Origin of the sequence: Anabaena sp. CCY 9910 (assembly GCF_963920875.1) — a bacterium.
In the GTDB taxonomy this organism is placed as follows: Bacteria; Cyanobacteriota; Cyanobacteriia; order Cyanobacteriales; family Nostocaceae; genus Trichormus; species Trichormus variabilis.
Map to the genome: position 1 here is coordinate 1 of NZ_CAWUDJ010000017.1, position 57,671 is coordinate 57,671.

Annotated in this window: 44 protein-coding genes and 1 pseudogene (1 of these 45 running past the window's edge); 25 read left to right on the plus strand and 20 right to left on the minus strand. The window is 41.2% G+C overall.

Annotated elements, in window-relative coordinates; all coding sequences use genetic code 11:
• Positions 1-415 precede the first annotated feature (415 nt).
• From ACM5QX_RS14365 to ACM5QX_RS14380, 4 genes are all read right to left on the minus strand, one after another.
• Positions 416-1,387, minus strand: coding sequence for a DUF362 domain-containing protein (locus ACM5QX_RS14365; RefSeq protein ID WP_414754138.1), 972 nt, complete (start codon positions 1,385-1,387; stop codon positions 416-418).
• Positions 1,388-1,505: 118 nt separating this feature from the next.
• A complete protein-coding gene (locus ACM5QX_RS14370) occupies positions 1,506-2,921 on the minus strand; it encodes an aspartate ammonia-lyase (protein ID WP_414754139.1) in 1,416 nt (471 codons plus the stop codon).
• Between the two features lie 71 nt (positions 2,922-2,992).
• Complete coding sequence (locus tag ACM5QX_RS14375; protein ID WP_414754140.1) at positions 2,993-5,731, minus strand: cation-translocating P-type ATPase; 2,739 nt, start codon at positions 5,729-5,731, stop codon at positions 2,993-2,995.
• A 126-nt stretch (positions 5,732-5,857) separates the two neighbouring features.
• On the minus strand, positions 5,858-6,259 hold the full coding sequence (locus ACM5QX_RS14380; protein WP_414754141.1) for a hypothetical protein: 402 nt from the start codon (positions 6,257-6,259) through the stop codon (positions 5,858-5,860).
• An 86-nt stretch (positions 6,260-6,345) separates the two neighbouring features.
• Here ACM5QX_RS14380 and rppA point away from each other — a divergent pair, with 86 nt between their 5' ends.
• The 12 genes from rppA to ACM5QX_RS14440 all read left to right on the plus strand — a co-directional run bounded on the left by rppA (position 6,346) and on the right by ACM5QX_RS14440 (position 20,549).
• Entirely contained in the window at positions 6,346-7,026 is a 681-nt protein-coding gene (gene rppA / locus ACM5QX_RS14385) for a two-component system response regulator RppA (RefSeq protein ID WP_414754142.1), read from the plus strand.
• Positions 7,027-7,101: 75 nt separating this feature from the next.
• Complete coding sequence (locus ACM5QX_RS14390; protein ID WP_414754143.1) at positions 7,102-8,403, plus strand: sensor histidine kinase; 1,302 nt, start codon at positions 7,102-7,104, stop codon at positions 8,401-8,403.
• Between the two features lie 30 nt (positions 8,404-8,433).
• The gene (locus ACM5QX_RS14395) at positions 8,434-9,270 is read left to right on the plus strand and encodes an Rpn family recombination-promoting nuclease/putative transposase (RefSeq protein WP_414754144.1); all 837 of its coding nucleotides are present in this window, start codon (positions 8,434-8,436) and stop codon (positions 9,268-9,270) included.
• Between the two features lie 89 nt (positions 9,271-9,359).
• The gene (locus tag ACM5QX_RS14400) at positions 9,360-9,716 is read left to right on the plus strand and encodes a hypothetical protein (protein ID WP_414754145.1); all 357 of its coding nucleotides are present in this window, start codon (positions 9,360-9,362) and stop codon (positions 9,714-9,716) included.
• Between the two features lie 4 nt (positions 9,717-9,720).
• Positions 9,721-10,653, plus strand: coding sequence for an FTR1 family iron permease (locus ACM5QX_RS14405; protein WP_414754146.1), 933 nt, complete (start codon positions 9,721-9,723; stop codon positions 10,651-10,653).
• Between the two features lie 354 nt (positions 10,654-11,007).
• Entirely contained in the window at positions 11,008-13,416 is a 2,409-nt protein-coding gene (locus tag ACM5QX_RS14410; RefSeq protein ID WP_414754147.1) for a TonB-dependent receptor plug domain-containing protein, read from the plus strand.
• 112 nt (positions 13,417-13,528) lie between these two features.
• Entirely contained in the window at positions 13,529-14,422 is an 894-nt protein-coding gene (locus tag ACM5QX_RS14415; RefSeq protein ID WP_414754148.1) for a hypothetical protein, read from the plus strand.
• A 72-nt stretch (positions 14,423-14,494) separates the two neighbouring features.
• Entirely contained in the window at positions 14,495-15,445 is a 951-nt protein-coding gene (locus ACM5QX_RS14420; protein WP_414754149.1) for an ABC transporter ATP-binding protein, read from the plus strand.
• A gap of 3 nt (positions 15,446-15,448) precedes the next feature.
• Positions 15,449-16,540 carry a PepSY-associated TM helix domain-containing protein gene (locus ACM5QX_RS14425; protein WP_414754150.1) on the plus strand — a complete coding sequence of 364 codons (1,092 nt, stop codon included), beginning with the start codon at positions 15,449-15,451 and terminating at the stop codon, positions 16,538-16,540.
• Positions 16,541-16,595: 55 nt separating this feature from the next.
• The gene (locus ACM5QX_RS14430) at positions 16,596-18,410 is read left to right on the plus strand and encodes an ABC transporter ATP-binding protein (protein ID WP_414754151.1); all 1,815 of its coding nucleotides are present in this window, start codon (positions 16,596-16,598) and stop codon (positions 18,408-18,410) included.
• 161 nt (positions 18,411-18,571) lie between these two features.
• Positions 18,572-19,783, plus strand: a complete 1,212-nt coding sequence (gene cbiE, locus ACM5QX_RS14435; RefSeq protein ID WP_414754152.1) for a precorrin-6y C5,15-methyltransferase (decarboxylating) subunit CbiE — start codon at positions 18,572-18,574, stop codon at positions 19,781-19,783.
• Between the two features lie 571 nt (positions 19,784-20,354).
• Entirely contained in the window at positions 20,355-20,549 is a 195-nt protein-coding gene (locus ACM5QX_RS14440; protein ID WP_010997864.1) for a heavy-metal-associated domain-containing protein, read from the plus strand.
• A 244-nt stretch (positions 20,550-20,793) separates the two neighbouring features.
• Here the strand turns inward: ACM5QX_RS14440 and ACM5QX_RS14445 are convergent, their stop codons facing one another.
• Positions 20,794-21,183 (minus strand): hypothetical protein, encoded by a 390-nt coding sequence (locus tag ACM5QX_RS14445; protein ID WP_011320272.1) that lies wholly within the window; start codon positions 21,181-21,183, stop codon positions 20,794-20,796.
• A gap of 371 nt (positions 21,184-21,554) precedes the next feature.
• On the opposite strand from ACM5QX_RS14445, the gene argS reads away from it, so the two are divergent.
• Positions 21,555-23,321, plus strand: a complete 1,767-nt coding sequence (gene argS, locus ACM5QX_RS14450) for an arginine--tRNA ligase (RefSeq protein WP_414754153.1) — start codon at positions 21,555-21,557, stop codon at positions 23,319-23,321.
• 95 nt (positions 23,322-23,416) lie between these two features.
• Entirely contained in the window at positions 23,417-24,325 is a 909-nt protein-coding gene (locus ACM5QX_RS14455) for an Rpn family recombination-promoting nuclease/putative transposase (protein WP_414754154.1), read from the plus strand.
• Between the two features lie 75 nt (positions 24,326-24,400).
• Here ACM5QX_RS14455 and ACM5QX_RS14460 read toward each other — a convergent pair whose 3' ends face one another.
• Entirely contained in the window at positions 24,401-27,148 is a 2,748-nt protein-coding gene (locus tag ACM5QX_RS14460; protein WP_414754155.1) for an HAD-IC family P-type ATPase, read from the minus strand.
• 128 nt (positions 27,149-27,276) lie between these two features.
• On the opposite strand from ACM5QX_RS14460, the gene ACM5QX_RS14465 reads away from it, so the two are divergent.
• Positions 27,277-28,404 (plus strand): ATP-binding protein, encoded by a 1,128-nt coding sequence (locus ACM5QX_RS14465; protein ID WP_414754156.1) that lies wholly within the window; start codon positions 27,277-27,279, stop codon positions 28,402-28,404.
• Here the strand turns inward: ACM5QX_RS14465 and ACM5QX_RS14470 are convergent.
• The 6 genes and pseudogenes from ACM5QX_RS14470 to ACM5QX_RS14495 form a co-directional block, all read right to left on the minus strand.
• Positions 28,401-29,594: an AGE family epimerase/isomerase gene (locus tag ACM5QX_RS14470; RefSeq protein ID WP_414754157.1), complete on the minus strand. Its 1,194-nt coding sequence runs from the start codon at positions 29,592-29,594 to the stop codon at positions 28,401-28,403. The genes ACM5QX_RS14465 and ACM5QX_RS14470 overlap by 4 nt on opposite strands.
• A gap of 444 nt (positions 29,595-30,038) precedes the next feature.
• On the minus strand, positions 30,039-30,674 hold the full coding sequence (locus tag ACM5QX_RS14475; protein WP_414754158.1) for a hypothetical protein: 636 nt from the start codon (positions 30,672-30,674) through the stop codon (positions 30,039-30,041).
• A gap of 35 nt (positions 30,675-30,709) precedes the next feature.
• Positions 30,710-30,847: pseudogene (locus tag ACM5QX_RS14480) on the minus strand (IS5/IS1182 family transposase); the annotation flags it as partial.
• Between the two features lie 97 nt (positions 30,848-30,944).
• Entirely contained in the window at positions 30,945-32,054 is a 1,110-nt protein-coding gene (locus tag ACM5QX_RS14485; RefSeq protein ID WP_414754159.1) for a glycosyltransferase family 4 protein, read from the minus strand.
• Positions 32,055-32,170: 116 nt separating this feature from the next.
• On the minus strand, positions 32,171-32,968 hold the full coding sequence (locus ACM5QX_RS14490) for a PIG-L deacetylase family protein (protein ID WP_414754160.1): 798 nt from the start codon (positions 32,966-32,968) through the stop codon (positions 32,171-32,173).
• Positions 32,969-33,655: 687 nt separating this feature from the next.
• Complete coding sequence (locus tag ACM5QX_RS14495) at positions 33,656-35,647, minus strand: hypothetical protein (RefSeq protein ID WP_414754161.1); 1,992 nt, start codon at positions 35,645-35,647, stop codon at positions 33,656-33,658.
• A 1,122-nt stretch (positions 35,648-36,769) separates the two neighbouring features.
• On the opposite strand from ACM5QX_RS14495, the gene ACM5QX_RS14500 reads away from it, so the two are divergent.
• Positions 36,770-37,939 carry a glycosyltransferase family 4 protein gene (locus ACM5QX_RS14500; protein ID WP_414754162.1) on the plus strand — a complete coding sequence of 390 codons (1,170 nt, stop codon included), beginning with the start codon at positions 36,770-36,772 and terminating at the stop codon, positions 37,937-37,939.
• A 24-nt stretch (positions 37,940-37,963) separates the two neighbouring features.
• Positions 37,964-39,100: a glycosyltransferase gene (locus tag ACM5QX_RS14505; protein WP_414754163.1), complete on the plus strand. Its 1,137-nt coding sequence runs from the start codon at positions 37,964-37,966 to the stop codon at positions 39,098-39,100.
• A gap of 28 nt (positions 39,101-39,128) precedes the next feature.
• Here ACM5QX_RS14505 and ACM5QX_RS14510 read toward each other — a convergent pair whose 3' ends face one another.
• The 6 genes from ACM5QX_RS14510 to ACM5QX_RS14535 all read right to left on the minus strand — a co-directional run bounded on the left by ACM5QX_RS14510 (position 39,129) and on the right by ACM5QX_RS14535 (position 45,193).
• Positions 39,129-40,496, minus strand: coding sequence for an NAD(P)/FAD-dependent oxidoreductase (locus tag ACM5QX_RS14510; RefSeq protein ID WP_414754164.1), 1,368 nt, complete (start codon positions 40,494-40,496; stop codon positions 39,129-39,131).
• 123 nt (positions 40,497-40,619) lie between these two features.
• Entirely contained in the window at positions 40,620-41,288 is a 669-nt protein-coding gene (locus ACM5QX_RS14515) for a cytochrome c oxidase subunit 3 (protein WP_414754165.1), read from the minus strand.
• Positions 41,289-41,489: 201 nt separating this feature from the next.
• Positions 41,490-43,151: a cytochrome c oxidase subunit I gene (locus ACM5QX_RS14520; RefSeq protein ID WP_414754166.1), complete on the minus strand. Its 1,662-nt coding sequence runs from the start codon at positions 43,149-43,151 to the stop codon at positions 41,490-41,492.
• Entirely contained in the window at positions 43,141-44,076 is a 936-nt protein-coding gene (locus ACM5QX_RS14525; RefSeq protein ID WP_414754167.1) for a cytochrome c oxidase subunit II, read from the minus strand. The genes ACM5QX_RS14520 and ACM5QX_RS14525 overlap by 11 nt, the downstream gene beginning before the upstream one ends.
• Before the next feature lie 20 nt (positions 44,077-44,096).
• Positions 44,097-44,702, minus strand: a complete 606-nt coding sequence (locus ACM5QX_RS14530; protein ID WP_414754168.1) for a DUF2231 domain-containing protein — start codon at positions 44,700-44,702, stop codon at positions 44,097-44,099.
• The gene (locus ACM5QX_RS14535; RefSeq protein ID WP_414754223.1) at positions 44,699-45,193 is read right to left on the minus strand and encodes a DUF2231 domain-containing protein; all 495 of its coding nucleotides are present in this window, start codon (positions 45,191-45,193) and stop codon (positions 44,699-44,701) included. Before ACM5QX_RS14535 ends, ACM5QX_RS14530 begins: the two co-directional genes overlap by 4 nt.
• Positions 45,194-45,647: 454 nt before the next feature.
• Here ACM5QX_RS14535 and ACM5QX_RS14540 point away from each other — a divergent pair, with 454 nt between their 5' ends.
• A complete protein-coding gene (locus ACM5QX_RS14540; RefSeq protein ID WP_414754170.1) occupies positions 45,648-45,770 on the plus strand; it encodes a hypothetical protein in 123 nt (40 codons plus the stop codon).
• Here ACM5QX_RS14540 and ACM5QX_RS14545 read toward each other — a convergent pair.
• Complete coding sequence (locus ACM5QX_RS14545; protein WP_414754171.1) at positions 45,754-46,563, minus strand: D-alanyl-D-alanine carboxypeptidase family protein; 810 nt, start codon at positions 46,561-46,563, stop codon at positions 45,754-45,756. The two genes, ACM5QX_RS14540 and ACM5QX_RS14545, sit on opposite strands and share 17 nt — an antisense overlap.
• A 101-nt stretch (positions 46,564-46,664) precedes the next feature.
• Between ACM5QX_RS14545 and ACM5QX_RS14550 the strand changes: the two genes are divergently transcribed.
• Entirely contained in the window at positions 46,665-47,591 is a 927-nt protein-coding gene (locus ACM5QX_RS14550; protein ID WP_414754172.1) for an AEC family transporter, read from the plus strand.
• 55 nt (positions 47,592-47,646) lie between these two features.
• Here the strand turns inward: ACM5QX_RS14550 and ACM5QX_RS14555 are convergent, their stop codons facing one another.
• Positions 47,647-48,165, minus strand: coding sequence for a phosphoribosyltransferase (locus ACM5QX_RS14555; RefSeq protein ID WP_011320294.1), 519 nt, complete (start codon positions 48,163-48,165; stop codon positions 47,647-47,649).
• A 65-nt stretch (positions 48,166-48,230) separates the two neighbouring features.
• Between ACM5QX_RS14555 and ACM5QX_RS14560 the strand changes: the two genes are divergently transcribed.
• From ACM5QX_RS14560 to ACM5QX_RS14585, 6 genes are all read left to right on the plus strand, one after another.
• Positions 48,231-49,658 carry an MFS transporter gene (locus ACM5QX_RS14560; protein WP_414754173.1) on the plus strand — a complete coding sequence of 476 codons (1,428 nt, stop codon included), beginning with the start codon at positions 48,231-48,233 and terminating at the stop codon, positions 49,656-49,658.
• Between the two features lie 461 nt (positions 49,659-50,119).
• On the plus strand, positions 50,120-51,856 hold the full coding sequence (locus tag ACM5QX_RS14565) for a protein kinase domain-containing protein (protein ID WP_414754174.1): 1,737 nt from the start codon (positions 50,120-50,122) through the stop codon (positions 51,854-51,856).
• 585 nt (positions 51,857-52,441) lie between these two features.
• Positions 52,442-53,179 (plus strand): phycocyanobilin:ferredoxin oxidoreductase, encoded by a 738-nt coding sequence (locus ACM5QX_RS14570; RefSeq protein ID WP_414754175.1) that lies wholly within the window; start codon positions 52,442-52,444, stop codon positions 53,177-53,179.
• A 1,237-nt stretch (positions 53,180-54,416) separates the two neighbouring features.
• Positions 54,417-55,841, plus strand: a complete 1,425-nt coding sequence (locus ACM5QX_RS14575) for an HlyD family efflux transporter periplasmic adaptor subunit (protein ID WP_414754176.1) — start codon at positions 54,417-54,419, stop codon at positions 55,839-55,841.
• A 40-nt stretch (positions 55,842-55,881) separates the two neighbouring features.
• On the plus strand, positions 55,882-57,039 hold the full coding sequence (gene devC / locus ACM5QX_RS14580; protein WP_414754177.1) for an ABC transporter permease DevC: 1,158 nt from the start codon (positions 55,882-55,884) through the stop codon (positions 57,037-57,039).
• Positions 57,040-57,166: 127 nt separating this feature from the next.
• Positions 57,167-57,671 carry the 5' portion of a DevA family ABC transporter ATP-binding protein gene (locus tag ACM5QX_RS14585; protein ID WP_190567347.1) on the plus strand. Its footprint extends 230 nt past the window's final position, so the window shows 505 of its 735 coding nt (coding positions 1-505); the start codon lies at positions 57,167-57,169; its stop codon lies off the right edge, out of view.

The following is a 57,671-nucleotide window of genomic DNA, read 5'->3' on the forward strand; positions in this document are numbered from 1 at the left end:
TGGCGCTTTTGCGCTGTTGTAAGGTTGCGGTCATGTCTTTATGATTACGTTGGTTGTATGAATCAGGCAGGTGTTTTTTGCCTGTAACAATACTTTACACTGCTTTACAAAAATTGGGTGATTAATTAATATCAGTAAAATATATATACTTTATTAGTTTTAATTATTTAAGGGGATAAGTTACTAGCGATCGCTCGGTTCCAAGTTTAGAGAAGTGCGTCAGTGTGAATAATTGCGGGTTCTATCGCACTGACGCACCTTATTGGACTGAACAGCCTAAAAATGATTAACTTGAGCCTTTGAGCAAATACAACTGCAAATCCTGCTACAGCAACATCTTGATTAGCACAATAGGCTAGAGATTACCCTCCGATTGCTTAACCAGACCGCCCTAATCTAGTGGCGGTTTTTTTGGTTACTGTCTACCGTAGGCGCTCATGGGTTCTTTGATAAAGCGGATATAGAAGTGTTTAAAAGTGGACTTAATAACACGGGGCATAGCAAAATCAATGGGCATCAACTTATCGGGAAGTTGCCAATCATAAACTTTTAATAAATCAGGATGTAAGTTGGGAAACTCAACATCAGCAAGTTCTGGGCAAACCCCTAGCCTTTGGGATGCGGCAACGGTAGGCACTTGATGGGGTGGAACGTTGAGAATTTCTACCATTGCTCTATCTAGGGCAAATATATCTGATGCGGCTGCCAAGATACCCAAGGCACGAGGTTCGCCGCCACTGGGACCATTACCTTCATGACCGATAATGCCGTCTAAAATAGTTAAATCTGGGTTAATTGCCCTGGCGGTTTCTACCAGCATTTCCCCGAATCGGTCAGCATCCTTCCCAGCTTCCATATGCCACCACGCTTTCATCTTGCCAGGAACGCAACCAAAGAGGTTTTTTACGCCCAAAGTTACAGTTAATTGGGCATGGGATTTGACTTTTGGTAAGTTAATCACCACATCTGCTTCCATAACTTCTTTACTCAGCAGCAAGTGATTAAAGTTTTCACTAACAGTTTCGTAACGTTTGCCATGAAAATCGATGATTGGCAGATTGAGTTCTTGGATAAGTGGCTGATAACCGTTGGCGATCGCTACACCTTTAGCACTACCAAATGCTGGACTATCCCCCAAAAATGGTTTTCCACCTGCGGCGATTACCATTTGGGCAACTGCATAAACCAGCTCGGCACGGGTGGTACATTCTTTAGTGGGACGCGCACCCGTGAGTAAATTAGGTTTGAGTAAAACCCGTTGTCCTGGTTTAACAAAAGTAGCCATCCCCCCAAAAGGTTCTAGCAAGGTAATGAGAGATTCTTTTAAAGCGTCTCGTTCGTAAGAAGTAGCCCGGATCAGGCTGACAGATGGGTTTTGGTTGTGCATGGATGATTTTGTAGGTAGTTAGGAGAAGAGGCTGGGGAGGTAGAGGGGCAGGGGAAGAAGGGGAAGGGGGAGACTTACTGCAAGATTTTCGCCCAATCCCCAATCCCCAGTCCCTAAATTACTCTGCCTGGAGTGGCAATATACTACTCATTTCTTCTAGATTTAACACGGTGGCTAACTCTGCCTCGCTCATCAGTCCTTTTTCTAACACAATCTGCCGTAGAGATTTTCCTGTGTTTAAAGATTCTTTGGCGACATCTGCGGCATTTAAATAACCAATATGAGTGTTGAGGGCGGTAACTAAAGCTAAACTGCCTTCGGCGTAAGCTAAACACCGTTCTTTGTTAGCGGTAATTCCTTGAATACAGCGTTCTGTGAGGGCGGCGATGGTTGACCCAAGAATTTCAATGCTGTGAATTAAATCATAGGCAATCAACGGCATCATCACGTTTAATTCTAATTGTCCAGCTTGGGCTGCAAGAGCGATCGCCTGATCGTAACCCATCACCTGGAAACACACCATCGATGTCATCTCTGCCATGACGGGGTTATATTTGCCTGGCATGATTGAGGAACCGGGTTGTACGGGTGGTAGTTGAATTTCTTTTAAACCAGTTTTTGGCCCGGAGTCCATCAGCCGCAAGTCGTGAGAGATTTTCGCTAAGTCTTGGGCTAGGTTGCGGATTGCCCCGGAAACGTTCACAAATGGGGACATACTCTGCATGGCAGCCATGAGATGGGGGGCGGGTTGTAGTGGTAAGTTTAGTAATTCTGCCAGTACTTCCACCACACGGGCGCGGTATTGGGGATGGGTGTTTAAGCCTGTTCCCGCCGCACTACCACCTAAACCAAGTACCATCAAGTCTCCAGAGGCGGTGTAAATGCGGTTTTGGTGTTCTGAGAGGATGTGCGCCCAAGCGGCGAAATTATCACCCAACCGCACGGGAACGGCATCTTGTAAATGGGTTCTGCCGGATTTGACGATATCTTGAAATTCTACAGCTTTGTTTTCTAAGGCGGCGATCGCTTTTTCTAATGCTGGCTGTAATGTTTTGGTCAGTGCCAATAAGCCGCCGATGCGAATTGCAGTAGGAATGACATCGTTGGTAGACTGCCCATAGTTCACATGATCATTAGGGCTAACTCGTTTGTAATTACCTTTTTCTGCACCCAAAATTTCCAAAGCCCGATTTGCTAGGACTTCGTTAATGTTCATGTGGTGGGATGTCCCTGCACCAGCTTGGTAGACATCCACGACAAACTGATCCCTTAACTTCCCTGCCAGAATTTCATCGGTTGCTTGCACAATCGCTTGGCTAATATCTTGGGGAATACAGCCTAGTTCTCCATTGACAATTGCTGTAGCTTTTTTAATTAGAAGACCAGCATCTACGTAAGTAGGTAAGGGCTTAAGACCGCTAATGGGGAAATTTTCAATGGCTCGGAGAGTTTGAATACCGTAATAAACATCACTAGCAATTTGGCGATCGCCCATCGAATCGCGTTCAATACGAAAATCTGTATTTGTAGTCATCTGATTGTGGAGATAATCTCAAAATACAGATCATGCCATGCAAACAGACTAAAAAGCTATTTGCCAACGATTCAGTCCAGGGGGTCGAACTTATTGACGATGAGTGCTACGGGAATCATGGGTAAACCAACAAGTAGGCAAGTTAACCATTGAGTTAAGTTCAATGGAGCAGTAGCAAACAACTGATTCATCAAGTTCCATTGACTGAAAATTATCTGCAAAATTATTGTAGTTACAATGCCGATAGCTATGGCTGATATATCGCTAAGTTTCTGCCTAACTCCCCGCAGGAAGTTAATAGCAGCAATTCCTAATTGACTAATACTTAAAAGATAAAAAATTCTTCCAGATACTAAAGCCTGAATTGCCATTGTTCTGGCTAAATCTATATTGCCTGTAGATTGTTTAATCCATTCAAATACACCAAAAATTAATATCCAGTTAAAGATAGAAATTGTAAAGATGCGCTTGACTAAACTTTTGGAGAGTAATGGCTCACGAGGGCTACGGGGTGGTAATTGCATTACTCGTGGGGACTTTGGTTCAAAGGCTAAGGGTACAGTCATAGCGATGGAATTAACCATATTTAACCAGAGGACTTGTAAGGATAAAATTGGTAATTCTCTGGCGAGTAATACACTGATGAGAATCGTCATGGATTCGCCGCCATTCACAGGTAAGATGAAGGCGATCGCTTTTAATAAATTGCGGTAAACAGTCCGTCCTTCCTGCACTGCCGCTTCTATGGAAGCAAAGTTATCATCAGTCAAAATCATGTCGGCGGCTTCTTTGGCTACCTCTGTACCTGCACCCCCCATTGCAATGCCAATATCGGCTTGTCTCAAGGCTGGTGCATCGTTCACACCATCTCCCGTCATCGCTACAACCTCGCCCTTTGACTGCAAGGCTTCTACAAGGCGGAGTTTCTGTTCTGGGGCAACACGGGCAAATACAGCCCCATCTTCTATAGCAGTAGCCAGTTGTGTTTGTGACATTTGGGCTAGTTGCGCGCCAGTAAAGGCGAGGACTTCCCCATTTTGATTAAAGCCCATCCGTTGAGCGATCGCTTGTGCAGTGGCAGCATGGTCGCCTGTAATCATTTTTACTTGAATCCCCGCATTCTGACAAGCAGCTACGGCGGCGATCGCTTCTGCTCTTGGGGGATCGATCATTCCTTGCAATCCCAAGAAAACCAAATCCTTGTCGATATCTGCATGATCTAGGGAATCTTGACTAACAGATACCGATTTCCGTGCAAACGCCAACACCCGCAAACCCTGATGAGCCATTGCTTCAACTTCTTGATGTAGAGTCTGGGCATCCACGGAAACAAGATTACCCCCAGCGTCTAACATCTGCTGACAACGTTGCACAATTGCCTCAACGGAACCCTTTACATATATAGTCCTGACTTTCGTAGAATTTCCTCCACTCCCCCCTTCATGCAAAGTTGCCATGTACTGAAACTCAGACTCAAAGGGGATAACATCTAGCCTGGGCATTTCTGATTCTAAGTTATTACTAGTCAGCCCCACTTTATTTGCCACAACTATCAACGCTCCTTCAGTAGGATCGCCGATGACTTGCCATTCTCCTTCCTTCTGCTCTAAGTGGGAATCATTACATAACAATCCGGCTTGCAGACATTCTGCCAATACGGGAGAACTACGCCAATCTACTGGCTGTTCATCTAATAAGATTTCACCTCCGGGAATATAACCTGTCCCTGTAACTGTGTAGTATTCACCACCTGCATAAATCGCCTGTACAGTCATCTGGTTTTCGGTGAGTGTACCTGTTTTATCCGAGCAGATAACTGTAGCACCGCCGAGGGTTTCCACGGCTGGTAATTTCCGGACGATCGCGTGTCGCTTCGCCATCCGGGAAACACCTATTGCCAATGTTACCGTCACTACAGCAGGTAATCCTTCAGGAATGGCACTAACAGCAAAAGCCACCGCCGCTTCAAACATACCTGCCCAGGAATTACCGTATCCCAGTCCAACGGCAAAGGTTAGGGCAGCGATGCCCAGAATTATGTATAGTAATGTGCGGCTAAATTTATCAAATTTTCGCGTTAGGGGAGTCTTGAGGCTTGTACCCTGTTCCATCAGTTGGGATATCCGCCCGGTTTCCGTAGCTTCCCCAATGGCTACAACAATCCCCTTACCAGTGCCAAAGGTCACAAAACTGCCAGCATAAGCCATGTTGCTGCGTTCTGCTAAAACTGCATCCGCGTCCACAGGTTCGGTATTTTTCTCAATAGCAACTGACTCACCCGTAAGGGCAGATTCATTCACTTGGAGATTGCGGGACTGAATCAGACGCAAATCGGCGGGTACTTTATCACCAGAAGTCAGTAGTACTAAATCCCCTGGGACTAACTCTTGTGAAGGAACTTGTACCTTTTGACCGTTGCGAAAGATAGTTGCATTAGTTTGGACTGAAGAAGCTAAAGCTGCGATCGCGCTTTCAGCTTTCGATTCTTGCACAAAACCAATAATGGCATTAATTAAGGTGACACCCCAAATCACCCAAGCATTCACCCACTGCCCAATTAAAGCTTTGATTACACCCGCAATCAGCAAAATGTACAGCAACGGCTGATTAAATTGCAGCAGAAATCTGACTATGGGACTGGTTCCCTTTTTACCCTTGAGTTCATTCGCACCAAAGCTTTCCTGCCGTTTTGACACCTGATTTGATGTCAAACCTGTGTCTAGATTTGCATCTAAATATTGAGCCACTTTTGATGCAGATAAATTGTGCCATTGATGTGACTGGATAATTTCTTTAACTTTTGCTGTCATTTTGTTGCCTCAATATTTCCCATAGGCAGGCTAAACGTAGAGCATTAGCTGTCTGGTCTTGGGCTAATCATGACAATTATGAAGAATAAATGTGATGGAAAAGTGACTAAAGCAGTCCACTTTGAATTACTCAGCAAACTGGTAACGAGTGATACGCTTAATTGTAGTTAAATCTAAACCCAATTCTTCACTGATTCCCGCCTCTATGGTAGCAATATCTGTTGTAGGTAGTTCAAGTTCTAAATTTTTGATGGCTGAGTCTGCTGTTTTAATACTAACCTTCGTAAATCCTCCTTGCTGCTTAATTTCTGCTTTAATGGCTAACACAGCAACAGAGAACTGAACTTTAATTTGGTTATTTGCTTCCAAATAAGATTTAGTATCATACTCGTAACTTAACATCTGGTTGGCAATAGTCTTGCCTCCCAACCAGATACTTGCGCCGATGATCGGTAATGGTAGCCAAAATTCTAATCCCAAGGACAAAAGCAAGCGCCACATACCAAGAAGCGGATTACGGTTACGCATAGAAAATTAACTATATTTATTGAGAATAATTAGTATTATTATAAGAAAATGTTCTCATTCTTGTATGTAAGCTGTTAAGCGTTGTTATGAAAATATTGGTGGTCGAGGATGATCCAGAAATCTTAGAACCTTTAAATACAGTGCTTTCAAGAGCAGGGCATATTGTTGATGGGGTTAATAGCTGTGAACTAGCCACGGATTTGCTAGCTGAAAAAGATTACGATTTACTCATACTCGATTGGATATTACCTACAGGAAGTGGCATTAATTTGTGCCAAAATTATCGGCAAATAGGTAAAACTGCTCCCGTTCTCATGCTTACGGCTAAAGACAGTATTGCAGATAAAATCAAGGGACTAGATGCGGGAGCGGATGACTATCTTGTTAAACCTGTCGATATGCTAGAGTTACTAGCAAGAGTGCGTGCTTTAGGAAGGCGATCGCCTGTTTGGCAAGACCAAATATTAAAGTTTGCTGACTTACAACTCAACTTAGACACCCACACAGCACAGCGACACCAGCAACAAGTACAACTTTCTGTGCGTGAGCGTCAATTGCTAGAATACTTTTTGCGTCATCCTCACCAAGTTATCAGCCGTGACAAATTAGAGCAAGCCTTGTGGACATGGGACGCAGAACTAGGAACTAATGCCATCACCGTGCAGATTCGACGACTAAGACAACGCCTCCAACCGCTAGGGTCTGATCAGTGGATTGAAACCGTCTATGGTTTGGGCTACCGTCTCATCAAACCTGATGTAAATTAATCTATTTATTGCCATTTTTTACTAATAAATACTGGGGAATGGGGACTGAGTCGAGGAACGAAAAACTAATGACCAATGACTAATATATTTCGCCGCAGTCGTCGCAACTTAGCACGTTGGTTTACTCTCTCAATGGGGAGTATTCTGGTGATTTTTGCCTGTGGGATCTATGTTGGTGTTGTTCAAGACCGCCAAAAAGCCTTCGATGAGGAACTCTACAGCAAAAGCCGTGTGATGGCTGCGGGAATCCGCTATCGTCTACAACAAGGTCAATGGCGAGTCAAGCTAGATGATGTTCCTTTGTTGGGCAGTAATACTTTATATATAGAAAGATTAGAAAGTGAAATTGCTTACGCTCGCTGGTACTCTCCAGCAGGTAAGTTATTACTTTTTGTGAAAGAACAACCGCCACCATCTGTCAAGATTTCCCCAGGATTTGCCACATTACGGTTATCGCGTACAGAATCAGCCTCAGAATCCCAGGTATGGTTACGCCAAGTCACTCTACCAGTACTACAAGATGGAATCTTGCTGGGATATCTGCAAATAGCTTCTCCCCTGACCCCTGTGCAAGAAACGCTGACGCAACTTTGTTTGTTATTAGCTGTTGGCGTACCCTTAGGAATAGCTGCTATTGGGATGACAGGCTGGTTTTTAGGTGGTTTGGCGATGCAGCCTATTTATGAATCCTATGAACGACTCAATCGTTTTACCTCCTATGCTTCCCATGAACTGAGAAACCCCCTGGCTAAGGTATTAAGTCACGCCCAATTAGGTTTAATGTCGTTATTAGAGCCTGAAACTGAAGCTCGTTCTCGTTTACAAACGATTATTAAAACTACTAAAACCATCAGCAATCTTGTTAGTGATTTATTGTTTTTGGCGCGTCATGAAGGGGAAATAAATCCGCAAATATTGAAACAAATCGACCTCGTAGAATTACTAGGAGATATCGCTCAAGAGCAAGCTATTTATTGTGAAGATAAGGAATTAACATTGAAAATAAATCTGCCGCAAACAGGTATCAAGATATTAGCAGAACCAGATTTATTATGTCAGGCAATATTGAATTTATTAAGCAATGCTATTAAATATACTCCTGCTGGTGGCACTGTGGAGTTAAGACTAATTCAAGATTCGCGCCATGTAAATATTCAAATCGCCGATAACGGTACAGGTATTCCTGCCGCAGATATACCTTATATTTTTGAGCAATTCTATCGTAGTGATGTTCACAGAACGCACAATGGTTGTGGTTTAGGTTTAGCGATCGCACAACAAATTATCCAAGCCCACAAAGGTAAAATTACAGTTAGCAGTACCTTCGGTCAAGGCTCTCGCTTTCAAATCGAACTGTTTTATGTCAAAATCGGCTGAGGTTAGCACCAAAATTTCCTATAATTTTTCATGCGTAGAGATTCTATCTTTTACAAACTGTTTCAACAATTTCCTACTCTATTGTTTCAATTACTAGCAACACCTCCAAGCAATGCAGATGCTTATCGATTTGACTCGGTAGCTGTAAAAGAACCTAAATTTGAAATTGATGGAGTGTTTCTCCCACCAGAAAATGAGGGTGCTGGAATTGTATATTTTTGTGAGGTGCAGTTTCAGAAAGATGAACAACTTTACGAAAGAGTATTTGCAGAGTCTTCATTATATTTCTATCGTAATCGAGGCAGGTTTAGTGATTGGCAAGCAGTAATAATTTACCCATCTCGTAGTATTGAACAAAATGATATTCATCCCCATCGTTCATTACTGAATGGCGAACAAGTCCATCGAGTGTATTTGGATGAATTGGGAGATATTCATCAATTACCCGTATGGATAGCATTGATGGTACTCACTACTTTAGAGGAAAATCAAGCAGCAGAAGCAGCCAGAGACTTGTTGACAAGAACTCGTGAAGAAGTAAACGAGCAAGGGAGTCGCGCCATAATAGAAATGATTACAACAATTATGGTGTACAAGTTTGAACAATTAAGCAGAATGGAGGTTGAGTCTATGTTGGGAATAACACTCAAAGAAACGAGAGTTTATCGAGAAATTAAGGAAGAAGGGCGTGAGGAAGCAACAGTTAATCTCGTTATTCGACTGCTAACTAAGCGCTTTGGAGAAATTTCTGGGGAAATACGCTCCTCAATAGCTGATTTACCTTTACCTGTTCTGGAAGATTTGAGCGAAGCATTGTTAGATTTTACCAGTTTGGCTGATTTACAGGCTTGGTTAGACAGAAGTTGAGGAAAAGTAAGGGAAAATTCTCTTGTTATTTTTCTGTTATGTTTATCTGTCAAACTCTTCGTATTCACAACACTGAGCCACAAGACCCTATGTTACGAAGAGTTTTTCTAGTTAATACTGTAACGGCGATCGCTGCTACACTCCTATTACCAGCCGCAGCTTTGGCGAAACCTCCAGAGACTGAAGCCAAAAAGGGAAAAGGCCACAAGCATAAGCCTGAAAAGTCAAAACATCACGACAGCAAAGACGAATCGACTCCAAGCAAGGCTGAAACAGTAGCAGATTCCCAACCCATCGCCAAAGAAAAGATAGCTGCTAAACCTGAAGAAGCACACGGACATAAATCTAAAAAATCAAAGCATCCCTCACACCAAGAAAAATCTGTTAAAGATGAAGAATCTGCGGCTGTTAAAACCGTAGAAGTATCACCTACTGAAAGTATTTAGGAATATGGATTGGAGTGCTGCGTTACCAACTTTCTTCATTACCTTAAGAGAAGGTGTAGAAGCTGCTTTAGTTGTGGGTATTGTCTTCGCCTGTTTGCAACAAGCTGAACAACAAAAACTGCATCGTTGGGTATATTTAGGAATTTTTACTGCTACCATAGCTAGTTTTGTGGTTGGTTTATTACTAAATTTAGGTATCCAAGGATTGCAAACATCAGAGTATATCTATGCACCTGTTTTTAAGCAATTGTTTGAGGTGGGATTGGGTGTAATTGCGATCGCTATGCTCAGTTGGATGCTGATCTGGATGACTAAACAAGCGCGGTTTCTCAAAGCAGAAATCGAAGGCTCTGTAAAAAGTGCTTTAGGTGAAGACAACAAAGCTTCCTGGGCAATTTTTAGCCTGATTTTTATTGCTGTGTTTCGGGAAGGGTTGGAAACGGCTGTGTTTATCGTCGCTAAATTCCAAGACGGTTGGACACCTGTACTCGGTGCGATCGCAGGACTAGGTATGGCGGTGTTAATTGGGATGCTCCTATTTAAATGGAGCATCAAAATTAATTTACGGCAATTTTTTCAAGCAATGGGTGTATTGCTGCTGCTGATTGTTTCTGGGTTAGTAATTTCTGCTTTGCGCCATCTGGATGCGGCGGCGATCGCTTTTAACCAAATCAATCCCTCAATATCTAATACTTGCGGACTAGAAAACACCTCTTGTCTTCTTGGCCCCATCGTTTGGAATTTATCAGGAATCTTACCTGATAGACAGTTTCCGGGAATTTTGCTCAAAACCCTATTTGGCTACACCCAAAAACTGTATCTCGTACAGGCGATCGCTTATCTGCTGTTTTGCGTCATAGTAGGTAACTTATACTTCCGTAGCCTGAATCAACCTACACAAATCCAAGCAACAACAAAACCTGCCACAAATTCTTGATTTTTTATTAATTAAAACTAGATATTCTCTTCTCTGTGCTTCTGTGCCTCTGTGGTAAAAACTCTTTTTAAATATAAAGACACGAAGACACAAAGAGTTGCATTCTAGAGACGAATCATGATAAATTTATCGCCAATAACTCTCAATTAACTGCGTCTGTATACGCCAATTAACATCACGAATTACTAGATTTGTTGCTAGTCAATTTGTGCTGCATAGTCTTTTTTTTATAGCTATAAATTTGGTGATACATCTAAGAATTAATTGGGAAGTTAATGATTTTCTTGACATAATTTGTCAGAAAAAAAGGCAAGCTGCAACTTGCCCGAAAATTTATTGATTTCATCTTCTAGTATGCAAAGCAATTTGATTTTTTTCAACAGACAATTGTTGATCACCTTTTGTATGTCTATGGCGATCGCCGGAGGTGGGCGTTTCGCATCGGCGAATGAACCAGAACAAGTAAACCCTGATCCCAAAATAACGAGTCAGATTCCCAACCTCAGTGACATACAAATTCCTCAAAATAGCGCCCAGTTGTTAACTCAAGACGCATCAACAGATACACCAGAAGCCAGCGAAGACGCAGATATTGAACTGGATGTGATAGGTACACCACTAGTGAACTTTATCGAAGAACGGCAAAATTCACCCACCGGGGTAATTATTCTAGATCAGCAGGAAATTCAACGGTTTAACTATAGAACCATCGGTGAAGTACTACGTCGTCAACCGGGTGTAGTGTTGGGAGGCCCTCCTGGGGAAGATAAAGACGTGCGACTGTTGGGATTACCTAAAGAATATACACAAATTTTAATTAATGGTCAGCGTTTCCCCGATGGTGGTGAAAACCGCGAGTTTAAAGTAGACCGGATTCCCGTCAGTTTAGTAGAAAGAATTGAGATTATTAGTAACCCCACCGCCACCCAAAATTCTCAGGGTGTAGCGGGGACTGTAAATATTATTCTCAAAAAAGCCCCAGATAGGCGAATATCTGACCTCACTATCACCGGAACAACCTCGGAAAGTGCGGGGCCTTTTGGTGGTATCAGCTTACTTTACGGCGATAAACAAGGAGATTTCAGTTACTTAATCAGTGCGGGAGTTCAACAACGGGAAGCGCCAAAGGATAAATTCAAGCAAACCTTAGATTTGCAAAATCGCCCCACCCAAACAGAACAGGAAAATGAAGATAAAAGTCTTTTGGATATTAGCATAGCACCGCGTTTTGTTTGGCAGGTTTCCCCCAAAGATACCATCAGTTTTGATCCTCTATTTTTGCGAACCGAGGAAGAGAAAGACGCAACCCGTAACGTTAATAATCAGAGGTTCTTTTCCCCTAGTGGTAGAGTCCAAGAACTACAACAGCAAACCGTCAAGCTTGATGAAGATAAGACGATTACAGGGTGGCGTTTAGGTGGTAGTTGGGAACGTCAGTTAAGCGCGACTGCTGACATGAAATTGGGTTTGTTATTTCAAAGTACCGATGAAACCAAAGAGAAGGTAGAAATTATTGACACTACTACAAATACCTTTCGTAATACTAACGGTAGTCCTTTAGATAGGGTGAGAAATGTCTCCAGCATCAAGCGGGAAGCAGAGACAAAGACAGACGAAGAGTTACTCGGAACCTTAAGCTTTAACTTCCAACCTTGGGAGAACCACAAATTTATTGTAGGGCTAGAGGGGAGTCTGCGCGATCGCGAGAAAAAGAAAATCACGAGCGAACAACAAACAGCCCCCACCTTGACTGCTGCGGTGGAAAGAACCGCACCCAAAGATGTTTATAGCATTGAGGAAAATCAGCTAAACGTCTATATCCAAGATGAAATTCGTCTAGGTGAAAAGCATACTCTCACAGCAGGATTGCGAATGGAGATGGTAGATAACAAAGCTACCGCCGGGGACAGTAGTACCATTGGACAATCAGGGACGATATTTAACCCCTCACTCCATTACAAATATCGAGTTTTTCCCACCACAGTTTTTCGTCTCAGCGCCGCGCGGACAATTCGTCGTCCTAAATTTGATGATCTCATCCCCTTCCGTGAATCAAAAAATGGTACTTTACTTCAACCAGATACAGTTGGTAATCCTAATTTAATCCCAGAAACTTCCCTTGGTTTAGAAACAGGAATTGAACAATCTTGGGGAAATAATACTGGTGCATTTGGTTTAAATGCTTTTTATCGGTGGGTGGATGACAAAATCGAAAATGAGATAAATTTCAATTCTGAAAATAATCGTTATGAACAATTACCCAGAAATGTAGGCGATGGGAAAATCTATGGCTTGAGGCTAGATTTACAAACACGTACACCTTTTCTTGGCTTACCAAACTTAACCCTATTTGGTAATGTTTCTTTCCTTGGTTCGGAAATTGAAGACAGAATTAGTGGAGAAATTCGCCGCTTTAAAGAACAACCTGCATATGTAGCAAATTTAGGTTTTGACTACGTAATTCCAGAGTGGGGGATGAACTTTGGTTTAACATATAACATTCTTCCTGGGTTTGAAAACCGCGAACTCAAAGACGGCAAAATTGAAGTTACTAAGCAAGCAGGCGAAAACAGTTTAGATGCTTACATGGCGTTTCGTTTAACTAATAATGTGCAACTGAGTTTATTCGGTAAAAACCTTTTGGCGGCTGAGAGAAGTAAAGACCGTACCGTTTTCAGTTCTACTGGTATATTTGAAAATTCACGTATTGAGAGGGAAACCGCAGAAAGACTGTATGGGATTAGTTTGTCATGGCAATTTTAGATTGCTGTATTGATGTTTAGACTAGGGGAAATGTTTGGTAGTAAGCACTTTATTGCTTAGAAAACAAGGATTAAAGTACTTGCTACAAACTAAAAATTATGAATGATGAGTTATGAATAATCCAGAACACAGAATTAATCGTGAACTAGCCCCAGAGGTTTTTCAATTAGCGGCTGAATTATATGCCCAAAAACAGCAAGAATATTCTCTCCAAGAACTAATAATGATTGGGGAAGAAGCTAAAATTCCGGCGGAATTTATTCAGCAAGCTGTTGAATTAATTCAAATTAGACAACAAAAAACTCGAAAAATTAAGATTAGTAAAAAATATCCTAAATTAAAACTGTCTTTACTAGGATGTGCAGTCACCTCTGTGACTTTGATATTAGGTGCATGGGGATATAACCAAATATTTACTAACAAAAGCGAATCAGATCATCCTGTAGGTATTTTGCCTGGAGAACAAGAAAAAAGACATCTAGGTAATGTGGAACGTTATCTGTTGAATAAAGAAGGATTAGTAGATGGACTCTTACTCAATGATGATAAACAAGTCAAGTTTCCCTCTCATATAAGTGATCAGATAGTAGCTGCTATCAAACCAGGGGATGCTATAGAAGTTGTGGGGAAGTTCGGAATTAAAAGTGTTTATGGACAAGCAATAGAGGGACGTATCGTTACTAATACAGATACTCAGGCCGTTGTTATCAAGCAAGGTAAACCAAAAGGTAAGAAAAGACTAGAACCAACCGATTTAAGCCTGATCAAAATTGATGATGTAGTCCAGCATTGGTTAGTTGATGATAAAGGAAAAATCAGAGGTGCAATTTTAACATCTGGTACACAAATGCACCTGGCTAAACCTTTAGCTAAACAATTAGATCAACTAGCTAAAATTGGGAGTCAAATCAAAGCAGATGGTGTTGGTAGACAAACTGCAAATGGAGAAGTGGTAGAGGTGATTTCTCTGAATATTGATGGACAAGTATTACCAAGTTATCAATAGTCAGAAATAAATACCCCACGTCTTAAAGAAGCCGGGGATATTCACCAAAAAATCCTCTCAATAGGGATAGATATGAAACAATCATTACAATCAAATCCAGGTTGGTCTTTATTTTTCGATATGTTAAAAGTGCTGCTTACCTATCCTCAATGGTTAATAGCAGCAATTATTTCTACTATTGTAGTTGCAGCCTTAGAACCTAGTTTGGCTTGGATGGGTAAGAAGGTAGTAGACGACTTTAAAAAAGGTGACATTGATATTAATTCGTCTCTAATGAATTATATTGTGGTATTTGGTGGTTTATTACTAGGTTTGGGTTTGATTAAATTAGGTGACAAAATCATTGATAAAATTTTTGAAACTAGGTTAATTATTTGTTTACAGCGCACCTATTTACAACGCCGTACAAAAGAACGTGATGCAGAAGATATTTCTCATATTCTTTATCATTGTAACCGTGCCAAACCCGGACTTGATATTATTCATAAGGACTCTTGGAAAATTATTTCTCAAACTATATCAGTAATTATTTGGCAATTAACTTTAGCCCCAGCATGGCTACCAGCTTTGTTAATTGCGGTAATTCCACCTGTTTTAATTGGGTTTATTTTTGGTCAATTTATTCAAAAATCCAGTCTAAAAATGCTCACGGCTCAAGAAAACATCGCTGCTTCCACAACAGAAGCTAAAAGACTAGAGTTAATTGAGCATCAAGAGTCATTTTTTCGCCACACTATTCGATTAGAAATGTTCAAATCGGGAACGGAAATTTTGATGGATTTGTTGACTTGGTTTGGACTTTTGGTATTAGTTTTACTCTCTTCTGTTTTTCATGTGGGAGTAGTACCAAAAGAAATTCAAGCTGGGGATTTGGTGTTGTTCTGGGGGAATTTGAATCTACTTTCTAAACCATTGGGAGACATTGTCAAGGTTTACAACAAAGCCAGAGAATCTTATCCAGCACTATTGCGGGTTTTACGTCCTACATTTCCATCTAGTCATCAAATAGAACAGGAGGTATAGTCTATGCAACGTCCGACTGTCATCGTTCACCGATTTCTTGGTATCATTGTCGGGGTTTTCATCATTGTTATCAGTTTAACTGGTAGCATCTTAGTGTTTGATAAAGAAGTCAACCCCATCCTGCATCTTCACACCCATCAAGTTGTACCCCAAGGGGAACAGATTTCACTTCAGCAGGTAGCAGCGATAATTCATCAACAATATCCAGAACAAAAACTAGAACATATCACAATTCCGCAGACAGCCAATGATCCTTACCATGTGCTGATCAAATCTCTCTATACAGGGAAAAGCGATATATATATCAATACTTATACAGGAAAATTGCTGGGAATATATAAGCGCGATCGCCCAATTATCCGCATTGTCAATCAACTACATACCCATCTACTAGCCGGTAAAATTGGTGGTTTTATCGTTGGGTTGTGTGGTGTGCTGCTATTGATATTAAGTATTACTGGGTTAATGCTGTGGAATGGCTGGAAAAAATTCTCTATCGGTTTTAAGATACGTTGGCAAGCAAAATGGCGAATGCTTCAGTATGACATCCACAAAGTAGTCGGGGTATTATCGGCTATATTTCTCGTGTTCATTGCGACTAGTGGAAGCATAATGGTGTTTGACAAACCCATCAAAAACTTAGCCTATGGGATGACAGGACAGACAAAAATTGCTCCACCCATTTCTACACTATCAACTAATAATTCACAATTAACTCTAGATCAGTTTTTACAAACAGCCAAACATTACCTACCAGCCGGACAACCGACTATTTTACATATACCGAAAGATGAAACCGCACCTATAAGGATACGTTTTCGATTACCCCACGAGATTATACCAGAAGGTAAAAGCTTTGTATTTCTTAATCAATACACTGGTGAAATATTACGAGTAGAAAACTTCTATAAAACCCCCAGGGTAGAACAACTAAAATCCTGGATGGATGTCCTACATAAAGGTAGCTATGGAGGATTAGGAACAATGGGATTATACATACTAATTGGTATAACTTCCTCCGCCTTATCCATCACCGGATTCGTTATTTGGTGGGGACGTAACCATAAAACCAAGCCTCAGCGTCACTCCGCGTAAACCACCCTGCGGGAAGCCGAAGCGTCTACAGCGCACCTCTGTGTTTAAAAAAACCATGCAAGCCAACTTCATCCGCCAGATTGCTCAAAAAGATCCATCAGAGTTTCAAGTAAATTTATCAGCGATCGCCCTCTATAAACGCTTCTTTAATTATGTTTGGCAGCATAAATTACAACTCATTTTAGGTTCTAGTACAATATTTTTTCTTTCTTTTTTACAAGTGATTATTCCGCAAATCACTCGCTATGTAATTGATGTGATTATACCAGAAAGAAGAATAGATTTATTGCCTTGGTTGGGATTAGGAATTGCTGTCATCACCTTACTCATTGGTAGTCTAAATTTTGCCCGTAGTTACATGATGTCTTTAGTTGGGCAGCAAACTATTTTTGATATCAGAAATGATTTATATAAACATCTGCAAACACTTTCCCTCAACTTTTTTGAAAATCAACGCACAGGCACATTGATGACTAGAGTAACCAAAGATGTTGATGCTTTGGAAAAATTAATCACTACAGATGTAGCAGAAATAATTGCCGAAATATTTACTTTTATTGTCATTGTCACTTATCTTATTTATGCTGATTGGCAACTTACATTGTTAATATTAATCACCTTGCCTATCATGATTTATCTCACGCAATTATTTGGTACACAAATGCGTGGGGCTTATCGAGAAGTACAACAACAAGGAGCAGAAATTAACAATCATCTCCAAGAAACTTTATCTAATATTAAATTAATCAAAGCTTGCGCTAACGAAGGTTATGAAATAGATAGATTTTCTGAACATAATCGGCAAAACATGACTGCAAATATTCGTGCTGTGCGCTTGTCGTCTGGTTTTGCGCCAGTGATTGATTTTATGAACAATCTGGGTTTTATTACTGTTCTCAGCTACGGTGCTTGGGAAGTCATTGGCGGACGTATGACTTTAGGCGATTTAACAGCGTTTTTGGCGTATTTAAACCACCTAAATCAACCAGCGAAACGGTTTAGTAAAGTTATGCACGTCATCCAAAAAGGTGCAACCGCACTAGAGCGAATCTTTGAAATCTTGGATACTCAACCGCAAGTTAAAGAAAAACCTGAGGCGATCGCCCTCCCCCAAATTCAAGGTAACATTCGTTGGGAAGGCGTTGACTTTGCCTATAATTCTAGTCAACCGGTAATTCATGACTTTAGCTTAGATATGCAGCCGGGAATGACTGTGGCGCTGGTGGGTTCTTCCGGTGCAGGTAAAAGCACAATAGCCAACTTAGCCGCGCGTTTTTATGACCCCCAACAAGGCAGAATTATCATAGATGGTATAGATATCCGTGATGTCACCTTACAATCCCTACGCAGTCAGATGGGGATTGTGTCTCAGGAAACTTTACTTTTACACGGTACTGTGAGAGATAATATTGCTTACGGTAAACCAGGGGTAAGAGATGCGGAAATTGAAGCAGCAGCCAAAGTAGCTAATGCTCACGAATTTATCATCAGTTTACCCAAAGGTTATGACACCCTAATTGGTGAACGTGGCGTAAAGCTATCAGGAGGACAAAGACAACGATTAGCGATCGCCAGAGCCTTGATTAAAAATCCCCGATTCCTTATACTCGATGAAGCGACTTCTGCTCTGGATACAGAATCAGAACAACTCATTCAACAAGCACTGCAAGAACTCCTCAAAAATCGCACCTGTTTGGTGATTGCTCATCGACTTTCAACTATCCAAAATGCAGACTTAATTGTAGTTTTAGAACAAGGTCGCATCCAAGAAAAAGGCACACACAGAGAATTGTTAGCTCAGGCTGGTAGATATGCTTGTTTACACGCTATTCAATTTCCCCAAAAACTGCAACTTTTAGAACAAAGTTAAAACTATCATGAGCAAACAATCGCTTACGATAAAAGTAGTCAGTGCAAAAATGAGTAATGCCGAAAGGAATTAGTATTGCTACATATTTGAGTATTAAACAGTTATGGCAGGCGTTACAAGAAAATACGACAAGTGCCAACAGATTTAATTGTGGGTAGCTTATGACGCAGAAATGGCTATCTATTATCGGTATTGGTGAAGATGGATTATTGGGGTTAAGTCCGATCGCTCTTTCTCTACTCAATCAAGCAGAAATCGTTGTAGGAGGCGATCGCCATTTAGCAATGTTACCTCCAAACGACCCACGAGAAAAAATCCTCTGGACTTCTCCTATTGCTACCGCAGTAGCAGAAATTATCCAGCGTCGGGGTAAATCTGTATGTGTGTTAGCTAGTGGTGACCCCATGTATTACGGTATTGGTGTCACCTTGGCGCGACAAGTTCCCATATCGGAAATGACGATTATCCCTGCACCTTCATCTTTCAGCCTCGCCTGCGCCCGATTAGGATGGTCTTTAACAGAGGTAGAAACCTTAAGTTTATGCGGTCGTCCCTCGACTTTGCTGCAATCTTATATATATCCTGGTGCGCGGTTATTAATTTTAAGTGAGGGGAAAAATACACCGAGCATTGTTGCCGAAATTCTTACACAGCGAGGTTTTGGGAATAGCCAACTCACAGTCTTGGAACGGATGGGTGGCATTCATGAAAGGATATTAACAGGGACAGCCGCAACTTGGCAGGAAACAGAATTAGCAGATTTAAATGCGATCACCCTACATTGTATCGCCGATGCTGGTGTTGTTACCTTACCCAGATTACCAGGATTGCCAGATAACGCCTATCACCACGATGGACAACTTACCAAACGGGAAGTTAGAGCTGTTACCCTATCAACTTTAGCACCTACACCAGGACAGTTACTTTGGGATGTGGGGGCGGGTTGTGGTTCCATATCGATAGAATGGATGCGGACTCATCCCAGATGTCAGGCGATCGCTATTGAACAAAACTCATCTAGACTACAATACATTGTAGATAATGCGGCTGCTTTAGGTACTCCCAACCTGAAAATCATCGCGGGAAAAGCACCTCATGTCCTCCGAGATTTACCTACACCCGATGCCATTTTTATCGGTGGTGGAGTTACAGCCACAGGATTATTTGATATTTGTTGGCAAGCACTACGCCCAGGCGGCAAGTTAATTGCTAATGTAGTCACCATAGAAGGTGAGCAGACCTTATTTCAATGGTATGAAAAAGTGGGTGGCAGTTTTACTCGTATTGCCATTCAACGAGCCGAACCAATTGGTAAATTTTTGGGTTGGCGAGCAATGGCTCCTGTCACACAATGGGTAGGGGTGAAAGATTAAAGAAGACAAGGACTTAGGCAACTTTAGACTGAGTGTAAGGGTGTAGGGGTGTAGGGGTGTGAGGGAAGAATTTAGTTTTACGCTTTCCCTTAAACCCCAATTACGGTTCAGTTAAGGAATTTCTTGGTTAAGCCAACATGAGTTCGATAAATTCGGAAGAACCCCTCTCCATAGCTTGCTACTCTACGAGAACGCCTTACGGCGAACCCGCAGGGTACCTCTCCCCGACGCGGGGAGAGGCTTAAAACCCTGATTATTTGGTACTCAGTTATAGATTTTCAGCCCCTTCCCTTGTAGGGAAGGGGTTGGGGTTAGGTTCCGTCGAATTCATTTTAAGCCACGGTAAGACAAGAATTTTCAAAATAATCCTCTTTCTTCCCGTGCTTCCCCTGCTTATCTGAATTTTATTCCCCTACACCCCCATACCCCTAAAACCCTATCGTCATTTAGCAGAAAACTTGTAACATCCGCTAGACTCTCCACCTAACTAGAGAGATTAGGATAGTTCCAGGCAATTGCCTCAGTTGTCAAGCTGAGTCCTGATAGTTTCTTTTATTCACACCGTAAATCTATGACAATCCAACTCACAGTTCCCAACATGGCTTGTTCTGCTTGTGCAAACAACATTACCAATGCAGTAAAGACAGTTGATGTTGATGCGATCGTTCAGGCTGATCCACAGACTAAGCTGGTGAACGTAGAAACGCAAGCTTCAGAAACTTCCATTAAAGATGCTTTAGCTGCTGCTGGCTATCCGGCTGCATAAATTTCTGGAACCACGGGATACCTGAATGTATAGAAAAGTCGGGTATCCCGTATTCTTTCCACTCAACAGCATTAAGACTTACGCATCTAGATTTTCTTTTGAGACCGGGTGTAAGGGTGTAAGGGTATAGGGGTGTAAGGGTTTCAAACATTTATACCGCTACACCTCCAAACCCTTGATCTTTCCTTTTCATGCGTAAGTCCTAAGCATTACAGTACCAAACATTCTTAATTACGAATTACTCTTAAAATCTAATACCCAATTGCCCGTTAATCCCACGGACAGAATTATATCCAGCACCCACGAAAACATTATCAGTCGCACCTACTTGCACACCACCAGAAAAAGCTACGCCTTTATCCTCTGAATAATATCCCAACCCTACATAAGGTGAAATTACTGGTAAGCTGATAAACTTCAGCACATCTACGCCAGTAGCGCCATCAGTTCCCACGCCTAACTCCACCCCCAAATTTAACGCTCTAGCCCCTACAGCATAAGTTACATCACCATCTTTGCCGCCCACAGAAACCCAAGGTTGTGGTATCAATTGTGCAGAGGCTTGAGTTGGGGTTAATAAAGCTAAAAATCCTAATGATGTTATGAGTGTTTTTGCGATCGTTCTTTTCTTCACGCTTTTCTCCTACACTACCTAAAAATGCTGAGTTCACTGTAACTGAGTTATAACCTTGAGTAATTCTGGCGAAAGAAATCTATTTCGTTCTAAAAAATCTACGTCTAGGGTTAGATTCACTTACTACAGAGGAATCACTCTAGAAATATCCATGACGGTTAACTGAACGAAAATGTTGCAACTGTTGTAGCTATTGCACTTAAGTCAAATTAGATATTCAGAGAATATTTCTCCCGCTTGCAGAGGGTAACAAGATTTATAGTTTCTACAGTGAGATTAGCTGACTATATTTTAAGGTTAAAATAATCAAGCCTTTGAGAATATCCAACACTCAACAGCCGCATTCCGCCTGTGACAGATAACATTTATATATGAACGCTACACAAGAACAACTAAAGGTAAAACTTGAGCAGGCTTTGATTGCTGCTTTTGGTGATGAGTACGCCGGAGTAGACCCGATTTTGGTTACTGCTAGCAATCCTAAGTTTGGTGATTATCAAGCCAACGTTGCTTTGTCGCTGAGTAAAAAGTTAGGACAGCAACCGCGAGCGATCGCCTCTGCTATTGTAGAAAAACTAGATGTATCAGAAATCTGCGAAACTCCAGAAATCGCTGGCCCTGGTTTTATTAACCTGAAGTTGAAAACCGCTTACCTAGAAGCGCAACTAAACGCTATTCAAGCAGATTCTAGACTAGGCGTTCCTACAGCCAAACACCCACAACGGGAAATCGTCGATTTTTCTAGTCCGAATATTGCCAAAGAGATGCACGTCGGACACCTACGTTCTACCATCATCGGTGATTCCATCGCCCGGATTTTGGAATTTCTGGGACATGATGTATTGCGGTTAAATCATGTAGGTGATTGGGGAACGCAATTTGGGATGTTAATTACTTACCTGCGGGAAGTTTCCCCAGAAGCCTTAACCACTGCGAATGCTTTAGATATTGGTGATTTAGTCAGTTTTTATCGCCAAGCCAAGCAACGGTTTGATGCGGATGAAGCCTTCCAAGAGACAGCGCGCCAAGAAGTTGTCAGACTACAAGCAGGCGGAACAGATACCCTCCATGCTTGGAAGTTATTGTGTGAACAATCACGCCAAGAATTTCAGGTAATTTATGATTTACTTGATGTCAAATTAACTGAAAGAGGCGAATCTTTTTATAATCCCTTACTACCAACTGTTGTAGAAGGTTTAGAAGCAACTGGTTTATTGGTAGAAAACCAAGGTGCAAAATGTGTTTTCTTGGATGGCTTTACTAATAGAGAAGGTGAACCTCTACCCTTGATTGTGCAGAAATCTGATGGTGGTTATAACTACGCCACAACAGATTTAGCTGCGTTACGTTACCGGATTCAAAAAGATGAAGCAAAACGCATAGTTTATGTAACAGATGCAGGACAAGCCAACCACTTTGCCCAATTCTTCCAAGTAGCACGTAAAGCCGGATGGATTCCTGATGATGTGGAATTGGTTCATGTTCCTTTTGGTTTGGTATTAGGAGAAGATGGTAAGAAATTCAAAACTCGTTCTGGCGATACTGTGCGGTTACGAGATTTATTAGATGAAGCGATTTCTCGCGCCCATGCAGATTTAGAAGAGAGATTAAAAGCCGAAGAACGGGAAGAAACACCAGAATTCATTGATAAAGTTGCGGAAGTAGTTGGTATTAGTGCAGTTAAGTACGCCGACTTAAGCCAAAATCGCACCAGTAACTACATTTTCAGCTACGACAAAATGCTGGATTTGAAAGGCAATACAGCACCATATATGTTGTATGCTTATGCCCGGATTCAAGGGATTAGCCGTAAGGGTGGGATTAACTTTGCAGATTTAGGAGATAATGCCAAAGTTATCTTGCAGCATGAAACAGAATTTGCATTGGCTAAATACCTACTGCAATTAAGTGAAGTGATTAGTACTGTAGAGCAAGATTTATTACCTAATCGTTTATGTGAATATCTTTACGAATTGAGTAAGAAGTTTAATACGTTTTATGACCGCAATCAAGGGGTGCAGGTTTTGAGTGCAGAAGAACCTCTGCGGACATCCCGTTTAGTTCTGTGTGATTTGACAGCGAGAACTTTAAAACTCGGTTTGTCTTTGTTAGGGATTCAGGTGTTAGAGAGAATGTAACTTTAATTGCTGCGATGACTATAATCATCGCACGCAAAAAAATGTACTATGAAATACCAGTATAGAGAAATTCCTATCTAGCTGGTAAAATCTCCATGATTGACCACGATCGCCTATTTAAAGAACTACTTTCCAATTTCTTCCCTGAGTTTATTGAGCTATTCTTCCCAGATGTCACTACATATTGGGAAAGAGATTCTATCGAGTTTTTACCACAAGAAATTCTTACAGACGTAACTGAGGGAGAACTGAAGATAGTTGATGTTATTGTCAAGGTTGCATTTCAAAATCAAAATACTTTATTTATCATCCATACCGAACATCAATCTTATCCACAGGCTAATTTCAATCAGCGAATGTTTACCTACTTCGCTCGACTCCATGAAAAATATGCCCTTCCGGTGTATCCCATAGTTATTTATTCCCATGACTCCCCAAAAACTACACAACCAAACTCCTATCGCCTTGATTTTCCCAATAAGAAAGTACTGGAATTTAATTATGAAGTTGTACAGCTAAATCAATTAAATTGGCGGGATTTTGTTAATCAGAATAATCCTGTCGCTAGTGCTTTGATGGCGAAAATGCAGATGGATGTTCAAGAACGTCCCACAGTAAAGCTAATGTCCCTACAATTACTAGTGAATTTGGGACTTAACCCCGCACAAATTCAGCTAGTTTCAGGTTTTATTGATACATATCTCGATTTGAATGCTCAAGAAGAAAGCATATTTCAAGAGCAACTTGCTACTATTGAACCAAGGCAGGAGGAAAGAGTTATGCAAATCGTTACTAGTTGGATGAGACAGGGTATCCAGCAGGGTGTGCAGCAGGGAGAATTGACGCTAATTCTACGCCAACTTAACCGCCGTTGCGGTGAAATTAATCCGCAATTGCAAGAACGGATTCAAGGTTTGTCAACTGCTGAGTTGGAAGATTTAGGTGAGGCTTTACTGGATTTTACAAGCACTGCTGATTTAGAGGCTTGGTTTGCAAGTAGATAGTTTTGGTGGTTTGTTATGTTTTCCATCAAGATACCCGACTTCTTTGAGAAGTCGGGTATTTGTAGGGTTAAATTATTAATTTGGTGGGTCTAAACGATTCACAACTGTCGCCCATAAAATCATCGGGGAACCGACACCCAAACAGAACAACCATTGTTGTAAGGTTAATGGTGCTGTTTCAAATACATCATTAATTAATGGCACATGAGCAAAGACAATTTGTAGGAGGATTGCACCAACAATCCCAAATCCAATGGCGGGAATATCTACATTCTCTTTCATTGTGCCGTCCATTTTGGCAATGAGATTGGGGATTAATTGGCTAATACTCAACAGATAAAATATTCGTCCTGCAATTAGAGAGTTAATCGCCATTGTTCTAGCTAAATCTATATTACCTGTAGTTTGGCGGATGTATTCAAAAACCCCGAAGATCACAATCCAGTTAAACAGAGAAATTGCTAATATTCGCTGTATCCGACTACCTGATAGTAAGGGTTCATTGGGGTGACGCGGTGCTTGCTGCATCACATTTTGTCCTTTGGGTTCAAATGCCAAAGGTACTGTCATGGTGATGGAGTTCAACATATTTAACCAGAGGACTTGTAAGGATAAAATTGGTAAGTCTCTAGCCAATAATGTACTAATTAAAATTGTCATTGATTCCCCACCGTTGACAGGGAGAATAAAGCAGATTGCTTTTAAGAGGTTTTTATAAACTGCTCTTCCTTCTTCTACAGCTGCTTCAATGGAGGCAAAATTATCATCGGTGAGGAGCATATCTGAGGCTTCTTTGGCGACTTCTGTACCTGCGCCACCCATTGCAATCCCGATGTCTGCTTGTTTTAAGGCGGGTGCATCGTTGACACCATCCCCAGTCATGGCGACGACTTCGCCTTTAGATTGTAAGGCTTCGACTAGACGCAGTTTTTGTTCTGGTGCTACGCGCGCAAAGACCACACCTTCCTCCGCAACTTGAGCGAGTTCGATTTTATCCATCTTGGCGAGTTCTGCACCTGTGAAAGCGAGAACTGAGCCGTTTTTGTTGATGCCCATGCGACGAGCGATCGCCTGGGCTGTGATAGCATGATCTCCTGTGATCATCTTCACTTGAATCCCAGCAGTTTGACAGGCTTGCACTGCTTTAATTGCACTCTCACGGGGAGGATCAATCATCCCCTGTAAGCCGATGAAAATTAACCCGTTAGCGATATCTGCATGATCTACGTCATTTTGTTCATTGTCTACAAGCTTTTTGGCTAAGGCTAACACCCGTAAGCCTTGGCGCGCCATGATGTTGACTTCCCGTTCAATGGTGGTTTGTTTTAAGGTTTCCACACAATCCAAGGGACGGGGTTGTCCGTCGGTATTTAACATCAGGCTACAGCGTTGGAGAATCGCTTCTACAGAACCTTTGACATAAATCACCTTGCCGGTGGGTGTGTTGTGCAAGGTTGCCATGTATTGATAGTCTGACTCAAAGGGAATCCCATCTAGCCTTGGCATTTGCTTGAGTAATGTGGGCTGGCTAAAATTGGCTTTATTCGCTGATGCAATTAACGCCCCTTCTGTGGGATCTCCTAGCACTACCCACCTACCATTTTTCGTTTCTAAGTGGGAATCGTTACAAAGTAATCCAGCTATTAAACATTCTTGTAGACCTTTCTCTCTGTTTAAATCTACAGGTTGCTCGTCTCTAAGAATTTCCCCATCCGGCGCATAACCCACACCACTAACTGTATATTGATGTCCTCCCGCATAGATGGCTTGGACTGTCATCTGGTTTTCTGTCAATGTCCCGGTTTTATCGGAACAAATCACAGTTGCACTACCCAAGGTTTCCACCGCCGGTAATTTGCGAATAATGGCATTTCTTTTAGCCATGCGGGAAACACCAATTGCCAAAGTAACAGTTACTACTGCTGGTAATCCTTCCGGGATGGCGCTGACTGTTAAAGTTACGGCTGCTTCTAAGGCTTCGTTAAAGCCCCGAAAGCTTAACCCCACAACAAAGCAGAGTGTAGCTAACCCTAAGACCATGTATAGCCAATTCTGGCTAAATTTGTTAAATTTCCGCGTTAATGGTGTGGAAATGTCTGTATGCTGCTCCATTAACTGGGAAATTTTACCTGTCTCTGTGTTGTTACCCGTGGCTACTACAACACCAGTCCCTTGTCCGAAGGTGACAAAGCCACCTGCATAGGCCATGTTTTTCCGTTCGCCCAATCCTGTATCTGGCTGTAAAACTTGTGTATGTTTTTCTACAGCCACAGATTCACCAGTCAAGCCAGACTCATCAATTTGCAAGTTCCGTGCTTGAATGAGGCGTAAATCGGCGGGGACTTTATCACCGGAAGTCAACAGCACCACATCACCAGGAACCAATTCCCGTGAGGGGACGCGGATTTTCTGCCCATCGCGGATGATGGTGGCTTCTGTAGTAATGGCTTTGGCTAAAGCAGCGATCGCACTTTCGGCTTTTGCTTCTTGAATAAATCCGATAATGGCGTTGGTGGTGGTAACACCCCAAATCACCCCAGCGTTGACAAGGCTACCACTCAACGCTTTGACTAAACCTGCACACAACAAAATAATTAATAGCGGCTGGTTAAATTGCAACAGAAACTTCAACCACCAAGCCTTACCTTTCTTTCCAGTCAGTTCATTCGCACCGCCACTAGTTAACAGGTGTTGTGCTTGGGTGCTATTTAAACCTATCTCTGCATCAGTTTGCAAACGGGCGATCGCTTCGGATATCTCTAAGGAATGCCAAACAGTAGGCTGTTTCTCTCCTGGTGCAACGGTAGCTACAGCTTGAACCATAATTATTAAGTTATTGTAAAAAGTGTTGTAATTAAATTAGCACTAATTTTTCGTGCTAAAAAGAATTTATCACTAATAAAATCTGATGGATATCATTATTTACCCCAATGGGTGACAAAAAATCGAGTATGCTTTCCTTTACAGTGAGGATTGAACCTGAAGGCGTAAAACTTGTGAGTCTGGATTTGTCTACTCCATTGCAATTAATTGGGCGTTCAGTGGAGTTTCAGCGCGTTGTAGAAGTGCTAGCCCAAGATGGTGACTTGTTAATTACTGGAGTACCTGGTAGTGGTAGGCGTACTCTAGTGCGATGGGGTGTGACAGAAGTAAGAGCGATCGCTCTCGATATAGACTGCATCCGCGCCATAGATGGCGAACGATTTTTACAGTTACTCACAGAAGCAATTAACCAAAATTGGCAAGCAGAAAAAATCCAAGATTGGGTGGATAAAAACGCCAAGGAATTTTTTACTTTTCATCCAGAAACTAAACTCAAGCTTTTACGTTCCCTCAGCCAAAAACAAATATGGCAAGCGTTTGAATTATTATTAGAATTGCCGCAAATTATGGCGGTAGATTTAGACAAACGTTTAGTATTAATTTTGCAAAGTTTCCCACACATTCGTTCTTGGGATCGTAACGGTTTATGGGAAGTATCATTCCGGCGAAAAATTAAAGAACATACTCATGTAAGTTATGTCCTGATTGCAACAATTGCGGAGACAGGCAATTATTCCGACGAAAATAACTATCCTTTAGAAACCATCCAATTACCTCCCCTCAAACGAGATGTATTGGCAGTATGGGCAAGGGAAATATTACATGGTTCAAAACTCACATTTGATTCCCGTTCTAAAGCATTACAACTATTTTTAGATGCTGTACAAGGTCATATTGGCGATGCGATGGCAATAATTCGTCGTCTACAAACTTTATGTATTCCTGATAGCTTAGTTACAGAAAATGATGTCCAGCAAGCCATTGAAGGATTACTCAAAGATTTATCCATGACCTATGAATCCTTATTGATGTTGCTACCAGCAAATCAGGTACATCTTTTGGAGTGTTTAGCTTTAGACCCCACAGAAAAACCCCAAAGCAAAGACTATATTCAAAAACATGGTCTTTCTAGGGGTGGTAGTCTCCAAGGTGCGCTGACAGGGTTACATCACAAGGGTTTAATTTATGGTGCAGAACAAGGTTATTTATTAGCAATGCCATTATTAGCTTTGTGGTTGCGCCAAAGATTGAGTTAGTGATTTCCAGATTCAGCAGATTGTGAACTCAACGCCTCGAACTGTTGCCAACACAGATACATGGCACGGGGTACATGAAAACATCCCTTCCATTTACCACCTTTGAGATTTAACAACACTTCCCCACGACGATTTAAGTAGCCAAACCACTCACCATATTCTGGGTCAGCAAAATGCTGCCAGGAATAATCGTGCATTTTTTGATACCATGCCCAACAGGCATCACGACCAGTCAAACGATAACCCATCGCCAAAGCCACCAAAGATTCTAAATGCACCCACCACAATTTTTGATCCCATTCCAATTGTTGTGGAGGATGACCTGCTGCATCCATAAAGTAATACAAGCCGCCATACTCGTTATCCCAGGCGAAATTGAGGATATTTAACACCACATCAACTGCCTGGTTAATAGTCTTGCTGTCGTTTTTCCGTCGGGCGATGTCCATAATAAACCACATCGCTTCAATACCGTGACCAGGGTTAATCAGCCGACCTTCAAAACAATCAATGTGGGAACCATCAGGGGCAACATTTTCATACATCAATCCTTGTTCTTGGTCGAGAAAGTCACCCATAACTTCCTGAACGGTTGCAGCCAAGACGTTCTCTAGAGTCTCCTGGGGAAGCAACCATTCCATTTCTAGAGTGAGGTTGGCTAAAATCATCGGCACAGCTAGGGCTTTCATGGGGCGTGTGCCGGGATAGGTTTTGGTATATTTGCCTTTGGGGTTATCTTTACGACGCAAAACATTGTTATATGCTTGCATTGCCACATCTTTTGCCCACTCTTCACCAGAGGCGAGAGCGTATTGACTAAAAGCCATCGCCGCAAAGCAATCAGAAAAGATATTGTAAGGCTGTACTAATGGTTCGCCTCCACGGGTGAGGGCAAAATACCAGTTACCCTCGTCATCTCTACCATGTTGGGCAAGAAATTTAGCGCCATTCCTAGCAATTTTGAGCCAGTTTTCCCGTTTTTCTAGCTGGTTACACAGCATAGAAAAAGTCCAGACTTGGCGATTTTGCAACCAAATAAATTTATCTGTGTCATACACCTTACCCTGGCGATCGAGACAAGTAAAGTAACCGCCTTCACTATCCAGGGAGTGGTTTTCCCAAAACGGGAGTACGTCGTTGAGGAGGGCATTTTTGTAAAGTTGCGCCAGTGCTTGCAAGTTTTTCCCCATAATGCAATCCCCTGTTCAAAAACATCAGGGTCAATTATCGCCTTGTTGTGGATTGACTACAAGTATTCTGTTAAGTAAGTCGATGCAATAAAACCAAACTATGTAAATAAAAGTAAATAAGGCTCAAACTCTTTCTCCCCCTGCTCCCTGCCCCCTGCCCCCTGCCTTATCCCAACAATATTTATTTACGCCGACCTACTTATTTGTTAGTTGTCAGTTGCTAATAGTTTTCCCCAGATCCCGATACCGTTGGCGAAATATTAATTAACAAAAAAAACGGCGAATTTTTCGTGTATTACATGGATAGCAAGATACAGAGACAGGAAACTTTAAGCCTCAAAGGTGCAGTTTTGGACTTTGGACAAAAAAGTCCAATAGATTTTATAGTTCTACCCCATTTACCCAGTCGGTTTTGTTGAAAGAGTAATGATTTTGAGCAATTACTCAAAAGCCAAACACAAAAATTAGACGATAATCATTGCAAAAGCGAAGCATCGGCAACAAATGTTCATCGTAAAACTCAAGTATTTCCTCGCGGCTCACTCTACCGCGTGGCACAAAATCAGCTTCATTATATAAGCTGTCTCGCCATTCGGTAAAAGCAGCAAGATGTTGCTCTAATCCCCCTACCCAAAAGTCTTTTAAAGGGGTAACGCAAAAGTCTTCTAACTTGATTCGGGAGTATAGTAGTTGTTGTGTAGCCTCTGTTGACTGTACTCGTTTACCAAATCCAGGTATCAAGATGTCCGCAATTAGAGCTGGCATTTTAGAGCAATATTCATACGGCGCATAATCTACTGTTTCCACGTTTTGAATGGCGGTGAGAATTGGGAGAGCAATTCTATCGGGTAGCTCACCCGCACTATTAATACTAGATGCAATCACAGTAGGTCTGTCAGTAGGTTCTGCTCTAGTGTACAAATCTACACCAGGTTTCATAAGAACTTCACGAATTTGTACATCATCAGCTAGCTCCGATTCCAGTTTATCAACGAGGCAATTGAGGATTTCGTCTGGATAATAGTCATCGTATTCCTTGGGAATAAGTTGCATAATACCGATGCCAAACCAAAAAGTCATAAGAGGATGTTTGAAAAGTTTTGAACGTTCAAATTTTAGGCTAATCGCCTTACCATAATACGAATCATGGCAAGATAGACAAAAGTCTCGGATGTTTCGGGTAATAACTCATAGTCTCGGACTAATCGCCGACAGCCCATCAGCCATCCCAAAGTGTCCTCGACGACCCAACGAACGTTTTTTGAGTACAGCAAAATCACTAGTTAGGTAAGCAAGCTACTGGGTATAAAACTGGTATCGATCCCTTGCCCCCCTGCTTCTTTCCTCTGGCTACTTGCTGAATAAAACTTCCCGTGGTTGCATTATGGGTTTAAAGTTGTATTGTGGAACCAATTCCTGGTAGACCGCTAGTGTTTCTTCGTTGACTCTAGTGGCACTAAATCTTTCTATATTTTGTTTGGCACGGCATTGCCACTTATATAGTTGTACGGGATCTTTGAGCAATTGGGTTAAAGCCTCTGCCAATGTGTGACTATCTTTTGGTGGTACTAATAGCCCAGCTTGACGATTATCTAAGGTTTCGGGGATACCGTCCACATCACTGGCAACGATCGCACAACCGGCTTCTCGTGCTTCTGTGAGGACTAAACCGAAGGATTCACAATGGGAAGGAAGAACGAAAATATCGGTTGCTAGCATATAGCGTTGCGGTTCTGCCTGGAAACCTTCAAAATGTATCCGTTCATTAAAAGGCGTATTTCTGGCCATAGCCTCGAAAATGGATTTATCTGGTCCATCCCCTACCAAATATAGATGTGCTTGAGGAAATTCCTGGGCAATTTTGCTAAAAGCTGCTATCAACTCGGCAATTCCTTTACGGGAATACATCCCCGCAACAGTAGTAATTGCAGGACGCTGTAAGGGTAATGGTTGGTAATCTTGAATTTGACGATGGCGGGGGCTTCCTAATGTGCCATTGGATACCACTCGCAGTTTGTTGCGGGGAATACCACGCCGCACCATCGAAGTAGCTACCGCATGACTAACAGCGATGACTCTATCTGCTAATCCCATCAGTACTGCGCTACGCTGGAACTCATTGTGTACTGTAGACACTAAACTATAATCACAACTTGTTTTTAATATGCCTGCCAGTACAACTCCCGTCATCATATGTGCATGAACTATATCTGGCTGAAATTTTTGGATAATCTGCCGAAAACGCCAAATAGCTTGAATCATATTTAGCGGTTGTCTAGACTGATCTAAATGAAAGTGTCTAACACCATAACTACCAAGTAATGGTTCGTATCCTCCACCAGCAGACGCTACAGCCACTTGATGACCGTCTTTGGCTTGTAAGCAGGCTAAATCTACTGCAACATTGACTATTCCATTACCAATTTCTTGTACATGATTGGTAATATGTAATATTTTCATTTAAAACTTCTCCATATTATTTATTATTTTTTAATTTTGGATGAAAAACAAAATATGAATTTATTTAGTTATCCAAAATCATCAATACAGTGTGAATTGTCAGGATTTAAACCTATTTACAGTTCACTTTTAAAGAAAATTTCGTGAGAATTTAGGAATTGCTTGATAAATCCTCTAGGTAGATTTTCAATCTGAGAAGAATATGAAGCGATCGCTCTCTTTTTCTTGTCTTGTACTGAAGTAATAGAAAAACGATAAGCAGCAGCAATATCCTGTATTTTCAATAGGATAAATAGTGGCGCTCTCCAAAATAACCAAACAGGATATTGGAATACTTCCACAGGAATGTTGGCTTCACGAATTACTGTTTTAACTAAGTTATAAGTAGCCTCATGATCCCTATGACAGTCTTTCCTATGTGGCACATAAATTTCCTCAGGCTGATAATGCTGAATTAGTTCAGATATCTCTCGAATTGTCTGCTGATGTTCTTCATTACTTAATTCTGGTAAACACCCATCTGGCTTAGATAAAAAGTGAATATGTGATGACTCTACACCCAATATTCCTAATGCACTAATTGCTTCTTGTTTCCGAGTTTGGACTATCTGATTTTGGCAATCTAGATCGAGACTTCTTGAACCTTTTCCATCAGTGATAAATACTACTACCACTGGTATGCCATGCTCTCGTTTGTAAGCAATCATCCCGCCACAGCCAAAAGTTTCATCATCTTGATGTGGAGAAAATATCATGGCTGATTTTTGGTTAGATAACAATGGCTTGCTATTACCAAACAAAAGCCATTTTAATAGTAACCAAGAATGAATATACTGCACTTTCTCAAGCCATACAATAGGAATTAGTGTTTGTAGTTTTTTTAAATATATTTTATGCGACAATTTTGGCTCCATCTTTATCAATAAAAATAAATGCTCATCATTAAAAATATCAATAATTAATCTGTATAACTATTTCGCCCTATGAGCATAAATCACATGATAAGCCACTCATAACAGATTAGGATAAAGATTGTGTATGAAAAGTGCTAGTTTTTTCTGGATTTTATGAAAAGAGTCATCAGGGGAATTTTATTAATTTGAAATATAAAATTATGGTCAGTCAAAGTTTGACTATAAAGTGCGTGATATTTGTTATAAAGTGTTTATTAAAACACTGATAATATGTATGGGAATGAGTAATTAATATAGGAATCCGATTTGATAATTGAAAATATCTAAATATTTGTAGGGTGGGCATTGCCCACCAAAACTATGATACGGTGGGCAATGCCCAACGCCACTTGCTCCAAGCCGGGAAACCCTTTCAGCAGTTACTCCACTTGGGGTTTCCCCAAGACCGTACTGCTTCACTAACGCAGTGGCTCCCCTACGTATATTTCAGAAATCAAATACTAGTCCTATAGTTGTTTATTAGTAATAGGAAAACACAATTAGCATTCAGGTTTTTCTAAGAGGATGTTTTAAATTCAAAAATAAAGCGGGAAGAACATTTACACTGCTTTTTGCCTCCCCTACGTAAGATTTACTTTATAAATGGTCTTTAAATCATCTTTTTCAAGGGGAATTTAAGAGGGTATTTTAATCTGGGACTGAGTGCGTAGACGCAGTAATAATTTCACGTTTACGGATGGTGTCGTTAGGAACTACAATTCGCCAACGGAGAATACGATTATCTTGACTCCAGTTGTCAAAACGGGCAATTTCAGAGCCTGCGGCTAGGGGATCTACAAAGGTTGCTGGATTTTTAACTGTAAAGCCGGACAGATACATGGTGTCACTTTCAGGAAAGTATTTGATTCGCCGTAAATCTGTAAAAATGCGGGGAGTTGTTTCTTTTTGCATGGAACTATAGGTATAGATGGGATTACCGTTAGTGTCTAGTCCTTGCAAGGAATAATGGCGAATACCTTCTCGATCGCCCAGAGTTGTCCACACATCACCTTTACTATCCACCCACCATCCTGTAACAGAGGAAGAATCTTCACTATGATCATATTCTTCTTTGTCGAAAGCGCCGTTACCGTTGCGATCGCGCCAAATCCATTTTCCTGTTGCTGGTTGCTGAGGTGGCCAAGTCCCTGAGATTGCTGATTTACCTTCGTTATTTTTACCAACAAACATCCCTGCTGGAATAGCTATGTTGCCATCTTTGCTGGGATTAAATCGATAAATCTCTAAGGCGTTGCTATACGGATCTAAGAGAAACAAAAATCTTTCACCATTGATTCGACGTACAAAGGTAGCATCGGGGGATATATGCAGTCGTGGATCTTGAGGATATTTAAAGCCGTTTAAGGTGTAAGCTTTATAAGTCAATTGTTGACCCTTAGGCTTGCTACTATCTATCAAAAAGTGTTCATACTTGGTAAAAACTTCTCGTCCATCTGTAGTGGGGTCAACGTCGGCATTTTCGACTAAGGATAATCCTAATAATCGCCATAGTTGCTTTCCTGATGGCGAAAATTTTCTTAAATCTGTGCCGGAATTATTGAACCCATTATTATTGATATACAAATTCCCCTGAGTATCTGCGCCGACTCCTGTGAGTCCATAAAACTTTAAATCTTGGACTTCACCAGGAACACCTCCGTAAATCCCCCCTGTGTGACCAAAAGTGCCGACCTGGACTGGTTGATCCTGAATGTTATAAATCAATACTTGCTGAAGCGTCCCATTTTCCGCTACTAACAGTCTGCCTTGATTATCGAGTGCGATCGCTCTGGGTAATACAACATTAGTTATTTTTTGCGGTAATTGTTTTCCTGATGAAGAATAACGCAAAATTTTAGCAGGATTCTTGGCATCTTGCTTTTGAATAATCCACAAATTTCCCTGCTTATCAATAGTTATATCTCCTGGTCTCAGAAAACTAAAGTTGCGTAATTCTTTCATTGTCTCAGTGTTATAGACGCGAATTTTATTATTCGCTGCATCACTGACATATAAATTCTTATCTTTCGTTGCTAATCCAGTTACCTCACTTTTAGTATTGACGATTAACATACTCTTATCCCAACCACGTCCATTAGCAAAGGGCGCTGGTTTACCAGATAAGTTATAACGTCTCACGCAATACCAAGTTATCCCCTCTGGTGGATAATCTTTGTCTATTTTGCCAACAAATCCTTGGCTCATAGCAATGTAAATATACTTACTATTTGCTGTGACAGCTTTACCACCATGACGACTCCAACCATGAAGATCACTGAGAACCCCAATCACATTACCATCTTTATATATTGATGCTTCGGCTCCTGCTTTATCCTCATGACTATTTGTATAAACTGTGCCATTAGGCGCAACATACATTCCCTCAATATAGTTTTGTATAGATTTCTGACTGCCAGCAAAAATATCACTTATCAAATCTCTTTTATAAGTATCCTCTGGAACTTGACTGAATGTTAAATCTGTTGAAACAATAGTAATAAATAGAAATGAGATAGTAGCAATAAATAAATAAATCCATGATTTTAAAAATCTATAATTTAAATACTTAAATATTTTATTAAGTTGTCTTTTTATCCTCAATTGTAACTTTTGGATATTATCTGGTATTGCGTACTTCATTACACCAATAATTCATTTAATAGTTAGTTTTTTGTACTTCGAGATAATTCTTGACAGTGATTTTTAATATTACTCAGTGATATTGAATTAACAGGAGAACTGCAATTATTGAGTTATATATGTTTCTAAACACCATTCAGTAGAATGATTCAGAGAAACATTATTATCAAAAAAATATATGCCTATTTGAAAGTATGTTTATTCTGAATTACAAGAATTGAAGGACTCTTAGAGGTTATTTATAAAGCAAAAATAAAATTATTGTAGGGTGTGTTAGGCGCTCATTTCCCTGATGATTGGTCACAAAATAACTATCCTCGCGCCTAACGCACCGCCGGATGGTGCGTTACGGCTAAATTTTCTTGTCTCTGAGTCCCAAATCCTTTCATAGCCGTAACACACCCTACTTAATATTTACTTTATAAATAGTCTCTTATTGTGAGGGTTTTACTTTGGTTTGATGTCCTAATCTATCTGGCTGTAGTTATAGTATGTAGAAGTCCTTCGTATTATCTTTAATTACGTAAGTGATAATACATAAATAGCAAATTAACTGACTTAAGAAATTAGTGTTTATCGAATATTCATCAAAAAAATATAACTTTCTATTTTTTTAAATTAGTTGTAAAAATATGGATTTAGTATATTGGTATACTCTTTTTCCCAGAAAATTATTCATCAACCTATTACCAATTACCAGATTCCTCATCTCCTTGTGGGTGAGGAATTGTAACCTCAATCTTATAAGTTATAAACAATACATTAACTACCGAAGCACGCTACATCACAAAAGAAATGTCTTTATAAAAGCTTAAATTAGACTAATTATATTTCTTTAAAGATTTGGTAAATAAAAAAGCTCAAACTTAGGTAAATTTAAATAAAATCTATATTGAGTCAGATGGAATATTTACTGATAACTCCGAAAATTAGAGAAGATAAACAATAAGTAGTATGTCATTAACTGTATAGAATAAAACACATGAATAAAATCCCACCTGTTTCTTTATCTCCTCCTGTATCTTCCTGATAATCTTGACAATCTTGCTAAATATATAAACGGAGTGATACTTCATATCGAAGCAAATCTCCTCAAGCTCCACACAGTACTAGGAGATAAGAGTGGAATATAAAAAAGAAAATTTCAATTTACTACCTGCTTCTATTCTGACCTTAGGTTCTGGTTGGTTTCCTACAAATCCTGGGGGTTTGGAAAGATATATTTATGAGTTGACTTATCAATTAGCAGCTAATCAAGATAGAGTAGAGTTATGTGGAGTTGGCTTACCAACTAATGAATTTCATTTGCCAATTAAATTAACTAATTTAGCATCTCCAAATAGTAAAATTTGGCAAAGATTTTGGTCTATTCGGACTAATTTCCAGAAAACAAGAATAAGCAAACCGGACGCAATCAATTTACATTTTGCTTTATATAGCTTTCCTATTTTAGATATTTTGCCTCAGGGTGTACCCATTACTTTTAATTTTCATGGGCCTTGGGCATCAGAAAGTAAACAGGAATTAGTAAAGAATAAAATCAGTATTTTTTTAAAGCGTCGGCTGATAGAACAAACCACATATAATCGTTGCGATCGCTTTATTGTTCTGAGTAAAGCATTCGGCAATATATTACACCAACAATATCAAATTCCTTGGCAAAAAATACATATTATTCCTGGTGGTGTGAACATTGATAAATTTCAGCCAAATTTATCGCGTCAACAAGCTCGCCAGCAGCTAAATTGGCCTGAAAGTCGTCCTATTTTATTTACATCCAGACGTTTAGTTCACCGTGTGGGAGTAGACAAACTATTACAAGCATTAGCCATCATTAAACCAAGAGTACCCGATATTTGGCTAGCGATCGCCGGTCGGGGACATCTGCAAGGGACATTGGCAAAACAAGCTCAAGAATTAGGTTTAGAGAACAACGTAAAGTTTTTAGGTTTTCTCCCAGATGAGCAGTTACCTATCGCTTACCAAGCTGCTAATTTAACTGTTATGCCCAGTCAATCTTTTGAAGGTTTTGGGTTAGCAATTACTGAATCTTTGGCTTGTGGTACTCCTGTTTTATGCACTCCTATTGGAGGAATGCCAGAAATTTTAACCCCATTTTCACCAGAATTAATTACTACATCTGCGGAAGCTACTGCTATTGCGGAGAAAATAGTACATATATTGCTAGAACAAATACCAACACCTTCACGAGAAGAATGTCGCCAATATGCTGTAACTAACTTTGATTGGCAGAAAATTGCTCAACAAGTACGGCGAGTTATTTTAGCTTAAAAAAATTAAGAGAGTAGTTGACTAATGAAAATATTATTTTTAGACCAGAGTGGTAAACCCGGTGGTGCAGAATTGTGTTTAATTGATATTGCTAAACCTTACCGCGATCGCGCCTTGGTTGGTTTATTTGCGGATGGAGCATTTAAAACCTTACTAGAGCAACATCATATCCCGGTTGAAGTATTCACTAATCAGCCAATTCAAGTCCGCAAGCAAAGTAATTTATTGCAAGCATTTAGTAGCTTGGGACAACTTGCGCCTCTGGTGGCTAAAGTTGTAGAGAAAGCCCGTGAATATGATGTAATCTACGCCAATACGCAAAAAGCATTAGTTGTGGGGGCGATCGCTAGCTTTATCGCTCGTCGTCCTTTGGTTTATCATTTACATGACATTCTCTCCCCAGAACACTTTAGCCAAACTAACCTGCGGGTTGCAGTTAACTTAGCTAATCGTTTCGCCTCATTGGTAATCGCCAATTCCCAAGCCAGTCAAACAGCATTTATCCAAGCTGGAGGACGCGCAGAGCTAACGACAGTCATCTACAACGGTTTTGATATAAATTTATATCAAACTGCTGCATCAGATATTAGTAAATTACGGCAATATTTAGGCATAGCAAATAATTTTGTAGTTGGACACTTTAGCCGTATTTCACCTTGGAAGGGACAACATATTTTAATTGATGCACTAGCGCAATGTCCGCCACAAGTAACGTCAATTTTAGTCGGTGATGCCCTATTTGGTGAGCAAGCATATGTCAAAGAATTACATCAACAAATTACCAGATTAGGGCTAGAAACCCGCGTTAAATTTTTAGGATTCCGGGCTGATATTCCTCAATTAATGGCGGCTTGTGATTTAGTGGCTCATACTTCCACAGCCCCAGAACCCTTTGGTAGAGTAATTGTTGAGGCCATGCTTTGTGGCAAACCTGTAGTTGCAGCCAAAGCCGGTGGTGCAATGGAATTAGTCGAACATGGAGTTAATGGCTTTTTAACCACACCAGGAGAATCCCAAGAACTAGCTGATATTATTAATACCTGTTTGACAGAAAAACACACCACTATAACTATTGCTAGTAATGCTAAAGCTATCGCTAGTCAGCGTTTTAATGTCCAAAATATCAATCAACAAATTGCCCAAGTCTTACACACAATTTAAGTAAAAACTTTTTCTCCCTACCTAATCTTTATTTAATTTCCTCGTCATCACCTAACATTTTTAATAGCTTCCTCCCTACTAAAACACTAATAATTCCGGCACCAACCACTTCCACTGCTTGTACAACTTTTTTACCTACATCGTGAGGGTCTAGGTGGTGATGAAAAATCTCTTCATCCACCCATTCCGTTGTGGCTTTAAAGTCATGAATTGGTGTTGGTAATAGTGTTAAGTAAGTGCCTTGACGGATTAAGTGTGCGGGTTCGCCTACAACTTCAAAAACATTGAATAAGTTAGCAGCAGCATCATTTAACCCCAACTTCAATAGAGTTCCCCGGATGTTCACCTTAGCAGGTTCGAGTTCTTCTCCTAGTGCAAGTGCTTTCAAATTATGAGCTATATTTGCTCCTTGTTGATAAGCGACTTGGGCTGTAGGCGGTAGGAAACTATCCTGAACTGCTGCACAATCACCACCTGCAAAAACTTCTGGGAAATCGAGCAATTGCATAGTGGAAGTGACTAGGGGACGGCTATGATGATCTCGATGTTCTTGGGGAATTGGTAACTCTTGAATTAGGGGATGGATAGAAGTGCCAGCAGTCCAGATTGTGGTATGTGTTGTCAGTGTCTTAATTTCACCATCACTTTTATATTCAACTGCATTTGGATGCACAGCAGTGGCTTCTGCTTCTGTAATAATTTCTATTGCTACACTACGTTTTTGTAATTCTTTTTCGGCAATTGGACGCAAAGGATCGTTAATATCGCCATCAAGAATTTTTTGACCATGATTGAGGAGAATCACACGGATTTCCTCAGGGTTACCACCCAAAGCAGCATACCAATGTGGGAGAAAATCAGCTAAAGTTGCTGCCATTTCCACACCAGAAGCGCCACCACCAACTACAACTACTGTTAATAGTTGGCAGCGTTGTTTTATATCTTCAGTTTGGATGGCTTTTTGTAAACAGTCACGTAAATGTCTGTCAAGTGCGATCGCATCTGCTTGCGTCCAGAAAGGAAAAGCATTAACATTCGCACCTTCAATGTGATGATAGCCAGTAACACTGCCTAAAGCTAATACTAAATTGCTGTAATTGTAGGAGTTTCCCGAAGCTAATTTAACTTCCTGTCGGTGTAAGTCTATCGTTTGTACAGTATCTTGCACAAAGATGACACCACTACCTTTAAGCAATTCCGAAAAACGCGGCACTACTTGAAAGCTATCCATTTCGTTATCGAAATATTCATATAATAGCGGCTTAAAGCAAAAGCGCTCATTTCTATCAATCAAAATCACAGAACGAGGATAATGTTCATGGGCTAGGTGTAACGCTGTAAATAGTCCGGTAAAACCACCACCGACAATCACAGTTTGATATATTGGGCTGTTCATAAAAAAGTATTAGGGAGTGCAAATAAATAAAAGTTAGGAGAGAACCGTTGACTAAATTTATCTTGGAGATGTTAATTATTGTGATGAAAATTTCATAAAATTACTCCTGATTTATAAATACTTTTATGCCTGCCAAAGATAGAGAAGTGAGAATAAAAATACCCAAACTATATCAACAAAATGCCAAAACAATGTGGTAGCACTTACACCGAAGTGACCTTGATCATAGTTGCCTTGCCGGAAAGAAAAAACAAGCATGGTTATTTGCAAAATCACACCACTGAGAACGTGGAGGCCATGAAAACCTGTTAATACATAAAATGTAGAACCAACTAATCCTGTGCTTAACCTAAAATCAAGCTTACTCCACTCAATTCCTTGACCGATTAAGAAATAAGTTCCCATACAGATCGTCATCAACCATAGCCAACGGAATTTATTTAGCTGATGATGCTTGAGAGCATTTTCGGCTGGTTGAATAACGAAGCTACTAGACAGCAATACCACCGTATTAATAATCACAAGATTAGACAATTCTGGGCCCGAAACACCAGGTGGAAGCCAATTTCCTAAGTGCGTTAACCGCAAAGCAACGTATGTAAAGATAAAGCTCAAAAAAACTATGCTTTCCGACAACAGGAACACGGTAAACCCGAAAATTGCTTTGCCATGATGGTCTTCAGCACGTCCGCCACGAACTGGTAGGAAACGCTTTAGCCAATTGGGTAGGTATCGCCACCATCGTTCTAAAGGGATAGGACTTTCATCTACATGAATTACGCCACGGTTCATAGACTAAATTCCTAGTACAAGATTCCACAAGTTAGTTACGAATTAATTGAAACTTTTACTTAAGGGACGGACTTCCAGATAGAAAAATATCCCAAATGTCGGGTGCGCTACTTGCGAGAAAACTTAGCTGTACCAAAAAATTATTCATACTGACGCACCCTACTAACCGTCAATTTGGAATAATTTATTTTTTGGTGTTCCCTAATTTTCAGACTGATGATAATCGGGAGGTTCGATGACTGAGTATTTGGGATCACCATAGTCGTATGGAGGTCTTTTGACGACTGGAATCTCTTTAAAGTTATCTCGCGGTGGTGGTGAGGTAGTTGTCCATTCCAGTCCAGTAGCGAGCCAGGGATTGTCAGTTGCCTTCTGTCCGTACAGCAATGAACCCACCATATTAGCAATAAAAGGTAGTACAGATACCCCCAGCAAGAATCCTCCTAGACTGGCGACGATATTCCATCCTTGATAGCGTGGGTCATAAGAGGAAATTCGGCGCACCATTCCTTGTAAACCTAATGGAAGCATAGGAAAGAAGGTCAGGTTAGCACCAAGAAAAGTTAACCAAAAATGCACCTTACCCCAGCCTTCAGCGTACATCCGCCCGGTGATCTTGGGAAACCAAAAGTAGATGGCAGCAAAAATTGCCATTGTGATGGTATTAAAGACAATGTAGTGGAAGTGTCCCACTATAAAATAAGTATTGTGGACGTGGATATCAAACGGTACTGCTGCCAGCATCACCCCAGTCACACCTCCGAGCAAAAACATGGTTGCGCCTCCCATAGCGAACAGCATGGGTGTCTCTAGGTGCAGTTTGCTCTTCCAAATTGTGGCAGTCCAACCAAATGCTTTGACACCAGTAGGTACGGCAACCAACATCGATGTCACCATAAATAACATCCGCATCCAGCCAGGGGTAGCACTGGTAAACATATGATGTACCCAAACAAAGATGCTGACTACAGCAATGCCTAAAGACGCAATAGCCAGTGACCGATAGCCAAACAAGGGGTTACGGGAAAAGGCAGGCAGAACCTCAGCAAAAATACCGAAGGCTGGTAACGCCATGATATAAACTGCGGGGTGGGAATAGAACCAAAATAAATGCTGGTAGATAATCGGGTCGCCATTTTCTAAGGGTTTGAAGAATTGCGTTCCCAAACTGAGATCAAATAATAGTAAGATCAATGCACCTGTTAAGGAAGGCAAATTCACTAGCTGCAACAACTGGGCGCTGAGAACTGACCAAACAAACACAGGCATTCGGAAAAATGTCATTCCTGGGGCGCGCATCCAAAAAATAGTAGTCACAAAGTTCACAGCCCCCATAATCGAAGAGATGCCAATCAGGACTAGACTGACAATCCAAATAAATTCACCGTTAATTGGTTGACCTGGAGGAATTTGCAGACTAATTGGCGGATAAGACCACCAGCCAGACTGCGCCGTCCCATTAGGCAGCAAGAAGCTAGATATTAATAAAATCCCGCTTGGTGGAATAATCCAGAAAGAGATGGCGTTGAGTAGGGGAAACGCCATATCCCGTGCGCCAATCATTAAGGGTACTAAGTAGTTAGAGATACCTGCATTGAACGGGATAATCCACAGAAAAATCATAATTGTCCCGTGCAAAGTAAATAAGCCGTTGTACAGAGGGCGATCAACTACATTTGATGCTGGCGTAATCAGTTCGGCACGGATGAGCATCGCCAATAGTCCGCCAATCAAGAAGAAAATGAAAGTCATCACCATGTACTGAACGCCGATCACCTTATGGTCGGTGCTAAAGCTGAGGTATCGTCGCCAGTTATTCTCAGGCTCATTTTGAGATGTTGCATCTAGAGAATCATGTGTCATTCATTACTTTCCTTTCGTTGGCGTTAGCCCTTTGGGCGGCTCCGAAACAGCAATCTGGTGCGACAGTGTACCAGCCACTCTTAAACAAAGTTTTTGGCGGTTGGCTATACTCAGCAACAGCCTGATTTTTGATGCTCATTGATTCCTGTTCTGCCTGGGTAAGCCACTGGTTATATTGCTCAAGGGATTCAACGTGTACATTGGCATCCATCAAAGCAAAGTAAGTACCGCTAAATAAAGAATCTTTGAGCTTGTATTTGCCCATGCGAATGGGTGTAACCACAAGGTCAATGTTGCGTCCTGGGACAATATACTGCTGTAAGCGAAACTCAGGGACGTAAAAACTGTGGAGTACGTCCTTAGCGTGCATATTCAGGCGAGTACGAAGATTTACAGGCAGGTGCAATTCCTGACTAGTAACATTATTGGGATAGCGGAAAGACCAGTCCCACTGCTGGACAAAAACCTCAATAGTTTCATCAGCCGATTTAGGGATATCGCTGATTGATGCGGCATAGACTGGTTCTTCTACAGGTGTATGCAAATGTACAACTTGTTGCAAACCTAAAACATCTAATTGCTGATATATATTGAAGCCCTGCCAAGCAACCCACAAAACTAGTAAGGTTGGAGTTGCCGTCCATAAAATTTCTAGTCTTATATCGCCTCTAGATGGGTGTCCCTCGCTGTAGTCATTTTTGGGTGCGCGGAAGAAAAGTACCGAGTACACCATCATGCCTACAAGCCCAAGAATAATAAATGCACCCATTGAAACTAAAAAGCTAAATAAATCATCAACCTTTTGCGCTTCTGCTGTGGCTTCCAGAGGCATCCAAGAATAAGCTACCTGCCCCATCCCGTGACTAACAACGAGTAGCACTGCTATACAACCGACTATTAATAAATATTCTAAAAATCTCAGCATAAACTCAGAGTGCTTGTCGTTTATTTGGGTAGTAAGTTTGAGTTTGCGCCTTCTGGGAGTAACTTAGCAGCAGTAACATGAATGCCAAATTCTGATCCCATTTGCCCTCCTAAAGTTCCGTGAACAAACAAGATGCCCAGCATTGCGATACCTGCTAACAAGTAATTCCACTGCACTTGTCTGGAAGCATCTTTGCGCCAGTAGTAGCGTTGTAAACCTCTCCACACGGTCATGGCAACAATCAGCCCCAACAAAAGAACACCACCCAAACCATGCAAAAGCATTGTCCAAGAGGCGTTTAACCCCCAATCACTCTTTTGATTAATTGGTGGGTTTGCCAGTAGTAGCTCGAAAAAACCAAATGCGACTGTGAAAAAAGTCACAGCAGATGCGCCTAGCAGGTTGTACCAGCCAACATCAAAGAAGTTGGCACGAATAGCAGTCAGTCCCAAGAATTTAAAGATGGATCTTTCTAGAGGAAAAATAGCTCCTGCTATGTCAAACAAGATGGCAATAATAAATAAGCCTAATGTTAGATGCACCAGTATTGGGTGCATAGGGATTTCGTAGGGCAGTCCGTTAACACCTAATTTCAATCTTAATTGGTCAATGAGTTGGGAGTTCATGGCGATATCCTCTGGTTCATCGCTTCAACAACTGGCTCAACGTGCAATCCGTATACCCAAAACAGCTTGCTTCCCAAGTACACTTGCAAGAACACTAAACAAATCAAAAATGTTGCCACACCAAGGTAAGCAGATGGAACTTTGAGGGGGTGGCGATTGCGAATCACCCAACGCCAAGCTGTAATAGCGGCAACGATCGCCCCAAGTGACCAACCCATGATTGTATGAAAGTTCAGTGTGGACTGGACTGCTGGATAAACTTGCGCCAAGCCTGCTTCAAACTGCCCAAAAATGATCGCGACAAAAATGGCGATCGCCGCAACAAACATATTCCAAAAACCCACCTCAAACAAACGTGGATTGCGGGTAAAATAGCCGACCAAATCGCAAAAGAATGAGAAAAACACCATTGCAATCACGAAATGCACAACAATTGGGTGTATGGGGTCGGGGTACGGGAGATTTTGGCTATTAAGAAGCAGAGCGAACATCGCTTTCTCCTGGCTATCTCCAGACGCTGTAATATAAGTTAACTCTGAGCGGCTGGAAAAATTGCTCTCCACACAAACCACTCTTAGTAACTCTTATCTAACAAATGGAATCAAGAATACTATCGGAAGGGTGATTTAGAAGCAAAACTATGAATTCACTTTTTTTTACTGCATTGATAAATATTAAAAAATAAATATAAATCTTCGGAAATATATCTTCTATTGGAAAAAACTAGGTACCCTACGGGAAGGCTGCGCCAACAAAACCGTACTTTGTCCCGCTACGCGAACAAGTCGGGAAACCCGACCACGAGAATGGCTCTTCCTTGTGGGTGGCTGTATTTAATGCAAGAATTTTGAATTTTGAATCTGGTTGGAGGCGATCGCTACTGCAAACTTTTAAATTAATATCAGGATCAGAACAAGAATTATCAAAGTACTAGATAGCTAATAGATGATTTTTGAGTCTGAAGGTGCGATCGCATCCAAGTTATTAGCAGAAGAAATTATTTGTATCAAAATCTGCCGCTTGTTGCTATCTGAGTCAGGCAAAATTATAGTTATTGCGGTGTTTTAACAGGTTTTAAATTCCTAGCTTTATAGAATGTTTCTAGGCTATTGCGATCGCCTACAAAACGCCAGTGCCAAGGTTCATAACTTACTCCTTGAGAATTGTCCTTGGGAAAAGACATCTCAAAGCCAAAGCGAGCTGCATTCGCCTCTAGCCATTTAAAAGCTCTGGTATTTTCAAAAATAGCTTGCAAATTGGTTGTCGGTGCTGCACCGTCCCCAATATCCACAGCGTAACCTGTGTGGTGTTCACTATGACCAGGAGGAGCGCTGAGGGCTGCTCTTTGGGCTGGGGTTTGATTACGTTGAGCGCCGATGGCAAAAAATAATTGCTCTTGCTCTTTTACAGAACGAAAACCCGAAATAGGCAATAGAATTACACCCGCACTCCGCGCTGCCTGTGCCATTTCCTGGAACCGTTGAGCAGCAGTTCTACGCATTCGGATGCGTCCATCCCTGCTGATTGGCACTAATTCTGACTCTGGAGCCTCTGGGTAAGCCAAATGACCTAATACAGCTTGCAGATCAGCCGGGTTGCTGGCTGTAGGTATTGGTGTAGCATCAGCAATAGCTGGCGAAGGCTGAGACTCGGTAGTTTTTCTAGGCGTGGTGATAAAAAAAACAAAACCACTGACAATGGCCAAGATCACAAACGCGCCTACTGCACCCATCACGAAAATCAGGCGTTGTAAGCGTTGTTTAGGTGTGATACCAGGAGTGTCGCGTAAGGCTACTGGGATATCATCACTAAGTTCATCAAATGGGTCGCGTGGCTCTCCAGAAAACCCAGCTTTATTCACAGGTCAACTCCTGGCTTTGTGGAACTCTCATAAAAATTGTAGACTTGATAAGAATAAGCTTATTGGGTAGCATTTTACATCTATAATTCTTAGGCGCAACATTGATAAATCTCCTAGAACTATACGTCAAACTTGTCAGCTTAGTCTTAGTAGGTTTTATTCTGGGACGCAAGCTACCTAGTACAGTTCCTACCCGTCTGGGTCAGTTTCTTTTCTGGGTGGGAGTACCGATAAGTATAGTATCTTTTCTCCGACAAACTGACTTATCAGGACAAATCTGGATTGCTCCGGCGATCGCATACTTGGCTATTCTACTAGGTGCGTTCTTCGCTTGGCTAGCAATCAAAGGACAGACATACTTCAGTAATACGACACCGGAAAAACCTACCCAGGGAAGCTTGTTACTAGCAGCCATGATAGGTAATACAGGTTACTTAGGCTTTCCCATTACTTTAGCAATGGTAGGTAAAGAATACTTTGCTTGGGCATTATTTTACGATTTACTGGGGTCTTTTCCTGGTGCTTATGCCTTGGGCGTAGCATTAGGCGCTCATTTCGGTACTAACTTACACAATCACAACCAATTTACGCAAGTCACAAGAGCTATTATTATTAATCCGGCTCTATGGAGTTTCGGATTTGGCTTACTATTTCGCCAAATAGCAATTCCTGAAATTTGGGAATACGGCTTAGATAAATTTGCCTGGAGTATGGTGGCGTTATCTCTAGTATTAATTGGAATGCGCTTAAGCAAACTAAATTCCTTAGCTAACCTACCACAGGTAGGCATCAGTGTAGGAATCAAAATGCTGATAGTTCCCCTAATTTTAGGCTACACCTTACCGCTTTTTGGATTAACTGGGCCAGCCGCCAAAGTGATTATCCTGCAAACGGCCATGCCCCCAGCCTTTGCCTGTCTAGTAATCGCCGAAACTTTCAATTTAGACCACAACCTCGCAGTCACCACAATAGCCGTGGGAGCTATGTTACTACTCCTAACGCTCCCCATGTGGCTATGGTTGTTTTGAATTGGTTAGTTGTCAGTTACCAATGCTTTTCCTCTACCCCCTCTCATCTTCCCCATCAACAATACTGACCCACCCTAGCCGCCAAATCTGCGGGATTGATATGCTCATAATGTTCAAAGGGCTGATGAATCCAAGGATTGTCAGGTAAGTAATCGACGTAGTAATTAGGTGCTATTGCTGAACAAGCTTTATACCAAACTACAGCTGTGCGGATTTCTTCAATCGGGGAATCACTATATTGTTTTAGCCAAGGGATGGTTTCTTGGAGCGTGATTCCAGAGTCTACTAAGTCATCGATTAGGAGAATGTGTGAGCCTAAACTTTCGGTTGTCATTGTTAGATGACGAGAAACAGTTAAATAACCTCTTTCTTGCTTACCTGCGCCACTATAAGAAGATGTAGCTAAAATTGCTAGGGGTTTGTGATAGATACGGGAAATGATATCTCCCACTCGTAGTCCACCCCTGGCTAAACAGACAATCTGATTGAATTCCCAGCCAGATTGATAAATATGAGCAGCCAGTTGCTCAATTTTATAGTGATACTCTGACCAAGAAACGTAAAGGTCTGGCATAAGGTAAGTAGGTTTTAGGTGATACTAAAGGCGATCGCAATATTTTAATATGAGCGCAAGCCATTATGAAAAATAGTCAAAAATTAGATTTGAAAACCAAGCTGGCTTACGGTGCTGGTGATTTAGGCCCAGCAATTACCGCTAATATTTCTATATTCTTTCTATTAATTTTTTTTACCAACGTTGCTGGTATTCCGGCTGGTTTGGCAGGCAGTGTTTTAATGATTGGTAAAATCTGGGACGCTGTTAACGATCCTTTTGTGGGGGTATTGACGGATAAAACTAAGTCTCGGCGCTGGGGTCGTCGTTTGCCTTGGATGCTTTATGGAGCAATTCCTTTTGGAATTTTCTTTTTCTTACAGTGGATTGTACCGCGATTTAGTAGCGACCAGGGTAGTAATGTCTGGGCGTTGTTTTGGTATTACGTGGTGATTGGGTTGATTTCCCAGGTGTTTTACACCGTTGTAAATCTGCCTTATACAGCCCTGACTCCAGAACTTACCCAAGATTATGACGAACGCACTAGCCTCAATAGTTTTCGCTTTGCCTTTTCTATTGGTGGCAGCATTTTATCTTTAATTTTATCTAAAGTTGTTTTGTCGTTGATTAGCGATCGCCAACAACAGTATATAGTTTTAGCGGCAATTTGCACCGTCATCTCGGTTATATCATTATATTGGTGCGTGTTTGGCGTGCGCGATCGCGTATTGGCATTTGAAGCAAAACGTATTCAAATTGAGGACTCTGACTCTATTCCCTTTTTTGAGCAATTAAAAATTGTTTTCAGCAATCGCCCTTTTCTATTTGTAATTGGCATATATTTGTTTTCTTGGCTAGGAGTACAAATCACAGCCAGCATTATTCCCTACTTTGTCATCAATTGTATGTCTTTGCCTGAATCAGATATACCCACAACGATGATTGCAGTGCAAGGGACTGCTTTATTGATGTTATTTGTCTGGACAGCTTTAAGTAAAAAAATTGGCAAAAAACTTGTTTATTTCCTGGGAATGAGTTTGTGGATTATTGCAGCTGCTGGACTCTTTTTCTTACAACCCGGTCAAATAAATTTGATGTATGTCATGGCTATCATGGCGGGTGTGGGTGTATCCACAGCTTACTTAGTCCCCTGGTCAATGATTCCCGATGTCATTGAATTGGACGAACTGCAAACCGGACAACGTCGAGAAGGGATTTTTTACGGCTTCATGGTTTTATTGCAGAAATTTGGTTTAGCTTTCGGCTTATTTCTGGTGGGTAACGCCTTGCAAGCATCTGGTTTTAAAGAAGCTGTCGCCGGACAAGCCACTCTACCAATACAACCAGAATCAGCTCTTTTCGCTATCCGTATTGCCGTTGGGCCTTTACCCACCATCTGTTTAATTTTTGGCTTAGTCTTAACCTATTTCTACCCCATTACCCGTGAAATGCACGCGGAAATTCTGCTAAAACTCCAAGAACGTCAAAAGCAAAGAGAAACACATCAAGAGTAATAAGTACTAATACCGTTTCTTAATGAAGATGTGCTTTATTGCACTGCGTATGCCAGTTGTTAGTCGCCAGTTGTCAGTTGTGGAAATGATTTGGTCTAATACCCCAAACCCTAGTGGGTGGTTTTTACATATCTTTGCCACTGACTACCGACCACTGACTACTGACAAAACTCTATCCCCTTGTGGGTAGAGTTTTTATTCTGGACTGTAGAGACGTTGCATGCAACGTCTCTACATCATTTATTTGGTGAAACTTCACAGAGAATTGGTATAAGTAATTATTTCATTACCATTCCCTCATTACCCATCCCAGATGATTTTTATAATCAATACAACCTTTTGAACATCTATTGAGCATAATAAAAATAGTACGTGGGGACTGACGAAATATGCTCAAAACCAGCAAATCAGCCATTGTAAAAAATTCTTGAGCGTCGAACATGAATTAGAGATTAAAAGCCTTGGTATACCGTTCTTCTGGGGTTCACTGCATAAATCCTGACTGTCAACGTCCCTACCCCCAGCCCTGGGGTAACAAATTTTGTAACAGCTGTGGCGCGGTGCTACAGTTGTTAGATCGTTATGTGCCACTACAGACCTTGGGTGCGGGGGGTTTTGCACAAATTTATACAGTTTGGGATGAGAAGACCCAAACGGAAAAAGTGCTAAAGGTGTTGATAGAAGATTCCCCAAAGGCGTTGGAATTATTTACGCAAGAGGCAGAAGTTTTAGTCAGGTTACGCCATCCTGGTGTCCCCAAAGTTGAGGCTGATGGTCATTTTCAAGTTAATTTATCCAATCCCAAGCCGCGTCAACTACCTTGTTTGGTAATGGAAAAAATTAACGGGCCGACTTTGGAGGAAATGTTGAACAAATATCCCCAAGGATGCCCAGAAAATTTGGTATTAAACTGGTTAACTCAAGGGATCAAGATTTTACAAGAATTACATAAGCATCAAATTATACATCGTGATATCAAACCTTCTAATTTGATGTTACGTACTCCCTCGCCCAGTGTCATCTCTCAAGGGGGAACAGGATGGGAACAATTAGTTTTAATTGATTTCGGTGGGGCAAAACAATTTAATACAGGAAGACAGCGCCAAGAATCAAGTTCTACAAGGTTATTTTCTTCTGGTTACAGTCCACCAGAACAAGTGACGGGTGGACATATAGGGCCGAGTGTTGATTTTTATGCTCTCGGTCGTACGATGATTGAATTACTCACAGGTAAGTATCCACCAGAGTTGGAAGATCCCCAGACGGGGGTTTTGCATTGGCGTAATAGAGTTACTATCAGACCTGAGTTGGCAGATTTACTAGATGAGATGGTGCATGAGGATGTGCGATCGCGCCCGGCGAATGCTGCTATGATTCAAAAGCGGTTAACAAAAATTAACCAGCCCACTTCAGGACAGAACAATTTTCAACAATTATTAACACAGGTTGTCACTCAACTAGCACTATTAAATCAATCTACAGAGCAAGTTTTCAGCAACTTGGGACAAACCTTAGGCAAAATCCTGCGGTGGATTGCACAGACAATAGTGCAGATCATCACAGCTTGTTTTTCCACCATTTGGGCAATGCTGTTAACTGGTCTTGGTGCGAGTGTAGGAACGATCGCTGGATTTATTTTGGCATATCGCTCAAACTTAGGCGATCGCTTAATAGAATTTATCGCCAGTCAATTACCCGAATTAATAACTAACCCAGAATCGGGATTTGGTGCAGAAATTATCATCTTTGCCGCCGCAGGCTTAGGCACAGCCTGGGGACTGACAGCATCGGGGTGTTTTGCCCAACGACGGCGGTTTTTAGTCGCCTCATTCATGGGGATAATCAGCTACGCCTTTGGCTGGTTATTGTGGCAAATCATCACATCAACCACAGATAGCGGTGAAGGTTTAGTAGGTGCAACCGCCATAGCCGTATTTTTATTAGCTCTAAGTATGGGTTTCCGTAGCCATCACATAGTTTATGCCATGATTGGCTCATTTGGAACGGCGATCATTGTGGCAATTTTGATAGTTTTAGGTTTTCCCACCACCGTTTTACAATTTTCTAATCGTCACCTCTGGTCAGAATTATCCTTACCTATCATCTTTTTTAGCTCTGTTGGTATCTTAATGAGCTTTTGGTTAGGCGTAAGCTACTACCTCATTGTGCCAGGATTGCGGTTTTTGGGTTGGCGTTGATTGTTAGGGGTGTAGGGGTGTAGGGGTTTAGGGGGAGATTTGACAACCGAAAATTGTAGAGACGCGATTAATCGCGTCTCTACTAAACACAAATTAAGACCCCCTGACTGGTTATTTATATCTAGTCAGGGGGCTACTATAGGTGATAGACTATAATTGGTTCTGTATAGTTACTTACGACTCGATTCTAGAACCTTAACACCTATTTGACTACTGTAATTCCTCCTATTAATAGTATTTTCATAGGTTCTTCATCGCCACTTCATTCTCGTTGATTTACCTAGACAAACACATAAATAAGGTAAGGCAGTCAGCTAAATCCTAAATTGTCATCGCTAACAACACCTAATACTAACTATTTCTTGCCAATTACCAGTCCAAGGCAAAAGTTAAAAGTTAAAAGTCAAAAGTCAAAAGAAAAAATCTTTGACCCTTTTACTTTTCTATCCCCAGTCCCCAGTCCCCAGTCCCCAATCCCTAGTCCCCAATCCCCAATCCCCAATCCCCAAACTTATGTTGCAATCCAGAACAGAAGTAACGCTCCTGGCCGTAGACTGACATCTAGATTGCATTCTCGAATAGAATATGTCACTTACTTCCATTCCCTCGCTACGTGAGCAACAACATCCCCTCATTCGCCAACTAGCTGACTGTATTGAAGAAGTTTGGCATCAGCACTTGGATTTGTCGCCTTACCATTTGCCTGCTGAGTTGGGGTATGTGGAAGGGAGACTAGAGGGTGAGAAACTGACGATTGAAAACCGTTGCTATCAAACACCCCAGTTTCGGAAGATGCACTTGGAATTGGCCAAGGTGGGAAATATGCTCGACATCCTGCACTGTGTGATGTTTCCCCGTCCAGAGTATGACCTACCGATGTTTGGCTGTGACTTGGTTGGAGGTAGAGGTCAAATTAGTGCAGCGATCGCTGACCTTTCTCCTGTACACTTAGACCGCACCTTACCCACATCCTATAATTCGGCGCTGACAAATCTCAACACACTAAATTTCTCTCAACCAAGAGAATTGCCAGAATGGGGAAATATCTTCTCTGATTTCTGCATTTTTGTGCGTCCGAGTTCGCCAGAAGAAGAGGCGATGTTTTTGGGACGAGTGCGGGAGTTTTTGCAAGTTCATTGTCAAGGTGCGATCGCCGCTAGTCCCGTTTCAGCAGAACAAAAACAGCACATTTTGGCTGGACAACACAATTACTGTAGCAAACAGCAACAAAACGATAAAACTCGCCGGGTGTTAGAAAAAGCTTTTGGTGTGGATTGGGCAGAAAATTACATGACCACAGTATTGTTTGACCTCCCAGAATAACCTGACAAGTCAACAAGAGGAAAAGGGGCAGGGGGCAGGGGGCAGGGGGCAGAGGGGAAGACCGGGACGGAAGCTCAGACTCCGCCCCGTATAAGCGTCCTATAAAGACGGGGCTTCCATGTTTCGCTCCGCTCCACGCAGAGGGGAAGGGCTTCCCCTGCTCCCGTTCGCGTAGCGTCCCGTAGGGAAGTTCGCTCGGAGGGAAACCCTCCTTGCGACTTCTCTTCCTGCTCCCTTCCCCCCTGCCTCTTCCGGTCAGCGATCGCCCCTCATTTGTACAGTCTGTTACCTTTACCTGAAACAGATGAATGTAGAATTTACAAAATAAGTATTTGAGGGAGTAAATAACCAAGTTTAGATAATAAAATACGTAGGTACAATTCTAGCCACAGACTATTAGAAATTACTAATGAGAAATTACGAATTAGTCTTGGAGAAATGTTATGTTATCGTACCAAATTTAACTGCACAAATCAGTTTTTGTAAAACTTTTGATAGAATCTCTTCAAAAAAACAAATAAAGTCATCTAAGTTGCAGAAAATCTTTAAAAGATTTGCCATAATGAAATCTATCTGCATACTCATACTGACTAAATTCAGGAGTTATACCAATTCAAAATTAAGAAATCTAGATTGGGCAATGGTTTCTAGGTTTAGATATGTTTCAAGATTTGCGTGAATTGGTGTTCCCTACGGTGGGCGGAATACCATTTCTATTTAAAAAAGCTACTGAGATAAAAACTCTACCCACAAGGGGATAGAGTTTTGTCAGTGGTGAGGCAGTGCGTTGGGCGGGTTCCCCGACTTGTAGCAACTGCCGAACCCGTAAGGGTCAGCAGTCAGTGGCAAAGATATGTAAAAACCACCCACTAGGGGTTAGGGTATTAGACCAGATCCTTTCAACAACTGACAACTGACAACTGACACGCAAAGCGCAATAAATATTTATCAGGTATTCAAATTTAGTTAATACTTAACGTCAAGCCGATGTTGTCTTTCTTGAGAAACTATTACATTTTAGTGTAAAAATATTTAATCGGCAAAGACTACAAAGTTTAACAGAAAAACTTTTATTTGCTTCTACCTCCTAACTTCTTGTGATACCAATTTCCCAAAGTTCAATAACATATTCAAATTGATAAACTCTAATAGATATCTAGAATTTTGAATTTTGAATTTTGAATTTTAAGTTGGTATTAATTTCATCAGCAAAATTCAGATAAACGGACAAAAAACCATGTCAAGGGTGACGGAAGAACGTAGGTCAAGAGAGCAGCCACTTGATCTAGAACAACCTAAGATTTGGTGGGGTCTTGCTGTAGCCCTACCAGTAGCCGTGGCTGCGGGGTTACTAGCTACAGCTAAATTTGAGCAATTAAAAAGGCTAGGCCCATCCGTACCTGTTAAACCAGTCGTTACAAGTGTTAGTGCTGTGGGACGTTTAGAACCGCAAGGGGAAGTAATTAAACTTTCGGCTCCCGTGGGAGGAATGCAATCAGCGTCGCGAGTTAAACAACTCTTTGTGAAAGAGGGAGAACGTGTTAGGAAGGGTCAAATCATAGCAATTTTGGATAATCACGATACCCAACTTGCAGCCGTGGAAGAAGCGAAGGCCAAATTACTGGAATCTCGCGCTAACTTGGCTCAAGTCCGGGTTGGTTCTCCCAGGGATATTCAAGCGCAAACCGCCGTAATTGCTCGCTTACAGGCGCAGTTAGTTGGTGAAAGAGATGCTCAACAAGCAACTATTACGCGTATTGCATCCCAATTAAGTGCGGAAAAAGTAGCGCAACAAGCATTAGTTAACCGCTTAGAAGCAGAACTCGTAGGACAGCAAGACAGTTTAAGAGCCACTCTGAACCGCATTAGAGCCGAGCAGCGTAACGCTCAAGTGGATGCGGGGCGCTACGATTTTCTCTATCGGGAAGGTGCTATTTCCCAGCAAGAGCGAGATAGAAGGCGATTAACGGCGACTACTGCTAATCAACAGGTAATTGAAAGTCAAGCCACCTTGAGACAGGCGCTAGCCACTCTCAGACAGCAAGTTGCTGAGGCTAGAGCTAATCAGATGAAAACTCTAGCCAGTTTGCAACAGCAACTCATCGAAGCGAGAGTTACCCGTGACAAAACCGTAGCGACATTACAAAGACAAATTGACGAAGAAAAAGCCAGGCTGAAAAGATTGGTGGAAGTGAGTCCTACTGATGTACAGATGGCTCAAGCTCAAGTGAGTAATGCGATCGCCAACGTCAGAAAAGCCGAAGCCGAATTAAAATTAAGCTACATTCAAGCACCCTCGGCGGGAGAAATCTTAAAAATTTATAGCAAGTCAGGAGAAGCCATCACCGCCGACGGTATCGCCGAAATGGGAGAAACCGAGCAAATGATGATTATTGCTGAGGTTCCTGAAGACGGTATTGGTCGGGTACGCATAGGCCAAAATGTCACAGCCAGCAGCGATAACGGAGCCTTTAGTGGCGAAATCCGAGGAACAGTCACCGAAATTGGCAGAAAAATTGGCAAAAAAGATGTCTTAAATACAGATCCAGCAGCTGATGTTGATGCCAGAGTTGTTGAAGTCAAAATTGCCTTATCACCAGAAGATAGTCAAAAAGTTTCTGGTTTAACCTACGCCAAGGTAGTGGTTGACATTAATAAATAATCAATTTTCCGTTGATGAGAAAATCCAAATAATTACGGGAATGAATCGTAAAAGAATCCCTCTATCTTGGTTACAATTAACGCGAGAAAAAACTCGCCTAGCCGTTGCGCTTGCGGGAATCGCCTTTGCGGATATTCTCATGTTTATGCAAATCGGTTTCCGCGATGCTCTTTATTATAGTAACGTTCGCTTACATTCAAGTTTGCAAGGCGACATTGTTTTAATTAATAAACAATCCAACGCCGTATTAGCAATGAAACCCTTTTCACAACGGCGCTTGTATAAGTCTTTAGAGCTACCATCAGTCCAATCAGTACATCCTATTTATTTAGATTACTCAATTTGGAAAAATCCCTATACTGGTCTAACTCGTAGTATTTTGGTTTTTGGAATTAATCCAGAAACTAATATATTTAATTTAGCAGGAGTACCAGAGAATTTAGATAAGCTCAAATTACCTGATGCTGTTTTATTCGACCGTTCTTCTAGACCAGAATATGGGCCGATCGCCAAAAATTTTGAGCAAGGACAGAGTATTTCGGCTGAAGTACGCCGTAGACGCATCAATGTTGTTGGTCTTTTTACTTTGGGCGCATCTTTTGGTGCAGATGGTAATTTAGTTACTAGCGATGTTAACTTTTTGCGGTTATTTCCTCTCCGTCGGCAAGGCTTAATTGATATTGGTTTAATTAGATTAAAACCAGGGGTAAATCCAAATACTGCCGTTCAAGAATTACGCAGTTATTTACCTGATGATATTAACGTATTAACTAAACAAGAATTCATTGATTTTGAGCGTCATTATTGGGCAAGTAGTACAGCTATTGGCTTTATTTTTACCTTAGGGACAATCATGGGTTTTATTGTTGGTACGGTAATTGTTTATCAAATTCTTTATACAGAAGTTGCTGATCATTTATCTGAATACGCTACCTTAAAAGCAATAGGATATACCCAAAAATATCTATTAGGTGTAATTTTACAAGAAGCATTACTATTAGCTTGCTTAGGTTATTTACCTGGGTGGGTTTTTGCTATGGTTCTATATCAAACTGCTAGACAAGCTACATTGTTGCCTGTATTCATGAGCTATGATCGCGCTATTACAGTGCTGATTCTCACAATGATTATGTGTTTTGTTTCCGGCTCAATTGCTGTACGTAAACTACGTTCTGCCGACCCAGCAGATATTTTCTAGAAGTGTAAATTAAAAATTAATCATGAAAAATATTTCAATACCAAATTTTATAACTCCAGTACTAAAAAATTTATATTATAATTTTGAATTTTGAATTTTAAATTATAAATTAGCTAACCCAAATATCATGAGACAAGAAGCTGTAATTGCCATTAAAAGCCTCAATCATTACTATGGTAAAGGCGCTCTCAAAAGGCAGATTTTATTTGATATAAACCTAGAGATTTACCCTGGGGAAATTGTGATTATGACCGGGCCATCAGGTTCAGGTAAAACTACATTACTCAGCTTGATTGGTGGTTTGCGGTCGGTACAGGAGGGAAATCTGCAATTTTTAGGTGTTGAGTTATCAGGTGCTAGCCAGAATAAACTGGTGCAGATTCGCCGTAGTATTGGTTATATATTTCAGGCTCACAACTTGCTGGGGTTTTTAACTGCAAGGCAAAATGTGCAGATGGCGGTGGAATTAAACGAGCATATTTCCCAAGAAGAAGCGATCGCCAAAGCAGAAGCTATGCTGAAAGCTGTAGGTCTAGAAAACCGCGTTGATTACTACCCAGACAATCTTTCTGGGGGACAAAAACAAAGAGTAGCGATCGCCCGCGCCCTAGTCAATAATCCGCCCTTGGTAC

Excerpts from the sequence above, each read along its gene's own strand:
- ACM5QX_RS14380 (WP_414754141.1), bottom strand. The coding sequence starts at position 6,259 with ATGCGTAACCGTAATCCGCTTCTTGGTATGTGGCGCTTGCTTTTGTCC.
- ACM5QX_RS14410 (WP_414754147.1), top strand. The coding sequence starts at position 11,008 with ATGCAAAGCAATTTGATTTTTTTCAACAGACAATTGTTGATCACCTTT.
- ACM5QX_RS14390 (WP_414754143.1), top strand. The coding sequence starts at position 7,102 with ATGACTAATATATTTCGCCGCAGTCGTCGCAACTTAGCACGTTGGTTT.
- ACM5QX_RS14370 (WP_414754139.1), bottom strand. The coding sequence starts at position 2,921 with ATGACTACAAATACAGATTTTCGTATTGAACGCGATTCGATGGGCGAT.
- ACM5QX_RS14440 (WP_010997864.1), top strand. The coding sequence starts at position 20,355 with ATGACAATCCAACTCACAGTTCCCAACATGGCTTGTTCTGCTTGTGCA.
- ACM5QX_RS14570 (WP_414754175.1), top strand. The coding sequence starts at position 52,442 with ATGTCACTTACTTCCATTCCCTCGCTACGTGAGCAACAACATCCCCTC.
- ACM5QX_RS14475 (WP_414754158.1), bottom strand. The coding sequence starts at position 30,674 with ATGACTTTTTGGTTTGGCATCGGTATTATGCAACTTATTCCCAAGGAA.
- ACM5QX_RS14495 (WP_414754161.1), bottom strand. The coding sequence starts at position 35,647 with ATGAAGTACGCAATACCAGATAATATCCAAAAGTTACAATTGAGGATA.
- cbiE (WP_414754152.1), top strand. The coding sequence starts at position 18,572 with ATGACGCAGAAATGGCTATCTATTATCGGTATTGGTGAAGATGGATTA.
- ACM5QX_RS14455 (WP_414754154.1), top strand. The coding sequence starts at position 23,417 with ATGATTGACCACGATCGCCTATTTAAAGAACTACTTTCCAATTTCTTC.
- ACM5QX_RS14515 (WP_414754165.1), bottom strand. The coding sequence starts at position 41,288 with ATGAACCGTGGCGTAATTCATGTAGATGAAAGTCCTATCCCTTTAGAA.
- ACM5QX_RS14575 (WP_414754176.1), top strand. The coding sequence starts at position 54,417 with ATGTCAAGGGTGACGGAAGAACGTAGGTCAAGAGAGCAGCCACTTGAT.
- ACM5QX_RS14460 (WP_414754155.1), bottom strand. The coding sequence starts at position 27,148 with ATGGTTCAAGCTGTAGCTACCGTTGCACCAGGAGAGAAACAGCCTACT.
- ACM5QX_RS14560 (WP_414754173.1), top strand. The coding sequence starts at position 48,231 with ATGAAAAATAGTCAAAAATTAGATTTGAAAACCAAGCTGGCTTACGGT.
- ACM5QX_RS14535 (WP_414754223.1), bottom strand. The coding sequence starts at position 45,193 with ATGTTCGCTCTGCTTCTTAATAGCCAAAATCTCCCGTACCCCGACCCC.
- ACM5QX_RS14520 (WP_414754166.1), bottom strand. The coding sequence starts at position 43,151 with ATGACACATGATTCTCTAGATGCAACATCTCAAAATGAGCCTGAGAAT.
- ACM5QX_RS14430 (WP_414754151.1), top strand. The coding sequence starts at position 16,596 with ATGCAAGCCAACTTCATCCGCCAGATTGCTCAAAAAGATCCATCAGAG.
- argS (WP_414754153.1), top strand. The coding sequence starts at position 21,555 with ATGAACGCTACACAAGAACAACTAAAGGTAAAACTTGAGCAGGCTTTG.
- rppA (WP_414754142.1), top strand. The coding sequence starts at position 6,346 with ATGAAAATATTGGTGGTCGAGGATGATCCAGAAATCTTAGAACCTTTA.
- ACM5QX_RS14530 (WP_414754168.1), bottom strand. The coding sequence starts at position 44,702 with ATGAACTCCCAACTCATTGACCAATTAAGATTGAAATTAGGTGTTAAC.
- ACM5QX_RS14365 (WP_414754138.1), bottom strand. The coding sequence starts at position 1,387 with ATGCACAACCAAAACCCATCTGTCAGCCTGATCCGGGCTACTTCTTAC.
- ACM5QX_RS14485 (WP_414754159.1), bottom strand. The coding sequence starts at position 32,054 with ATGAAAATATTACATATTACCAATCATGTACAAGAAATTGGTAATGGA.
- ACM5QX_RS14375 (WP_414754140.1), bottom strand. The coding sequence starts at position 5,731 with ATGACAGCAAAAGTTAAAGAAATTATCCAGTCACATCAATGGCACAAT.
- ACM5QX_RS14505 (WP_414754163.1), top strand. The coding sequence starts at position 37,964 with ATGAAAATATTATTTTTAGACCAGAGTGGTAAACCCGGTGGTGCAGAA.
- ACM5QX_RS14400 (WP_414754145.1), top strand. The coding sequence starts at position 9,360 with ATGTTACGAAGAGTTTTTCTAGTTAATACTGTAACGGCGATCGCTGCT.
- ACM5QX_RS14525 (WP_414754167.1), bottom strand. The coding sequence starts at position 44,076 with ATGCTGAGATTTTTAGAATATTTATTAATAGTCGGTTGTATAGCAGTG.
- ACM5QX_RS14555 (WP_011320294.1), bottom strand. The coding sequence starts at position 48,165 with ATGCCAGACCTTTACGTTTCTTGGTCAGAGTATCACTATAAAATTGAG.
- ACM5QX_RS14490 (WP_414754160.1), bottom strand. The coding sequence starts at position 32,968 with ATGGAGCCAAAATTGTCGCATAAAATATATTTAAAAAAACTACAAACA.
- ACM5QX_RS14415 (WP_414754148.1), top strand. The coding sequence starts at position 13,529 with ATGAATAATCCAGAACACAGAATTAATCGTGAACTAGCCCCAGAGGTT.
- ACM5QX_RS14420 (WP_414754149.1), top strand. The coding sequence starts at position 14,495 with ATGAAACAATCATTACAATCAAATCCAGGTTGGTCTTTATTTTTCGAT.
- devC (WP_414754177.1), top strand. The coding sequence starts at position 55,882 with ATGAATCGTAAAAGAATCCCTCTATCTTGGTTACAATTAACGCGAGAA.
- ACM5QX_RS14425 (WP_414754150.1), top strand. The coding sequence starts at position 15,449 with ATGCAACGTCCGACTGTCATCGTTCACCGATTTCTTGGTATCATTGTC.
- ACM5QX_RS14540 (WP_414754170.1), top strand. The coding sequence starts at position 45,648 with ATGATTTTTGAGTCTGAAGGTGCGATCGCATCCAAGTTATTAGCAGAA.
- ACM5QX_RS14470 (WP_414754157.1), bottom strand. The coding sequence starts at position 29,594 with ATGGGGAAAAACTTGCAAGCACTGGCGCAACTTTACAAAAATGCCCTC.
- ACM5QX_RS14405 (WP_414754146.1), top strand. The coding sequence starts at position 9,721 with ATGGATTGGAGTGCTGCGTTACCAACTTTCTTCATTACCTTAAGAGAA.
- ACM5QX_RS14465 (WP_414754156.1), top strand. The coding sequence starts at position 27,277 with ATGCTTTCCTTTACAGTGAGGATTGAACCTGAAGGCGTAAAACTTGTG.
- ACM5QX_RS14510 (WP_414754164.1), bottom strand. The coding sequence starts at position 40,496 with ATGAACAGCCCAATATATCAAACTGTGATTGTCGGTGGTGGTTTTACC.
- ACM5QX_RS14395 (WP_414754144.1), top strand. The coding sequence starts at position 8,434 with ATGCGTAGAGATTCTATCTTTTACAAACTGTTTCAACAATTTCCTACT.